The sequence below is a fragment of the Streptomyces violaceoruber genome, from assembly GCF_033406955.1.
In the GTDB taxonomy this organism is placed as follows: Bacteria; Actinomycetota; Actinomycetes; order Streptomycetales; family Streptomycetaceae; genus Streptomyces; species Streptomyces violaceoruber.
The window spans coordinates 2,288,271-2,345,941 of sequence record NZ_CP137734.1 but is presented as its reverse complement, the minus strand read 5'-3'; the positions used below and the strand labels follow the sequence as shown (position 1 = coordinate 2,345,941).

The following is a 57,671-nucleotide window of genomic DNA, read 5'->3' as shown; positions in this document are numbered from 1 at the left end:
TGGGGCACTGCTCCTCACTCCGTCGTCCTCCGCCGGCGCGACCCCGCCCGCACCGCGTCCATCGCCACCCGAGCGGCCGTCGGCGGCGCCCCCGGCGGGCTCCGCGCCCTCGCCGGTGTGGCGGGTCCCGGCAGGCTCGCCGCGCCCGGCGGGGGAGCCGGCCCCGTCACCGGCAGGTGCCGTGTCCCCTTCGGGCGGCCCGCTCCCGGCAGTCGCCCCGGCACCGTCCGGCGGCACCGTGCCGTCCGGACCCACGTGGACGCATGCCGCCCGGCGTCGCGCGCCCGCGTCCCGCAGTGGCTGGTCCTGGGTGGCACAGAGGTCCAGCGCCACCGGGCAGCGCGGATGGAACGCGCACCCGGACGGCACCGCCGCGGGGTCGGGCGGGTCGCCCGGCAGGCCGCGGGGCGCGAACCTCGAGGCCGGGTCCCCGATCGTGGGGAACGCCTCCGACAGCGCGCTGCCGTAGGGATGCCGGGCGTCGTCGTAGACCTGCCGGGCCGGGCCCTCCTCGACCACCCGGCCCGCGTACATCACCGCGAGCCGGTCGCAGGTGTCGGCCAGCACGGCGAGGTCGTGGCTGATCATGATCAGGCCGACGTCCTGCTCGCCCACCAGCCCCTCGATCAACCGCAGGATCTGCGCCTGGATCATCACGTCGAGCGCCGTGGTCGGTTCGTCGGCCACGATCAGCCGCGGGTCGCAGGCCAGCGCCATCGCGATCATCACCCGCTGCCGCTGGCCGCCGGACAGCTCGTGCGGGTAGGCACTCGCACGTGCCGCCGGAAGACCGACCTGCTCCAGCAGCTCACCGGCCCGCCTGCGGGCCCCCGCCGCCGTGGCCCTGCGGTGCAGCAGGATCGGCTCGGCGATCTGGTCGCCGACGCGGTGCACGGCGTTCAGGGAATGCATCGCGCCCTGGAAGACGATCGACGCCCCCGCCCAGCGGACCGCCCGCACCCGCCCCCACTTCATCGTGAGCACGTCCTCGCCGTCCAGCAGGATCTCCCCGCCGACCCGCGCACCCGGCGGCAGCAGCCGCAGCAGCGCCAGGGCCAGCGTGGACTTGCCGCAGCCGGACTCGCCCGCGATGCCGAGCTTCTCGCCCGCCGCCAGGGTCAGGTCGACCCCGCGCACGGCGGCCGCACCGCCGGGATACGTCACCTTCAGGTCCCGCACCTCGAGCAGACTCAACGGGACACCCCCAGCCTGGGATTGAGAACGGCCTCCACCGCACGCCCGCACAGCGTGAACGCCAGCGCCACCACCGCGATCCCGATGCCCGGCGGCACCAGGTACCACCAGTCGCCGGAACTCACCGACCCCGCCTCCCGCGCGTCCTGCAGCAGCCCGCCCCAGGACACGACCGCCGGGTCGCCGAGCCCGAGGAAGGCCAGGGTCGCCTCGGCCAGGATCGCGGAGGAGATGATCAGCGTCGTCTGCGCCAGGATCAGCGGCATCACGTTGGGCAGCACGTGCCGGGACATGATGTGCCAGTGCCCGCCCCCGAGCGCCTTCGCCCGCTCGATGTACGGCCGCGACTCCACCGCCAGCGTCTGCGCCCGCACCAGGCGTGCCGTCGTGGGCCACGTGGTCACGCCGATCGCGAGCACGATCGTGCCCAGCGACCGGGACAGCACCGTCGCCAGCACGATCGCCAGCACCAGCGTCGGCATCACCAGGAACCAGTCCGTGATCCGCATCATCACCGTGGCGTACCAGCCGCGGAAATGGCCGGCCGTGATCCCGATGAGCGCGCCGATCAGCACCGAAAGAACCGCCGCGAGCAGCCCGACCAGGAGCGACACGCGCGAGCCCCAGATCAGCAGGCCCAGCAGGCTCCGCCCGAACTGGTCGGTGCCCAGCGGGAACCGGCCGCTCGGGCTCTCCAGCGGCTGCCCGGGCGCGTCGGTCACGCTGTCCACGTCCGATCCGACGGTCAGCGGCGCGGTCAGTGCCACGAGCACGAACAGCACCAGCGTGGCCAGCCCGAACACCCCCGCACGGTGCTTGCGGTACTCCTTCCAGAAGCGTGCGACCGAGGCGCGGCGCCGCCGCCGGGCGAGCGCCCGCGGACCCGGCGCGCCGGACTTCGCCGGCGGCCCCGACGTGGACTCCGTGGTCTCGGTGGTCTCGGCGCTCATCGGCCCACCCTCGGATCGAGCATCGGATACAGCAGGTCGGCCAGGGTGTTCATCAGGATCACCGCGGCGGCGAAGACGAAGAACAGGCCCTGCACCAGCGGCAGATCGGGCACACTGAGCGCCTGGTAGAACAGCCCGCCGAGACCCGGCCAGGAGAAGACCGTCTCGACGAGGATGACCCCCGCCACGGTCCGCCCCAGGTTGACGAAGACCAGCGTCACCGTCGGCAGCAGCGCGTTGGGCACGGCGTGCCGGCGCCGTACGAGATCGTCCCGGAGCCCCTTGGCCCGCGCGGTCGTCAGATAGTCGCTGCCCATCTCGTCCAGCAGCGCCGACCGGGTGACGAGCAGTGTCTGCCCGTACTCCACCGCGACCAGCGTCACCACCGGCAGGACGAGATGGTGCGCGACGTCGAGCACGTGCGCGAAGCCCTCCTCGCGGCCCGACTCCATCCCCCCGGTCGGGAAGAGCCCCGGGATCGGGTCCACCCCCACCGACAGCACGATGATGAGCAGCAGGCCCAGCCAGAAGGACGGGATGGAGTAGAGCGTCAGCGCCAGTCCGGTGTTGAGCCGGTCGCCGAGCCCGCCGTGCCGCCACGCCGAGCGGGTGCCGAGGAAGGCACCCAGCGCGGTGTAGAGCACGAAGGCCGCGCCGGTGAGCAGCAGGGTGTTCGGCAGCGCCTCGGTGATCTTGTCCACGACGGGCGCGTGGAACTGGTACGACGTGCCCAGGTCCCCGCTCAGCGCCTTGCCGCAGTAGTCCGTGAACTGCTCCCACAGCGGCAGGTCGAGCCCGAACTCCTCCTTGTACACGGCGAGCTGCTCGGCCGAGACCGGACGGCCACCGGTCATGAACTTCACCGGATCGCCGGGGATCAGCCGGAAGAGGAAGAAGCTCGTGACGAGCACGGCGAACAGCGAGACGGCCGCGCCCGCCAGCTTCCCCGCCACGTACCGCGGGTACGCGCTGCGGGTGAGCCCCCGCGGCGCCGCGGCCGCGGGAGCCCGCTTCTCGACGGCGGAGCCGGAGGCGCTACTCACGGTCGTCGGCCGACGCCCGCCGGCGGACGGCGAACAGCACCCCGAGCCCCACGAGGACGACGACGCCCGCCGCGATCCCGATCACGGTCCCGGTCGACGACGAACCCCCGGAGGAGTCACCGGAGTCGGCGGGCACCGCCGACCACCAGCTCCAGTAGCCGTCCTGCCCGTAGATGTTGCCCGCGGCGGACGGCATCGTGGTGATCGACTCGATCTGGTCCGTGCGGTAGGCCTCGACCGCGTTCGGGTACGCCATGACGTTCATGTACCCGGTGTCGTACAGCCGGGACTGCATCTGCTTGACGATCGCCGCCCGCTTGCCGGCGTCGTACTCGCCCAACTGCCGTGCGTACAGGTCGTCGTACTTCTTGTCGCAGATGAAGTTGTCGGTGGCCCCGGTGTCCTTCGGCGTAGCCGGGAGCGCCGCGCAGGTGTGGATGGAGAGCACGAAGTCCGGGTCGGGGTTGACGGACCAGCCGTCGAAGGCGAGGTCGTACTTGCCGGCCAGCCACGGGTCGGTCACGTTGTCCAGGCAGTTGAGGGTGACCGAGATGCCCAGCTCGCCCCACCACTCCTGGAGGTACTTGCCGACCGCCTTGTCGTTCGGGTCGGTGGCGTGGCACAGGATGCGGTAGTCCAGCGGTTTGCCGTCCTTGCCGAGGCGCTTGCCGTCGGAGTCGGTCCGGTAGCCCGCCTCGTCGAGCAGTTGGGCCGCTTTCGCGGGATCGTAGGCCAGCTCCTGCTCGCCCGACGGCTCGAAGAAGTACGAGGAGAAGCGCGGCGGGATGTAGCCCGCGCCCTCGACCGCGTGGCCCTGGAACACCTTGTCGACGATCGCCTTGCGGTCCACCGCCATGAACAGCGCGTTGCGCACCCGCTGGTCCAGCAGCGAAGGGTCGCCGTCACCGAACCTGGTCCCGTCCTTCGCCCGTGCGCCAGGGTTGGTGGCCAGCGCGTAGAAGCGGCGCCCGGGAGCGTCGTTGACGCGGATGTTCTCCTCGCCCTTGAGCGAGTCGGCCTGGGCCGGAGTCAGCGACGGCGACCCGGCGACGAACGACACCTCGCCCTTGCGCAGGGCGGCGACCGCGGCGTCCTGGTCCTTGTAGTAGCGGAAGACCAGCTCGTCGAACTTCGGCGCGCCGCGCCAGAAGTCCTTGTTGGCCTTGAGCCGCACGTAGCTGTCCGGCTTGTAGTCGGTGAGCACGAACGGACCGTTGCCGACTACCGGGAAGTCCTTGTCGTTGTTGAACTTCGAGAAGTCGTCGACCTTCTCCCAGACATGCTTGGGCACGATCGGCACGTCCAGCGCGGTCATCGTGGCCTGCGGCTTCTTCAGCCGGATCACCAGTTGGGTCGGGCTGGGCGCCGTGACCTCCGCGAAATTGCCGACGAAGCTGCCGTTGGCGGTGGCGGCGCCCGGGTCGGTCATCATCGTGTTGAACGTCCACGCCGCGTCCTCGGCGGTGGCCTGCTCGCCGTCCGACCACTTGGAGTCGGAACGGATCGTGTACGTCCAGGTCAGCTTGTCCGGCGAGGACTTCCACTCGGTGGCGAGCCCCGGTATGACGTGGTTGTCCTTGGCGTCGTAGTTGGTCAGGTACTCGTACGTCAGCCGGTGGATGCTCGTGCTGAGCAGCCGTACCGCCAGGAAGGGACTGAGCGAGTCGACGCTCTGCGCCACGGCGACGGTGAGCACCTTGTCGCCACCGTCGCCTCCGTCGCCCTCCTTCGCCGCGACCGAGGGAGCGACCGCCCCCGACGCGAGGAGCAGCGCACCGGCGCCTGCTGCCGCGAGGAGACGGGTCCGCCACGGCCGGTGGGCGGTACGTCCGCTGCCGTGCTGATCGTGTCTGTTCATGACTACCTGACCTCGCGTCATCGCACGCGCAGACGCCGGGCGTCCTCGCGTGGGGCGGGCTTGAACGGTGGTGAACGCGGAATGAAGTGTGTGTCTACCAGCGGCAGTCTGCGCGCGTCAACGGTATGTCAAACCCCATGTGGCCTGCGGAAACGAGGAGTTGACCCATACGTGACCCTCATTGGCGCAGACCACTGGCGCTTGCCTGGTGAGAGCGTGGCGGCTGGGGCGGACGTTGCCGTTCGCACACGCCCGAAGGCCCGCGCCGTCGAGGACGGGGCGGGCCTTCGGAGGTGGTGGGGCTACTGCTGGGGCGGGGGCGGAGGGGGCGTCTGCCCCTGTTGCGGCTGTTGCTGTTGCTGTGGCTGTTGCTGTGGCTGCCCTGGGTGTCCCGGCTGTCCCGGTTGCGGATATCCGTAACCGGGCTGGGCGTAGGGCTGGTTGTAACCGGGCTGGGGGTACGGCTGCTGTTGTCCGGGCGCGGGCTGCGGCGGGTACGGCTGGCCCGGCACGGGCTGTCCGGGCTGCGGCGGCATCGGCTGGCCCTGCTGCGGCGGCATCTGCTGGCCGGGCATGGGCTGGCCCGGCATGGGCTGCCCGGGCATCTGCTGCCCCGGCGTCTGCTGGCCCGGCATGGGCGGGGCGGCGACCGGCGGCGGGTTGCCGTCGGACGTCCACAGGCCGTGCGACTGCTGGTGGCGGACGAAGTCCTCGGCGACCATGGCCGCGAGGTTGAAGTACGCCTCCCGCACCTTCGGCCGCATCATGTCGAGGTCGACCTCGGCACCGGCGGACAGGTGCTCGTCGAACGGGACCACGACGACACCCCGGCAGCGGGTCTGGAAGTGCCCCACGATGTCGTCGACCTTGATCATCTTGCCGGTCTCGCGGACCCCGGAGATGACCGTGATCGACCGCGAGACGAGGTCGGCGTAGCCGTGTGCCGACAGCCAGTCCAGGGTCGTACTGGCGCTGCTCGCACCGTCCACGGACGGCGTCGAGATGATGATGAGCTGGTCGGCGAGGTCGAGCACGCCGCGCATGGCGCTGTAGAGGAGACCGGTGCCCGAGTCGGTGAGGATGATCGGGTACTGCTGACCGAGCACGTCGATCGCGCGCCGGTAGTCCTCGTCGTTGAAGGTCGTGGACACGGCCGGGTCGACGTCGTTGGCGATGATCTCCAGACCGGACGAGGCCTGCGAGGTGAACCGCCTGATGTCCATGTACGAGTTGAGATACGGGATCGCCTGGACGAGGTCCCGGATGGTGGCCCCGGTCTCCCGGCGCACCCGTCGGCCGAGCGTACCGGCGTCCGGGTTGGCGTCGATCGCGAGGATCTTGTCCTGCCGCTCCGTGGCGAGCGTGGAGCCGAGCGCGGTGGTGGTGGTCGTCTTGCCGACGCCGCCCTTGAGGCTGATGACGGCGATGCGGTAGCAGGACAGCACCGGGGTGCGGATCTGGTCCAGCTTCCGCTGCCGCTCGGCCTCCTCCTTCTTACCGCCCAGCTTGAACCGCGAACCACCGGCCGCCGGACGGCTGCTCTTCGCCTTCTGCCGCTTGTTGTTCACCAGCCGGTCGGACGACAGCTCCACGGCCGCCGTGTAACCGAGCGGCGCCGCCCCCGGATTGGTGGCCTGCCGCTGGTCGTGCTGCATCGGCTGCGGCCAGGCGGCCCCGAGACGGGGATCGGCGGGCTGCTGGTACGGCTGGGGCTGCGGTTGCGGCTGGGGCTGCTGTGCCTGCGGCTGGTACTCCGGCTGCTGGGCGGGGGGCGCCTGGGGCGGGTGGGGCGCCGCCTGCGGTGCGTTGGGAGCCTGCCCCGGCTGACCGGGTTGCATCGGCTGACCGGGCTGGGCGGGCTGCCCCGGCTGGGCGGGCGGAGCCTGACCGCCGCCCTGAGCCTGCGGCGCCTGCTGCTGCGGCACACCGGGATACGGCTGCTGCTGCGGCGACGGCCCGTGCGGGGCCTGCGGCGCCTGCGGGAAGCCGTATCCGCCGGGCGGCTGGGCGGGGGAGTGGGGCTGGGGCTGCGGGGCCTGCGCACCGGGCTGCGGGAAGCCGTAGCCGGGCTGAGGCGCGGGCGGCGCGTCCCACCCGGCGGGCGCCGGCTGCGGAGCCTGCGGCTGGAAGGGAGGCTGCTGCGCCGCTACGCCCGGCTGCTCGGGAGGCGCGGGCGCGGTCTGGGGCTGTGTCGGGGGCTGGGGCTGTGCGGGCCACTGGTGGGCCGCCGCCGGCGCGACCGGCGGGTACGACGGAGGCAGCGGCGGCATCCCCTCGGGTGCGGGGGGCGTCGCGTCCTGCGGAACGGCGTCCTGCGGCACGCTGTCGGCCGGCGGCGCGGCGTCGTCGGGCACCGCGTGCACGGGCACGTCCGCCGCCGGGACGCTGTCCTCGGGCTCGTCGCCGACCCGCTCGGCGGATTCGGACTCGGCGACGGCCGCCAGGACGACCGGCTCGGACTCCGGCTCCGGCTCCGGCTCGGCGTCGGGCGCCGACCCACCGAGGCGGGGGTCGGCCACGTCGCCGTACCCGCCACCGGACTCCGCGTCGGGAGCCTCGTCGGAGACCGACTCGAAGTCGGACTCCGTGTCGACGTCGGTTTCGGCGTCGGCGTCGGTTTCGGCGTCGGCGTCAGTGAAGCCCGTGCTCACGAAGGGCTCGTCCGGCGTGTCACGGACCTCGTCGGTACCGGCCGCCGGACCCTCCCCGGCGGCGTCCTCCGCGGCGGCCCGCTCGGCGAGTTCACGCTTGAGGGCGACCGAGGAGAAGCGCATGGTCGCGCCGCTTTCCAGGTCGCCGTTGTCGAGGTCGCCGGTGTCGGGCTCGCGGTCGGGTCCAGGTTCGGGCTCGGCCGCTGCCTCGGGCTCCTCGGCGGGAGGCGGCGGAGCGGGAGCCTGGAGCTGGAACCCGCCGGCCGGGAACGTCGGCAGGGCCGTGGGAGACGCGAGCCCCGCGGCAGGCGCCGGGTCAGCCATGGCCTCCGGCTCCGGCGTCCGAACCTCCGGCTCGGGCTCGGGCGACGCGGACTGCTGCGATGGTGTCGGCTGCGGCTGCGGCTCGAACCCACTCCCCACCGGCAGCTTGGGCAACCCGGCCGGCCCCCCGCTCGGCGGCGCGGGCGGAGTGAACGGCGCACCCGGCCCAGGCGGCGGAGGCGGCGTGAACGCCGCCCCCGGAGCCGGCGCCGGGGGCGGAGGCGTGAAGGGCGCGCCCGGGGCGGGAGCCGGCACGGAGGAAGGTCCATGGGGCGTCGCGTGCGGCGGGGGAGTCAGCCCCGGCAACGGCGGAACCGGACCACGAGGCGCAGGCGGAGCCGTCGGAGCGGAAGCCGGGGGAGAACCGGCCGAACCGGAGGGCGGATCGGCCCCCTCACCCTCCCCCTGCCCACCGTCACCGGACGCGTTCTGCGTGTACCAGGCGGGCGGCGCGTAGTCGATGGTGAACTCACCGGTCGTCTCGACGGAGGACTCCGCGTCGGGTTGGTCATCGCCGGGTGTAGCCCAGCCCCCGCGGATCCCGTCCCGATCGCTGCTCACAGTTCCTCCTGGTGTGGTCGAGCACCCTCAAGCCGTGCTGGGGCGACCCTTGCTTGTCATTCGAAATTGTCCGAGGTCGTCCGATCCACCGGTTCTCCCCCTGAGACGCCGACGCCCGCTCACGGGTTCTGCCGTCGCGCCCGACACCAGCCTAATCACCGCGAGCCTCGGCCCGGCAGCCCCCGCCCTCGCCCGAAGGCCCGCCCATGGCGTCACGGTCGGCTCGAGAACATCGCGGACGTTGCGTGTTCGCGGGATTTTCATGGGATATCCATGGACAAGTCAGGTGGTCTCCCGCTCGTGCCGCCACTCCTGTCGCTTCATCCGTCCACTCTCATACGGATGATGACCCGTTCCGTGATCACCCGCTTCCATCGAGTGACGGCGAGGCTGGCATAGTTGGAGATGATCTCCGTCGTCCCACCGCAGGAATTCTCTGGGAACCGTCGGAATTCCCTGAACCAGGAAGAGGCCACGAGTGAGCTTCGGCCCGCCCCCGTCGATGTCCCAAAGCCCCTCACCTGCCGCGGAACCCTTCGGGGCTCGGACTGCGCACGGTGACGCCGGAGGCCGGGGGCCCAGGCGTTCCCGCAAGCTGCTGATGGGGCTCCTCGCGGTCATCCTCACGGGGGCGCTGGGCACCGGCGGTTGGATGCTGTGGGGGCGCGACAGTGCGGGCTCGCAAGTGTCCGAGAGGACACGGACAGAAGTGGGCCAGGGCCCGCTCGACGTCCGTGACACGGTCGAGGAGCGGCAGGCCAGCATCAACGGCACGATGGCCTTCCGGTTCTCGGTGGACGACATGAAGCCCGGCGAACACGTGGAGATGCCCGGGATGTGGGCCACGGACCGCATCCTCGCCAAAGGCATCAACAAGACCCTTGTCGGCATGAGTATCGGCACCGATGCCGCACCGGGCGACGAGAAGTGGCGGCTCGCGCTCGACGGTCCGATCTGCGGTTACACCCGCAAGGTCACCGGAGACAATCGCACCGCAGTCCTCTTCCGGGCGAACGACTGGGCGGACGAGGCCCTCTGCAACCAGGTGGCCTTCGTCGACCTCGACGACGGCCGCCTGCTCTGGCAAAACCGATTCTCCGTCTCCCAGCTGGGGCGCGAGTCGAGCGACGCCACGGGCACCGAGAAGGACCGACCCGGGGTGGCCCTCGCACACGGCACGGTCGCCGTCACCTGGGGCGGCGGCACCATTGGCTACGACATGAAGGGCGGGGCCACCCGTTGGTCCACGGCGACCACCGCGCCCTGTCAGGACATGGGGGTGGTCGGCGGCCGAGGACTGATCGTCCGGGAATACTGCTGGAACGGTGACCCCGGTCCCGCCGGATCCTGGCGGGACATCACGTACCGGCTGCGGAAGCTGGACCTGGCCACGGGCGCAGCCCTGTGGACGTATACCGCCGCCGAGGGCATCCGCAGCCTCCATGTGCCCTCCGTCGCCCCGACCGTCCTCGCCGTGTCCGCCGGTGACACCGGGATCACCGACCTCATCTCCCTCGACGACCAGGGCCACAACCGAGCCACCATCAGTCTCCGCAACGGCGCGTACGTCGCTGAATGCTCAGACACCGAATACCTCATGATCGACGACTGCCCGACCATCGCCGTCGGAAAGGAACAGGTCTTCATCCGCAGCAAGGACCAACTCGAGGAGCAGACGTACAACTGGATCATCGGCTTCGACCTCGCCACGGGGGACACGACCAAGAAGTTCGACTCCGGCCCCGGTGCTCTGCTCCAACCGGTGCGCATGAGCGGCGACCGCCTTCTCGCTCTGCGCCTGAGCGACGACCACATCGCGCCGAACGCACTCGTCGCTCTGGATCCGCGGACGGACGAGGAGGTGCCGTTCCTCTACTTCGGACTGCCGAGCGAGGCACAGTTGATGACAATGACGGATCAGAACGACATCGTCGTCCAGGACGGGCGACTCTTCTTCGGAGTCAAGTCCGCGAACGGGCCCGGCGACGGCAAGAAGAAGCAGTGGAGCTACCTCGTACTCGGCATCGGCAGCGTTGTACCACAGAAGTCCTGACCGGCCGGTTCGGAGAGAACGGCGCGGCACCTGGTGATCAGTCCATCCGGCGCGGCGTACCCAGCAGCCCGGTCTCTCCGTCCGTGGGCTGCGTCATCACGTACTGGCGGTCCCGGTCCGCGCACCAGAGGGTCATGCCGTCGGCGAGCGAAGGCAAGGACTCCGTCTCGGTCCGGGAGAGCGCCAGGACGCGTCCCAGCTCCGCGGCCTCGTCCGGCGACACCCGCTGAACACCCGTCAGACGTGCCTGACGCATGAGCCGCGGCGCGACCGGGCTGAGATACGGCAACAGTGTGAGCACCGACTGCCAGGGGCCGGAGGCGACGCGCCCACGCGGCGGCCGCATACCGCAGTCCCTCACCACCAGCACCGGCGTGCCCGCCGACGCCCCCTGGGGCGGCACGCGCCCGACGTTGTACACCGCCAAGCCGTTCTGCCCCCCGCCCATGGCGTGGACCAACTGCACCCACGCCTGGGGGCGCCCCGTCTCCACCGCGACCCGCGCGCCAGTCGCGGCGGCGCGCAGGGCGATGACCTGGGCGGTCCACAGACCGGCGATGAGAACCACGTCGTACGGAGTGGGTCTGTTCACGCCGAGCACAGCGGGGCGGCCTTCCGCGTCCACACCGATGACGACACCGTCGTCACCGAGGGGCAGCGCGAGCGCGTCCAACTGCACGGCCGGGACCGTGTGGGCACCATGTCGCGGGCCCAGCAACCCGAAACCCTTCAGAAAGCGCCGGGGGGCGCGGCGTGCGCCCGGCGAAGAACCGGTCCCGGCCTCGCTCCGTGCCCTCCCGTCCGCGCCGTCGGCCGGCCGGGTGGAGAGAGAACTCATCGTGTGCCTCCCAGGGGCAGGGTGGCCAGAACGCCGGGCAATTGCTCACGGTCGAGCCGGGCCAGTCCGGTGCCCGACCGCCGGGCGGCGTCCTGCAGCGCCCGCCGCGCGGCGACCAGTTCGTCGTCACTGCGGCCAGTCACTCGCAGATGCCCGCGCACCGACACTTCCTGTCCGGCCTGCGACAGACGGAGACTGAAGGTGGTCGCCAGCGCCGGTACCGACGTCACATCGGCCACGAACTGCGGCAGCGAGGAGGACTGATCGCCGCCGAGATGGGGCCACCGGCGAATCCAGTAGGTGGTGTGCCGGCGGTTGTCGCATCGCCAACTGCGCGCCGACTCGCGGGTGCGCGGCTGGCGCTGCTCGGTGCGTCCGGCTTCTGCGGTTACCAGGGGATTGGCACACATGGAGGTGGCGAGGGCCGTGACCAGTTCCTCCTCCCGGAGAACGGTGGTGCGGAAGCCGGCCCCGGTGAGTCTGCTGGCCAGGTGGTGCGCAGCGCGCGCCACACACTTCTGAGCTCCGACGAGCCCGCCCCCGCGTGCCGCCACGGCCTCCGGGCACAACTCCGGGTCCAGTTTCAGAGCGACCCAGGTGAGGCGTACGGCTGGCGTGCCCGTCCGTTCCTGCAACGGGGCGTAGTTGGCGACCGCCACCGACTGCCGCGGCAGGTGCAGTGCGGGTGCCGGCTGGGTGTGGAGCACGATCTGTGCCGACTCGAGCCGGATCCCGTCCACCGCCAGGGCGTCGCGCACGATTCTCAGCGGCAACGGTTGCCGGCTCCGTTCAGCCCGCAGAGCGGTGGCGTCCGCCTCGACCTGGACGACGGCCGTGACGAATGTGCCGTCCCCGACGATGCCCACCGGCCGCCGGTCGTGTGCCCCACAGGAGTAGGTGCGCAGCGCGGGCTCGCACTCGAGGGCCGGTACCAGAGCCGGCTCCGTCCCGGGCGGGATCGCCACGGCACCGGCTCGCCTGAGCCGGTGCCGCAGTCCCCGTGCGGTGGACAACCAGTCGGGGACCGACCGGCCCCGGCGGCGGGCGAAGGCGATCAGTACCAGCGCGACGGCGAGCAGGGCAGCCGGCACCATGGCCACCTTGCCCACGGTCCAGCCGACGAGCAGGGCGGCCAGGGCGAGTTCCACCAGCAGCAGCCGTTGCAACCTGGACGACGTGCCCTGTCCGGGACGCGCTCTCAGGTGTGCGGCGTTCGGGGCCCGCGTCCGGCCGCGGTTTCGCGTACGTGTCCCGGAAGCCATCATTCAGTTCCCCCGAATCTGCCGAGCCGACAGCTGCAATATGGGTAGCGCGCGCGGCTCTTGAAGACCCGAACACCCTACCCGCCGATCATCGCGTCGCCGTCAGCAGGCATAGTAGGGGTCGGTCTGTCAGTACGGGGTGGACGAGGTAATCGTCCCTGACCGGCACGGGGAGAGACGGTCACTCATGGCATCACGGCGGGACGAGCTCAACGCCTACACGTTCGCGAAGCGGCGCCTGCTGGCAGCATTCCTTCAGCCGTCACCTTCGGGAACGGAGGAGGGCGCCCCCAAACCGTTGCGCACGGTGGTGCCGAGCCTGGTCGCCGGGGCACTGACGCTGGCCGTCTTCGGAGCCTGGGGCATGTTCCAGCCGACCGCACCGTCCGGCTGGGACGAACCCGGTGCACGAGTCATCGTGGGCAAGCAGTCGACCACGCGTTATGTCGTTCTCAAGACGGACGGCGACACCCGCCTGCACCCCGTGTTGAATCTGGCCTCCGCCCGGCTGCTCATGAAAGACGGCACCTACGAGGTCGTCCAGGTGGGCGACGACGTCCTCGACTCGGGGGAGATCCCGCGCGGTCCTATCCTGGGCATCCCGTACGCGCCCGACCGGCTGCCCGCGCCCGAAGAGGCAGGCCGGGCCAAACGCTGGGCCGTCTGCGAACAGCCCGGCGGCAAGGGGGAGACGGTTCAGGAGGCTACGTTCGTCCTCGCTTCGCAGGAGGCGGCGAAGACGGAGGGCGCCGGTCGACTGAAGGGCGGCGACACCCTGTACGTGGCCACCCGCACGGGCGAGCGGTACCTGGTCGACGCCGAGGGAAGCTCTTACCATGTCACCGGCACCGAGTCCGATGCGCTCACCACCGCACTCGTGGGCTCTCGCAAGCCGCAGCTCGTCACCAACGAGTGGCTCGCGACGCTCCATCAGGGTGATCCGATCCGCTTCCCCCCGCTGCCGCCCGCCGTCGGCACGCCAGCGGGCGTGTCCGGCGCCCTGTCGGCGCAGGAGAACAAGGTGGGCACGGTCCTGAAGACGGAGACCGGGGAAGGGACGAAATACTACGTCGTCCTGCCGGGCAAGGTACAGCCGATCACCGAGTTCACCGCCTGGCTCCTGATCACCTCGCCGCAGACGGCCACGTTGAACATGAACGGCGAGGCCCGCACCGTGGGCCTGCAGGACTTCACCGCGGAACCCGACCCCTTCGAGGGCCAGCCGGACGACTGGCCCCGTCAACGCGTCCACCAGGTCAACTCTGCCTCCGCCGGGACGGGGCGCGACACGGTGTGCAGCGTCCTCAGAAAGGTGGACACGGAGGGCGACACCACCCTCAGCACCTGGGCCGGACAGCAGTACCCGGCCGAGATCACCTCGGACGGCACGAGCACGCACGTCACTCCGGGCACGGGTCTGCTGTACACCCAGATCCAGGGCACCGGCACGGACTCGGGTTCACTGTTCCTCGTCACCGACACCGGCCTGAGGTACGCCGTGCAGGCCAATGGGGACAGCGACGCAGACAGGTCGGACATCGGTGCCGACGGCCGGAAGAAGACTTCGGACGGCAGCCCGGAGCCCAGCGAGGCACAGGTGAAGCTCGGCTACGAGAACGTACGCCCGGCGAAGGTGCCGCTGGCGTGGTCGGAGTTCCTGGCCAAGGGGCCGCGGCTGGACACCAACAGCGCCCGACAGCCGCAGGGTTCCTGACCACACCGCTTCGACGACCGGCTTCAGGATCCCAGAACCGCAGTGCCGAGGACAGGAAGGACGGGGAAGACGTGCAGCAGCCGCTGACGAAGGCACCCACGCTGGCCGCCGCCGTGCTGCTGACGGCGCTGAGCACGTGCGCGCCGAGCGTGCCGAGCGGGTACTCCGCGGTGGACACGCGGGAGCCTCTCCGGCTGGCCGGCAGCGGCTCGTGCACGTTCCCCAGCGAACAACAGTTCAAGGCCCGGCCCTGGCCGCTCCAGCGGGTCCTGCTCGACGAGCTCTGGCAGGGCACGCGCAAGGGCAAGGGCGTACGGGTCGCGGTGATCGACACCGGCGTGGACGACGACAACCCCCAGTTGACCGACGCCGTGGACAAGGCCGCCGGACTCGACCTGCTCACCAAGGGCAAAGGTGGCGACCCGACCCACGACGAAGTGGGCCACGGCACCAAGGTCGCCGGCATCATCGCCGCCCGCCCGGCTGAGGGAACGGGATTCGTGGGGCTGGCACCGGGAGCCACCGTCATTCCCGTCCGCCAGAACGACGCGGACAGCAGCGGTGACTCGGACTCGATGGCCGCGGCCATCAGACACGCGGTCGCCAAGGGCGCCGACGTGGTCAACATCTCCCAGGACACCACCAAGCCCCTGGCCGCGACCTCCGAGCTGGCAGAAGCGGTACGCGAGGCCCTCGCTCAGGGCGTCGTCGTCGTGGCCTCCGCAGGCAACGACGGCTTGGACGGCAAGACCAAGGACACTTACCCCGCCGCCTTCGAGGGCGTCCTCGCCGTTGCCTCCTCGGACCGCAACAACGAGCGTGCCGCATTCTCCCAGCCCGGCGACTTCGTCGGTGTGGCCGCACCCGGCGTCGACATCGTCTCCACCGTCCCCGGCGGCGGCCAGTGCACGGACAGCGGCACCAGCTTCTCGGCCCCGTTCGTCGCCGGGGTGGCGGTCCTCCTCAAAGAGAAGTACCCCGACTGGACCCCGGCCCAGATCGTGACCCGAATCGAGCAGACGGCCGAGCGCTCGGTCAACGGCCACGACGACTTCGTCGGCTGGGGAGTGGTGGATCCCGTGCGCGCGGTCCAGGAGGCGGACTCCGGTAGGCCCCCTTCGTCTCCGACCCCCGACCCGGGCGTAAGGAGCGCCGAGGCGCCGGACGTGGCACCGTTCTCCCTGGCCGAGACCCCCGAGGAACGCGATCGCCGGTACGCCGTCTACGGCCTGTCCGTCGGCGCCGTCCTCGTCGTGCTCATCTCGGGTACGGGAGTGGTCCTGCGCGACCTGCGGCGCCGCCGGCGTCCGTGATCGCGGGGCGGCGGCGCGAGCACCGGCGTCACTCGGCGACGACGCCCCCGTCGCCCGGCGCCGGCTCCAGGTCGAACTCCCCGTCCCGCGCACCCAGGACGAAAGCCCGCCACTCCGCCTCGGTGTACCGCAGCACCGTCTCCGGATCCAGCGACGACCGCATGGCCACGGCTCCGTCGGGCAGATAGGCGATCTCCACCCGCTCCTCGTGTTCCTCCGTCCCCGGCGCGCTGTGCCACTCCACACCCGAGATGTCGAGCGCGTACAGCTCGTCCCGCTCGCGCTCCTTGCGGGCTTTGACGTCCTCGTCCGGCACCTGGGCCATGGCGGAGGTGTCCTTTCAGGCGGCTTACCAACGATCCCCGACAACCTTACTGGCCCTGCCCCTGCCTCGGTGGCGGAAGCAGCCGACGGCCACTGACGCCCGGCCCCCTGCCCCCGAACTGCCCTGATGACGCTCCGCCGTTGGAACCAGCGGATCAAGTGACTAGAGTAATCGCGGGTATCGCGCGCATGCGTGGTGCCGGCACGGGGGCGGTGCGACGTAGCGACCACGCGTCGCGCGGGAGCCGGAGCGGTTCTTGCCCGCCAGGAGAGCCCGGACATCGGTCCGGGCGGACCCGTCACGGTGGTGACAGCCACCAGTGCTTCAGAGGAAGGGCAAGAGACCATGAGCGTCGATTACAGCGACCAGGACCTGACAGATCTCGCTGACAAGATCCGCACCTTCCACACGGATGTGAGCAGCCGGGTGACGTCGCTCAACGCCGTCGTGGACATGATTCAGGGGGGCTGGCAGGGCGCCGCGGGCAAGGAGTTCGACTCCGTTCAGCGCGGTGTGAACCAGCATCTCAAGAAGTTGCAGGACAACCTCGTCGACCTCGAAGAGGTCATGCGCATGAGCGTCAAGGGCTTCACCCAGCACGAGCAGGACCGGGTCTCGGAGATCCGCAAAGTGGACAATTCGTACCAGGTGACCAGCCGCATCACCGACCTCGCCTGACCCGCAGCGCCGTACGCAACCGAGGAGAACCGGACAGTGAGCGTCAATTACGACCGCACAGCCGTCAACTACGACACGGTCACCCAGGCCGCCATCGACGTGCGCAAGACGACCAGGGAACTTTCCGAGGGCCTGGAGACCCTCATGCGCAAGGTCGCGGCCGTCGCCGAGACGTGGCAGGGCGAGGCGAAGACCGCCTACGGCGAGATCCAGCGCAGCAGCGCCACGGAGATGGACCAGATGTGCCAGAAGCTGGCCCGCATCGCCCAGCTCCTGGACGACTCGGTCATCGGCTACCAGGACACGGACAAGGGCAACGCGGCCCGCTTCCGCATGCTGATGGGCTGAAGCCCCACACTGCCACTGCCGGACGGAGGGGAAGGCGGCTCGGGCCGCTTCCCCGCATCCGGGCTTCCACGGCGGCAGCCGGACGACACGGCAGGCCCGGCCAAGACTGCGCAACGGGCGATGGACGAGGTCTCTCCACAGGAGGCCTTCGATGCGTTCATCCATGCCCGTGTGTACTGCGAACGACCGGAGGATTCGGGCTTCTTGACGGTTGTCGCGCCGAATCCCCCGGCCGTCGACGCACCGCCGCGATCCCGCATCCTCGACCTGGTCACCACTACTGACACCGCCCCTGCTGGTCCCCGTGTTCACGTCGCTGGAACAGCTCGAGCTGTTCACGGGCGGAGGAGGGTGGTTCTCGACAACGGGCGCCGACCTCCTCGATCTGCTGCCACCGGGACTCGACGTATGGCTGGACCCGGCCGCCGAGCGCGCCGTACGGCTTGTCTCGAGGGCCAGGCGCAGTTCGAGGACGAACACCCCGTCACTTCATTCCTGGAGGGACACGGAATAGCCGAGGAAAGCATCGAGTTCCGCGGCCGCCTGGAGCCGGTCGATCGTGACGGTCAGGACAACGGAACTGAGCAGACCCAGAAATAGAGGCAGGAGCAGGGGCACCCGGCATGACGGACAAACGGTTCCTCTTCTGCCGCATCTGGATCGCTCCCGAAGACACCGTTGAGGACTGGGTGCCGGGCAAACCCGCCGAGCTCGACCGGCTCATCAAGAGACTCGGCGGCGCGGCCGCACACTTCAGGGAGGGCGCGGAGAAGCTGCGCAAGCTCAATACCGATCCCTGCAGGGCGAGGCTGTCGAGGAGTTCCGCAAGACGGTCAAGAAACTGCCCAAGGAACTCGATGGTGCCACGGACGCGTTCGTTGAGGCGGGCGTCGCCGTACTCGCCTACCGCGAGGTGCTTGAGAGTCCAGCGCCTCACCCGACAGATTCTCGACCACGAGGCACCCACGGCCCGCGACCTCTCCCGCCAGTACGCCAGGGCCGTGGACGACTACTACGTGGCGATCAAGGCCGGTGATACGAAGCTGCCCACCCGGCCTCCCGAGACCAACCCGGGTAGGACCGCGAAGGCGGAACTGATCGAGAGGATCAACAGTGCACAGGGCGAGGTCACGGAGGCGGCCGGCATCGCGAAACGGACCCTGCACAAGGCTGCCGGGCGCGTCGTGCCTGAGGTCACAGGTTTCCAGTCTCGCCGTCGGCGATGAACCGCGGACCGGTCGTGAATGGTGGCGTTCTCAATCTGTCAGGCGAGGTGGTCCCGAAGGGGCGATGAAATCCTCCTGACATCCTGTTTGCAGCTGTGCCTCGAAGAACATGCGGCTGGCCAAGTGAGCGAGGTCCTGCCGCCGCGTTTCGCTGTCCCTCTCCACCGAGCCGCTGGCAGAAACCAGAATCGACAGATAGGGATCCTTCAGGCCGGCCGTATGGCTGGACCCTGCGGAGTGAGGCTTGCAGACGACGTACACGGCCGCCTGCTTGTCCCAGACGAACGCTTCCGTGCCGACGTCGAAGCGTGTCCCATCGGCAGTGTCGGCCCCTCCCAGCTGTGTCCGCCAGTCCTTGACGGAGCCGTCCTTCAGTTCGGCGGTCATCTTGACGGATGCATGGGAGGTCGAGTTGCTACAGGTGAGGAGCAGTGAGCTGTCAGACACCTCTCGGGACCACTCCGAGGTGAACGACGAGTCGGGGGAGACGAGCCGCTCCAGAGGCTCGACATTGGCAGAGAACACCCCCTCGTTGCATGTCTCAGAAGCCCTGAGCTCTTTCGCATCGCTCCGGAACGCAGTGGCCCACACTGCGAGCCCGGCTCCTACGGCAACCACCGCAGCGGCGACCACGACGATCAATGGCCGACGCACCGTCAACTTCGTCATCTACTTCTCCCGCGCTTCCGAAGGGGTGTCACGCCTTGTGCTGATTCTCTCTGTACTCGCGCAGCACGGAATGGGCGCGGTCGTTGCCCTGGAAGTGGCCGTCACGTACAGCGGACTCGATCTCAGCCTGGTTCAAGCCAGACGAATGTGCCAGGTCTGCTGCTGACGCGGCCTGCTGTGCGGCTGCCAGGGTCGAGTCCTTGTGCTTCTCCCAGTCTTTGCCTGACTGGAACAGTGCCTCCTGCGAGCTGTCCCGAGGGTCGGGGAACAGCCCGTCGATCATCTGCCCCGTCAGGTCCTCCGTGGCTGCCACAGCAAACGCGCCGGCGACAGGAGAAGCGACCGTACTCACGCCGGCACCGATTCCGATGTTGGCGGCTGTAGTTGCCCAGGCCTTCCACTTGTCCATGTCCTTGTTGAACGCGGCATCGCCTTCGGCGCTCTTCTGCAGATCAGAGTCCTGACGGGCGAGGCCAAGGACTCCCTGGACTTCGGAGTTACTCGCTGAAATCTGCTGAATGGTGTTCTTTGTCGACTCGCCATAGGCATCCGGGTTAGCCAGGTGGTAGCCCATCAGTTCGCTCGTGTACAGAGCTTCCCCGACATTGAGGGCCTTGTATCCGTCAGGGCTCTGCCCCAGTTCGTACATGAACCGAGTGACCGCCTGTTCGCCGAAGGTGGCCTGTGCTCCACTGAGCGGATAGAGGTCCTCCAGGGTCCCGCCCCCCGCCTGTCCTCCTGAAAGCTCTCGGTGGATGTCGGGCATGTATTCGGAAGCCATCTGGCCGAAGCTTTCCTCCATGCCCTCGTGGAGCTTGAAGTCGTCCCCCGGATCGGCGACACCCTGGACGACTTTCGTCATCAGGTCTGCCTGTTCCTTGGTGTGGGCAGGCATGTGGGTGCTCGGCCCGGTGTCGTAGGCATGCCCTGTAGTCGCTGATTCCAAAGCATGGGACAGCGACCGATACCCGGCCGATGCCCCGGTGTCCTTGCTTCCGGTTCCGTCGGAGGGCCACTCGCGGTCCGACGTCAGGTAGTCGAAATTTGCTTCTTGGGAAAGGAATTCGACAGATGCCTTGGGATTGTGTCCGAGAGCCTCCATGAACCCAGTCATAGGGTCCTGGCCCCGGTCGTCGGCTGCCCCGAAGTTCAAATCCGCTTCCGAGTTTCGCATCCAGAAGTCGGACGGAGAGAAGGGTGAATCCCAGCGCTTGTCCGCCTTGATGAGCTCCTTACCGTAGCGATCAAGGAAATGGGTGTCGTAATCGCCCTGACGCATGAGGTTGCTCATGACCTGGAAGCCGTACGGATTACCGGCGTGAGAGGTGTCGAGGCTGCTGCTGCCCAGGTCGATGACTTCCTTCTCCCAGGCACGCATCTCCTTGCTGTCTGAGTGTGTGGCTGACGCGAGTGTCCGACCCAGGTTTCCTTGCAATGCCTTGAGCTGCTCGAGTCTTTCCTTGCTGTGCTCGTACGGGACGCGCGAGTAACCGCCTTTACTGGGGTCAGCCATTTCCGCCCAGAATAGGAGAGCCCCTTTGCCGCCAAGTCCGGTGGCGAATTTTTCATTGAAGAGGGGATCCCCCTGGTATTTGGAAAGGACCTTGTTCATGCGTTCGATCTGGGCGGTGGTCATGCCGTCACCCAATTCCGCCAACTTGACCATCGCACGTGCTTCCCGAAGGGCTTCCTTCCGCCCCTCGGCGGCATCCTTCACGCTCGTTGCTGAGTGTGTGTTGAAACCACGGCTCTTGCCGTTGGCGTCCATCGTGAGCGCCCAGTGCAGAGCCGTATCTGCGTCTTCTGCGCTCTTCAGTGCTGCTTGAATCCTGTTGTTGCACTCATGGACCGAATCAAGGTACCCCTTCTGAAGGGCTGCTTGCTGTTCCTGAGGTGCGGTGGACGGGTCGCAGTAGACGCGCCCCTCATTCATCTTGAGATGTTTGTCTTCATGGACATACTTCTCGATTGTTTTCAGTTCGTCCTTCGCTGCCTGGAACGCATCGAACGCGCTCTTCAATAGAGCGTGTACGTCGTGAGCCTCGTCGGATGCCGATTTCATCTGCTTCTCGACAACGTCGAACTTCTCCAGCGCTTCTGTTGCCGCTTCCCCCTTCCAGTCCGAATCTCGCAACCCCTTGGTGACGGTGCTGCCGAAGGCCCGTGCGATGGTGTCGAACTGACCTGGCAGGGGGCGCCAGGCGTCAACAGCGTCGGACAGAGAGGAAAGGTCGGCCGAGCGTAGTTGTTCGTAACTGATGGCCATGTCACTTCTTTCCATCGCTGTCGTTCTCGCGCTTGGCCGCTCGGCGTCGCTTGTCTTCTTCCTTCCGGAACTCGGCGGCAGAAGTGCGGAGATTTCCCGCTACCCCTTTGCCGAGCAGGTCGTCCATGTACTGCATCTGCGAGCGCCAGCGCTTTTGGAAAGTCGACAGCGCGGAGTCCGACTTGAAGCCCTTCAACTCGACGCGGCCCGTCGCTGTCATCACTTTGTTGTCCGCGTCCTTGAAGTTCGTGCGAACGGTGTCAGCCTTCGTGGCGCGTTCCTCCAGGACACCGGCATCCACATGGAGGCTCGGGGACGAACCACCACCTGCGTCGACAGGGGCGAGCTGGTTCAGTTGCATGCTGCTGTGCCGGCGCGCGGCGGCGGCGTTGCGGGCCTGGCCCCACATCTCATCGAATGACACGGTGGTCCTCTTCTGGCGTCACTGACGACTGATTCGTTGTCGTACCGGATGTCCGGTCCTCGGCCTCAGTCCCGCTGGCCCGAGCCTGGCGTCCCGTGGGGCGGGTACTGCTGCGGAGGGGCGTACGCGGGAGTCGCCGGAGAACCGGGCGCCGTCGGCTGCTCGACGCGGCGGCGTCGGGTGCGGAGCACGGCGAAGGTGATCGCGGCACCGACGACCACGGCCGCAGCGACGCCCAAGGCGATCCAGAGTGACGTGCTGCTGTCGTCCTCCGAAGTGGACGCGGCCGCCTGGTACGTGCCTCCGGCGGGATTCTCAGCAGCGTCACCGGACGGGGACGCCTCTGGCGACGGAGACTTGGAAGCCGCCGCCGCGGCGAGGTCCGGCAGCGGGTACTCGTCGGCAGGGCCGGGGTCGCCGGGGTTCTGCAGTGCGACCCTTGGGCGGACGATGCCGTAGCCGAAGGACTCGTTGTGAGTCCACTCCTCCTCGTTGCCCTTCATCGTGTTGATCAGGACACGGAGGACCTGGTTGTTGGTCCAGGTCGGGTGCTTCGACCAGACGAGGGCGGCGGATGCCGAGGCGATGGCTGTGGCATCACTCGTGCCGCTGGTCCTGCACACTCCGGTGCCACCGATGCACGCGTGGACCAAGTCCTCCCCGGGCGCGGTGACGTCGATCTCTGGCCCCCACTCCGAGAACGAGCTGCGCTTGACCTTCTCGTTGATCGATCCGACGGCCACGACGCCTGGTGTGGAGGCGGGAAAGCGGGGGCGGTTAGCTCCGTCGCCCTCGTTGCCGGCGGCCGCGAAGATCAGTTTTCCCTTGTCTACGGCGTACTTCACGGCGGCGTCCAGCTCAGAAGTGTCGACGCCGCCCTTCGTGCCGGACTCTGCCTGTCCCATCGAGATGTTGATGACCTTCGCATCCGAGTCCGCCGCGAATCGGATGGCCTTGCTGAAGTCCCGTGCGGCGTTGTGACCCGAGGTGAAGTCCAACCCCTCGATCTTCTCGGGCATCCGGATGGGAAGGATCTCCACACCCGGAGCGAGGCCGTAAGCCCCGCTCTTGCTCCCGTGTTTCCCAGTGCCTGCGATGAGCGCGGCCATGCCGGTGCCATGGCCCTCGTGGTCGGTTCGCTCGTCGCCCGGCTGGTCCGAGTAGTCCTTGCCCTTCAGGACTTGTCCCTTGAGATCGGGCAGCGAATCGTCGACCCCCGTGTCGATGACAGCGACGGTGATGCCGCGGCCGGTGCTCACCTTCCACATCTCTTCGGCGTGCATCGCGTCAAGATGCCATTGGAGGTCGCGAACCGACTCGGCATGCGCCGGAGCGGCGGCGACGCCAACCAGCAACAGGCCGAGGCCAGCCGAGAGCACTGAGGCAGGGCGCATGTTTCGTCTACTGCTGGCACGCATGACTTTCCTGGGGGTTGGCAGGGGTGGGGGTCACTCCACGACTGGCGGCAACGAGCGGCGTCCGCGCTGCCAGGTCTCTTCGTCTTCGGAGAGGTAGTCGGGTCGGTCGGTTCCACGCTGATCCTGCTGCCGCGAGCCCGTGCCGCCGGTACGAGGAACGCCCCCCGTCGGCCGGCCCAACACTGCCGCACGGGGCGACTGAGAAGAGCTTGCCGGCCGCGGCAGCCCCGTTCCTCCCGGCGTCATGGGACGACCCATGGGAAGACGACCGTTCTGGCCCGCCACGGCACCGGTCATCCCACCTGTCTGGGAGGCAAGGCGCCGGCTGCCGATCGTGCCTCCCTGTCCGCTGCCGCCAGTACCACCGGGAAGGCCGGGAGTGAGGCCGCGGACCATGGGGGCACGACCTTCAGGGCCCTGCCCACCGATGACCGTTCCGCGGGGGATACCCCCGGAAGGACGGCCGGTCGTCGGCGTAACGGGCTTCCCGCCCACAATTCCGCTGTCGCGCAGCGGTGGGACTCGGACACCTCCTGAGCCCGGCCCTTGTGAAGGGGGGAGCGGTGGACGGGGTACCACCGGCATCCGGCCACTCGCCGGGTTGTTCGTGCCACCACCGCTGTTCTGCAGGACCGGCGGACCGACGACGGGCTGCCCGGGCGGCGCATCGGACCGAGGAAGAGGCGTGTTCGGCCCAGGTTGCGGAGTCGGTCCGGGCCGCTCCGGCAAGGTCGTCAGCCCGTCAATGTCCATGGCGACGGGACGACGGCTGTCGGCGGACGCGCTGCTGAGCCCGGGCGAGGCGCCTTCGGAGGCACCGCTGTACGGGTGCGGCTGAGCCCCGACACGCGAGCCACTGTCCTGGCCGCCTTGGACCACCGCAGGCGTACCTGAGCCGCCTCCGGCACCGGAGGCGCCATGCGACGGGACGGAAATGTACTCGCCGGGCTTCCAGTCCGTATCGCCGAAGTGAGTGCTCGGCGGTGAGAACGTAGGCGGCTCCACACTGTTCACCTGCTGCGCGGAGTACTCGTACGTCTGCGCCAGCTTCCGCAGCTGCTGGATGGCCTCCCCCCGGGCAGCCTCCATGCGCTGTTGCGCCGTCGTCGCGTCGGACTGCGCGGTCTGGGCCAGCTTGCGGGCGTCGGGGTCGTTGCGGGCGCCTGGTTCCTGTGTAGCCGCCAGTGTCTTCTTCGCTGCGGCCAGGTCGGCCTTGGCCTGGGTCGTCTCCGAGGTGTCCGGCAGCGCTGCCTTCGCCTCGACGACCGCCTGGGCCACCGTGGCCATCCAGCGCGAGGCCACCTCGGCGTACTGGCCGAGCCGGAGCGTGGAACTCGCCGCCTGGCCGCCCCAGTCGCGGAAGGTGTCGCCAGCCTCACCCTGCCATTCGAGGCCCTTGGTGTGCGTCATCAGGTCGTCGCCGATCTTGGTGATCGTCGAGGCGGCCTTGGTGAGCTTGGTCGCCAGGTGCGAGGCACTCTCCGGGCTGGCCGAGTCAAGGAGGGCCGCGAGCTGCTCGTGGGTCATGGACTCGAAGTCGGTGCGGGCAAGTTTCGGCTGCCGCGGTCCGGGCTGCTCACCCATCACAGGCCCTCATCGCTCGAATCGGACTCCGGAGGCGGTCCGCCGCGTCGGTCGGCATACGGATCCCGACCCGCCACGTAGTATTTCTCCGCCTCCGCGTTGACCGCCCTCATGCGCGCCCGGATGTCGCCGTCGAGGTTCTCGTAACCGACCCGCGACGCGTGCACCGCCAGTCCCATGCCCTCGATCTGCGCGCTGAGGGCCTTGGACAGCTTCTCCAGCTCCTCGTGGACGACGGCGTACGAGTCGTAGAGGAACTGTGCCTCTTTGAACTCCGCCGAGCCCAGATGGGCGCGTGTCAGCTTGTCCTGGCCGACCTTGCCCGGTGCCGCCTCGGACCTGTCGAGCTCCAGCAGCAGTTCGTCGACACGTTTCTTGAAGCCCTTCATGGCGTCGTGCTGGATGTCCAGCGCCATCGCCGGATTCACGTGGGACAGGTTGTCGAATGACGTACCCGTGTCCGGTGTGCCGCCCCCGTTCGAACCCACCTCAACCGCCTCCCCGTTCAGCCAACTTGTGTCACGTTGGGTCACGCCGAGTCACCACTCGGGCGATCACTCTAATGCCGTTGTGGAAGCAGACCCACTTGAATCAGCGGCGTACCGCGCTTGCGCGAAACGAACACGCCACGCCCTGGCGGCATGGGCCGCCCTCGGACGTTGCCGAGAATGTCGCCCTCGCTGGGGTCGCCCGAAAGGATCACGCCCTGCGTGCCCAGTTCCTTCAGGCGCTGCAGGAAGGGCTCGTACAGTGCCCGGGATGCGCCTGCCGAGCTGCGCGCGACGATGAACTTCACGCCCACGTCGCGGGCGAACGGCAGGTGTTCCACGAGCTGGGCCAGAGGGTTGCCGGAGCCGGCCGCGACCAGTTCGTAGTCGTCGACGACGACGAACAGCTGCGGGCCGCTCCACCAGCTGCGGTCGCGCAACTGTTGCGGGGTGATGTCCGGCTTGGGAGCGCGCATCTCCATGAACTGGTTGATGGCATCCATGTGGACCTGCATCGCCGACGCCATGGGGGCGTACTCCAGCAGGTGCTCCTCCGACACCGCCTCCAGCATGGTGCGCCGGTAGTCACCGACGACGATCCGGGCCTCGGCGGGGGTGTAGCGCTCCGCGATCTGCTTGGCGATCAGCCGGAGCAGGTTCGTCTTGCCGGATTCGCTGTCGCCGAGGACCAGGAGGAAGGGATCGGTGTCCAGATCGATGAAGACTGGCTCCAGGTTCGCCTCGTCGATACCGATGGCGATGCCGTGCTGGGGGAACTCGAAGCCCTTGGGCAACTGGTCGGCCGGGAGCTTGCGCGGCAGCAGCCGCACCGTGGGCGCCGGCGGCCCGGCCCAGTTGACCTTGACCGCCTGCACCAGCTGCGCCGTGGCCTCCGAGAGGCTCTCGACGTCCGGTGTCGAGTCGAGCCGCGGCAGCGCGGTCATGAAGTGCAGCTTCTGAGGCACCTGCCCCCGGCCGGGCACCCCCGTCGGCACGTTCAGCGCGACCTTGCGGTCGAACTCGGAGTCCATGGCGTCGCCCAGTCGCAGTTCCAGGCGGCCGATGATCTGGTCCTTGAGAGCCGCGCGCACTTCCATGTAGCGGGACGCGGAAAGCACCACGTGGACGCCATAGCCCAGCCCGCGGCCGGCGATGTCGTGGACGACGCCCTCCAGCCCCTCGTAGTCGTTGCGGAAGTTGCCCCACCCGTCGACGACCAGGAAGACGTCGCCCCACGGCTCGCCGGGCAGCTCTCCGGCCGCGCGGCGGCGACGGTAGGTGGCGACGGAGTCGATGCCGTGCGTCCGGAAGAACTGCTCGCGGCGGCTGAGGATGCCGGCCACCTCCGCAACTGTCCGACGCACCCGTTCGGGGTCGAGCCGGGAGGCCACACCGCCCACATGAGGCAGGTCATTCATCGACGCGAGTCCTCCGCCACCGAAGTCCAGGCAGTAGAACTGCACTTCGTACGGCGTGTGGGTGAGCGCGAACGACGCGATCAGCGTGCGCAGCAGCGTCGACTTGCCCGACTGGGGACCGCCCACCACCAACATGTGTCCCGAGGCTGCCGAGAAGTCCTGGTAAAGGACCTCACGCTTCTGCTCGAAAGGCTTGTCGATCAGGCCGAGTGGCACCGTCAGCCCGCCCAGTCGGGTGTACTCCCGCGCTTGCACGCCGCGTTCCGGCGTGACTGCCAGCGCGGGAAGCACCTGGTCCATGGTGGGAGCCTCGTCCAGAGGCGGTAGCCACACCTGGTGCGCCGCCACACCCTGGCCTTCCAGGCGCTGCACGATGACGTCCAGCACGGTGTCGGCCAGGGCGTCGTCCTCCTGCCGCCCTGCGGCGGCACGCTCGTCCCTCTCCGGGTCGGGCGCCGCGTAAGTCACCGGCACGTGCACGGCGGTGAACAGGGAGGGCCTGCGCTCGACCGGCACGCGGCTCGCGGAGGTGTCCGGCGCGCCCCCGCGGTAGGGGCCGGACACATAGGCGGCCTTGAACCGGACCATCTCCTCCGTGCCGAACTTCAGGTAGCCCGAACCGGGCACGGACGGAAGGTGGTAGGCGTCCGGCACACCCAGCGCCGCCCGTGACTCGGCTGCCGAGAAGGTGCGCAGACCGACTCGGTAGGACAGGTATGTGTCGAGACCGCGCAGTCGCCCCTCCTCCAGGCGCTGCGAGGCGAGCAGCAGGTGCACGCCCAGCGAGCGGCCGATCCGGCCGATCTGGATGAACATGTCGATGAAGTCGGGTTTGGCGGTGAGGAGTTCACTGAACTCGTCGATCACGAGGACGAGGGAGGCCAGCGGCTCCAGCGGGGCGCCCGCGGCCCGGGCCTTCTCGTAGTCGTGGAGATTGGCGTAGTTGCCGGCCGAGCGCAGCAACTCCTGGCGGCGCTGCAGCTCTCCGCGGATCGCATCACCCATGCGGTCGACCAGGGTGAGGTCGTCGGCGAGATTGGTGATGACCGCGGCGACGTGCGGCATCTGCGACATGCCCGCGAAGGTCGCGCCGCCCTTGAAGTCCGCCAGCACGAAGTTGAGTGTCTCGGAGGAGTGGGTGACGGCCAGGCCCAGCACCAGGGTGCGCAAGAGCTCGGACTTGCCGGAGCCCGTCGCGCCCACGCACAGTCCGTGCGGACCCATACCGTCCTGTGCGGCCTCCTTGAGGTCCAGCATCACGGGCCTGCCGTCCTCGCCGACGCCGATCGGCACGCGCAGCCGCTCCGGTGTGGACCGGGGGCGCCAGGTGCGTCGTACGTCCACCGAGGCGGCGTCACCCAGCCCGAGCAGCTCGGTGAAGTCCAAGTTGGCCAGCAAGGGTTCGTCGTCGTCACCGCCGCCCATGCGCAGCGGCGCGAGCTGCCGGGCCAGTGCCTCGGCGCCGGGCAGGGGCATCACGTCGGGCGCGCCCTCGTAGGCGACACCGCCCCCCGAGTCCAGCCAGAGCCGATCCGGGCGTACAACGACGGAGAGGTCCCCCCTGGGCTGGTCGAGTTCACCGGCGACCACCTCGACGACGGTAACCCCCTGCAAGCCCTCCGCGGCTGCGAAGGCCGAGGTCGGCGGCACCATGCCGCCGTCCAGCACGACGAGGATGTGAGGCTGGTCGAGGAGCGGCCGACCATCACGGCTGAAGCGCGGCCGTCCGTCTAGGTGGGCGGCGAGCAGCGGTTCCAGCTCGCCCAGGTCGTCCCCGAACAGGCGCCGGCTGCCGGCACCGTCCAGTTGCCCGGCCACTTGGCAGTGCGGCAGCCACTTCGACCAGTCCCAGCGGCTCACCGCTCCGGGCGCGGTGACGACGGCGACGACCAGGTCGTCGGGGGAGTGCAAGGTCGTCGCCTGGGCCACCAGCGCACGGGCCGTGGACCGGGCCTGCTCCGGATCACCGGACACCGTCACGTGGTAGAAGGCGCGCAGCGACAGCGCTACCGGCAGGGCGTCCAACTGGCCGTGCACGGCGAGGAAGCGCTGCATGGCTCCCGCGCACAGCGGTTCCAGCTCGTCCACTGGTGCGGTGTCCGGCGCGACGAGAGGGGTCGACAGCTGCTGCGGCCCGAGACCGAGGCGGACCTGACCGAAGTCGGCATCGCCGATCCGTCGCTCCCACACCCGGCTGCCCTCCGCGACCACGGCCCACAGCTGGTCGGGGGCGGGGTGCAGATACAACTGCGCGTCACGCTGCCGCAGGGCCGTCCGGCGGATCCGGCGCCGTGTCTGGGCGAGATAGCGGAGGTAGTCACGGCGCACATCGGCCATCTGCCCCTGCGTACCTCGGCGATAGCGGACGATCTGCGCGACCACCATCGCGGCCGTCGACATCAGCATGACCACGCCCATGATCCGCATGAACGGATGAGCATTGGGCGATGCGAAGTAGAACACCACCGACGAGCCCATGCCGAGCGTGGGCAGCACCTGCATCAGCACGCCCTCCTGCTGCCCGCGCGGCAGTTCGGGCGGGGCTTCCAGAAGCAACTCGTCCGAGGGGACGTCGGGCGGCAGCGTACGAGGCGGGCGCTTGATGACGAACTGGCTCACCGAAGCCTCAATCCCCCTGTACGGAGCGGCTAATTCTCACCGGCGCCCCCGTGGCACCGGCCGTTCCCCGCTGCTCGGGGATACTACGCGTCGTGACGGACGGTGCCTGTCGGTAGGGTGGCCGACGCAGCGCACGCATCAGCGAAGCAGGGGGTCAGTGAAGGTGAGTTCGACCACGGCAACGGGTTTCTGCCGAGTCACGGTCGTGGCGCCCGACGCCCGCATCGACGTGGCACTGCCGGTGGACCTGCCCGTGGCCGACCTCTATCCGGAGATCCTGCGCCTGGCCCAGCAGACCCAGTCCGCCGGTACGCCGACCGGTTACCACCTGGTGCGCAGGGACGGTCGCGTCATCGACGGCGCACGCACGCTCGCCGAAGAGAGGGTCCTCGACGGGGAGGTGCTGAGCCTGCGCCCCTTCGCCGAGTCCCTCCCGCCGGCCGTCTACGACGACGTGTCCGACGCCGTCGCCTCCGCCGTCGTCCGCGACCGCCACCTCTGGAGCGACGACCTGCTGCGCGTCGCCGGGCTGGTCGGCGGTGCGCTGCTGGTGGTGATGATCGGCTTCGTCCTCTGGTTCGCCGACCCCCTGCGCCACGACATGCACGGCCTGCCCGGCATCGTCGCGGGCGGTCTCGGCGTGCTGCTCACCGCGTTCGCGGGCGTACGGGTGCGGGTGTACGCGGACCGTGCCTCGGCGACCACGCTCGGGCTGCCGGCCCTGGTGCTGCTGCTGATCGCCGGATCCGGCATCGTCGGCCCGGACGCAGGGCAGGGGCCGGGGAGACTGCAGTTTCTGCTGGGCTGTCTGACCGTGCTGGTGGCCTCGGTGGTCCTGGTGGCACTGGCGCCGAGCTCGGACGCCCCGTTCGTGGCGGCCACCTTCCTCGCGGCCGTCGGGTCCCTCGCGACCTTCCTCGCCGTTGTCGCGGACGCGACCGCGACCGAGACCGCCGCCGTGTGTGCCCCTTGCGCGATCGGCCTGGTCGCCTTCCTGCCGGGCATGTCGGCGCGGTTCGCCCGGCTGCCCATCGGATACGCGGCGCCGCGCTCGGCGGCCCAGGACGACTTCGACCCGGAACTCGCGCACGGTCCCGAAATCGGTCCGCTCGACGCCGAGCGCATCGCGGCCCAGGCCCGACGGGGTCACGAGCTGCTGCTGGGGCTGGTCGGCGGCACCGCCACGGTCGTGGTCGGGGCCGGGGCCGTACTCGGCTTCTCGGACGACGTGTGGGCCCAGCTCCTGGCCCTGGCAGTCGGCTTGTCCATGCTGATCAGGGCGCGCCTGTTCCGCTACACCTCCCAGGTGACGTGTGTGCTGGTGGCGGGCCTGGCGACGATCGTCCTGCTGCTGCTCGGCCTTGCGCTGAACCCACCCACGGCCGCCCTGACCGAGTTCGTCCTGCACGGCGACAGGGGAGCGCTCGACCTCCGGACCATCTGGCTGACCGCAGCGATCGCGGCGGGTGCCGCGCTGATCACCGCCGTCGGACTCGTCATCCCGCGCAAGGGTCTGTCGCCGTTCTGGGGCAGACTGCTCGATCTGACCGAGGGAGCCGTCCTGCTGACGCTGGTCCCCCTCTGTCTCGCGGTGCTGGGCGTGCTCGCCGAGGTTCGCTCGATGACCGGCTGACCGGCTGCCGCCCAGGCACGGACAGAGCGGCACCTCCCGGCTGGTACCCTGTGTAACGGCCGTTTGTGTACGCGCCCCCGGAGCTGTGAGCCCTGGAGGCCGCGCCCAGCGGATCCCCGCCTTCCGAGTTACGGAAGATCCCCCGAGACGTAGACCGGGGGCACTCGGTGGCCAGTCACAGACCAAGAGGAGTACGCGTGTCGCTCGACGCCGCAGTGAAGAAGCAGATCATCACCGAGTTCGGTACCAAGGAGGGCGACACCGGCTCCCCCGAGGTCCAGGTCGCTCTGCTGTCCCGTCGGATCTCCGACCTGACCGAGCACCTCAAGACGCACAAGCACGACCACCACTCCCGTCGTGGTCTGCTCATCCTGGTCGGCCAGCGCCGCCGGCTGCTGCAGTACCTCGCCAAGAAGGACATCCAGCGCTTCCGTGCGCTGGTCGAGCGCCTCGGCATCCGCCGCGGTGCGGCGGGCGCCCGCTAGCACGCCGTGAAGGGAGCGGTTCCCATCGTAAGGGGGCCGCTCCCTTTGCTGTACGTGCGCGCTGTCGCCGCCCCTTTGTAGTGTGGTAACAGAAGAACAAGACGTACGAGGAGAAGCGGACCGCACCGCCGCCGCCGGTCCTCGGTAGTGGCCCCCGGGGGCAGATCCCCGGGTGCTTCGATCGAAGACCGGCCCGCATTGCACGGACGCTTCTCCGGCACACCGTCCCCTCCGCCACACGGGCGGCGTGGGACAAAAGACGACAAGCATCGGAGAAACCACTAGTGGAGAACGAGACCCACTACGCCGAAGCCGTGATCGACAACGGCGCGTTCGGCACCCGCACCATCCGCTTCGAGACGGGCCGCCTGGCCCGTCAGGCCGCCGGTTCCGCCGTGGCGTACCTGGACGACGACACCATGGTGCTGTCGGCCACCAGCGCCTCCAAGAACCCGAAGGACCAGCTCGACTTCTTCCCCCTGACGGTGGACGTCGAGGAGCGGATGTACGCCGCCGGCAAGATCCCCGGCAGCTTCTTCCGCCGTGAGGGCCGGCCCTCCGAGGACGCGATCCTCACCTGCCGCCTGATCGACCGCCCGCTGCGCCCGTCCTTCAAGAAGGGCCTGCGCAACGAGATCCAGGTCGTCGCGACGATCATGGCGCTCAACCCCGACCACCTGTACGACGTCGTGGCGATCAACGCCGCCTCCGCGTCCACGCAGCTGGCCGGTCTGCCCTTCTCCGGCCCGATCGGCGGCGTCCGCGTCGCGCTGATCCGCGGCCAGTGGGTGGCCTTCCCGACGCACACCGAGCTCGAGGACGCCGTCTTCGACATGGTCGTCGCGGGCCGCGTCCTGGAGGACGGCGACGTCGCGATCATGATGGTCGAGGCCGAGGCCACCGACAAGACCATCAAGCTGGTCGAGGGCGGCGCCGAGGCGCCCACCGAGGAGGTCGTCGCCGCCGGTCTGGACGCCGCGAAGCCCTTCATCAAGGTGCTGTGCCGCGCCCAGGCCGACCTCGCCGCCAAGGCCGCCAAGCCGACCGGCGAGTTCCCGATCTTCCTGGACTTCCAGGACGACGTCCTCGAGGCGCTGACCGGCGCCGTCAAGCCCGAGCTGACGCAGGCGCTCACCATCGCCGGCAAGCAGGAGCGCGAGGCCGAGCTGGACCGCGTCAAGGGGCTCGCCGCCGAGAAGCTCCTCCCGGAGTTCGAGGGCCGCGAGAAGGAGATCTCCGCCGCGTACCGCGCGCTGACCAAGTCCCTGGTCCGCGAGCGTGTCATCAAGGAGAAGAAGCGCATCGACGGCCGCGGTGTCACCGACATCCGCACCCTGGCCGCCGAGGTCGAGGCCATCCCGCGCGTGCACGGCTCCGCCCTGTTCGAGCGTGGCGAGACCCAGATCCTGGGCGTCACCACCCTGAACATGCTCCGCATGGAGCAGCAGCTGGACACCCTCTCCCCGGTGACCCGCAAGCGCTACATGCACAACTACAACTTCCCGCCGTACTCCGTCGGCGAGACCGGCCGCGTGGGCTCCCCGAAGCGCCGCGAGATCGGCCACGGCGCTCTCGCCGAGCGCGCCATCGTGCCGGTGCTGCCGACGCGCGAGGAGTTCCCCTACGCGATCCGCCAGGTGTCCGAGGCCCTCGGCTCCAACGGCTCGACGTCCATGGGCTCGGTCTGCGCCTCCACCATGTCGCTGCTGAACGCCGGTGTGCCGCTGAAGGCCCCCGTCGCCGGTATCGCCATGGGCCTGATCTCCCAGGAGATCAACGGCGAGACGCACTACGTCGCCCTCACCGACATCCTCGGTGCGGAGGACGCCTTCGGCGACATGGACTTCAAGGTCGCCGGCACCAAGGAGTTCGTGACCGCCCTCCAGCTCGACACCAAGCTGGACGGCATCCCCGCCTCCGTCCTGGCCGCCGCCCTCAAGCAGGCCCGTGACGCCCGCCTCCACATCCTCGACGTGATGATGGAAGCGATCGACACGCCGGACGAGATGTCCCCGAACGCGCCGCGGATCATCACCGTGAAGATCCCCGTCGACAAGATCGGTGAGGTCATCGGCCCCAAGGGCAAGATGATCAACCAGATCCAGGAGGACACGGGCGCCGACATCACGATCGAGGACGACGGCACGATCTACATCGGTGCCGCCCAGGGCTCGCAGGCCGAGGCCGCCCGCGCCACGATCAACGGCATCGCCAACCCGACCATGCCCGAGGTCGGCGAGCGCTACCTGGGTACGGTCGTCAAGACGACCACCTTCGGCGCGTTCGTCTCCCTGCTGCCCGGCAAGGACGGTCTGCTGCACATCTCGCAGATCCGCAAGCTCGCCGGCGGCAAGCGCGTGGAGAACGTCGAGGACGTCCTCGGCGTGGGCGCGAAGGTCCAGGTCGAGATCGCCGAGATCGACTCCCGCGGCAAGCTCTCCCTGATCCCCGTGATCGAGGGCGAAGCGGGCGACGACGACAAGAAGGACGACGCCGACAAGTGACGTCCCGTAGCGCCACGGCGACGGCCCGCACCTCCTCGGAGGCGCGGGCCGTCGCCCGTACCCAAACCCTCATCAAGGGCGAGCACGGCATCGGCACGGTGCGCAGGACGACCCTCCCCGGCGGCCTGCGCATCGTCACCGAGACCCTCCCCTCGGTCCGCTCGGCGACCTTCGGCATCTGGGCCCACGTCGGCTCCCGCGACGAGACCCCGGCCCTGAACGGCGCCACCCACTACCTGGAGCACCTGCTCTTCAAGGGCACCCGCAAGCGCAGCGCCCTGGACATCTCCTCCGCCATCGACGCGGTCGGCGGCGAGATGAACGCGTTCACGGCGAAGGAGTACACGTGCTACTACGCGCGCGTGCTCGACACCGACCTGCCGCTCGCCATCGACGTCGTCTGCGACATGCTGACCGGCTCGCTGATCCAGGAGGAGGACGTCGACGTCGAGCGCGGCGCCATCCTCGAAGAGATCGCGATGACCGAGGACGACCCCGGTGACTGCGTGCACGACCTGTTCGCGCACACCATGTTCGGCGACAACGCCCTGGGCCGCCCCGTCCTCGGCACCGTCGACACGGTGAACGCCCTCACCGCCGACCGCATCCGCCGCTTCTACCGGAAGCACTACGACCCCACCCACCTGGTGGTCGCCGCGGCCGGCAACGTCGACCACAACAAGGTCGTACGCCAGGTCCGCGCCGCCTTCGAGAAGTCCGGGGCCCTCAAGGATCCGGCGGCCCAGCCCCTCGCCCCGCGCGCCGGCCGGCGCACCGTCCGCGCCGCCGGACGCGTGGAGCTGATCGGCCGCAAGACCGAGCAGGCCCACGTCATCCTCGGCATGCCGGGCCTCGCCCGCACCGACGAGCGCCGCTGGGCCATGGGCGTCCTCAACACCGCCCTCGGCGGCGGCATGTCCTCGCGCCTCTTCCAGGAGGTCCGGGAGAAGCGCGGCCTGGCCTACAGCGTGTACTCGTACACGTCCGGCTTCGCCGACTGCGGCCTCTTCGGCGTGTACGCGGGCTGCCGGCCCTCCCAGGTGCACGACGTGCTCAAGATCTGCCGCGACGAGCTGGACCACGTCGCCGAGCACGGCCTCACCGATGACGAGATCGGCCGTGCCGTCGGCCAGCTCCAGGGCTCCACGGTCCTCGGCCTGGAGGACACCGGCGCGCTGATGAACCGTATCGGCAAGAGCGAGCTGTGCTGGGGCGAGCAGATGTCGGTCGACGACATGCTGGCCCGGATAGCCTCGGTCACGCCGGACGACGTCCGCGCCGTCGCCCGCGACGTCCTGGGCCGCCGGCCGTCCCTGTCGGTCATCGGCCCGCTCAAGGACAAGCAGGCGTCCCGGCTGCACGACGCCGTCGCCTGACACTCCCGGTAAGGAAGCGAACAACATGAGCAAGCTGCGCGTGGCCGTCCTCGGCGCCAAGGGCCGGATCGGCTCCGAGGCGGTACGGGCGGTCGAGGCCGCCGAGGACATGGAGCTGGTCGCGGCCCTGAGCCGGGGCGACGGCCTGGAGGCGCTGGCCGAGTCCGGCGCCCAGGTCGCCGTCGAGCTGACCACCCCCGCCTCGGTGATGGACAACCTCGACTACTGCGTACGCCACGGCATCCACGCCGTCGTCGGCACCACCGGCTGGACCGACGAGCGCCTCGCACGGCTGAACGCGTGGCTCGACGCCTCCCCGGGGACCGGCGTGCTCATCGCGCCGAACTTCTCCATCGGCGCCGTGCTGACCATGAAGTTCGCGCAGATCGCGGCCCCGTACTTCGAGTCCGTCGAGGTCGTCGAGCTGCACCACCCGAACAAGGTGGACGCCCCCAGCGGCACCGCCACCCGCACCGCCCAGCTGATCGCTCAGGCCCGGCAGAAGGCAGGCTCCGCACCGGCGCCCGACGCCACTGCCACCGCCCTGGACGGCGCCCGCGGCGCGAACGTCGACGGGGTCCCGGTGCACGCGGTCCGGCTGCGCGGCCTGCTCGCCCACCAGGAGGTCCTGCTCGGCGCCGAGGGCGAGACCCTCACCGTCCGGCACGACTCCCTGCACCACAGCAGCTTCATGCCGGGCATCCTGCTGGGCGCCCGCCGGGTGGTCACCACCCCGGGCCTCACCTTCGGCCTGGAACACTTCCTGGACCTGAACTGAGACCCTCACCCTGATGCGCGCGAAGATCACCTACCTCGTCACGGCCGCCGTCCTGGTCTTCTACTTCCTCCTGGTCGGCAGCCGCGGCGTCCTGCTCATCAAGACCGGCACCCTCCTCACCGTCACCTTCGGCGTCGCGGTGCTGATCCTGCCGGTGATCGGCCTGTGGTTCCTGTGGAAGAACACCCAGTTCGTCCGCAGGGCCAACCAGCTCGCCGCCGAACTCGACGCCGAGGGCGGACTGCCCGTCGACGAGCTGAAGCGCACCCCCAGCGGCCGGGTCGACCGCGAGTCGGCCGACGCGGTCTTCGCCCTGCGCAGGGCGGAGACGGAGGACGCCCCCGGCGACTGGCGCAGCTGGTTCCGGCTCGCCGTCGCCTACCACGACGCCCGCGACACCCCGCGCGCCCGCAAGGCGATGCAGCGGGCGATCGCCCTGCACGACGGCAAGCACGTCGAGGCCGCCTGAGCGGAGCGCACGCCGGACGCCGGGGCCCGGACCGCAGCTGCGGTCCGGGCCCCGGCGTCCGGCGTGTCGGGTGCGTCAGCCCCGTCGGTACTCGTCGGCCCACGCCTCCACGGCGTCGGCCGCCCGGTTGAAGGCACCGTCGCGGGCGAGGAAGTCGGAGTTGTGCGAGGTCAGCAGCGGGGACAGAGGCTCAGCCGACCGGCCCTGCCGCACCAGCAGCAGCGCCTGCCCCTGCACCGTGCGCGGCAGTCCCAGCCAGCGCACCGGCTGCTGCACCGTGCGCAGGCTGGCGACCTGCTGCCAGGCGACCGTGCGCGTGGTGAAGAAGCCCACCTGACGCACCCCGTGCGCGCTCACCCACGCGCCCATGCGCAGCATCCGCAGGGCGCAGAGGATGACGACGACCGCGATGCCGAAGACCACCCCGGCGGAGGACAGCCCGCCCGTCGCCGCGATGATGACGGCCGCGAACAGGACGAACGAGGCGAGCAGCAGCATCAGGGCCGCCGTTCCCACGCGCCACGGCCCCGGCCGGTAGGGCCGACGCCAGAGGTCGCGGTCGTCGTACGGCAGCGCGACGTCGTCGGCCGTGTCAAAGGCGCGGTCGGCCGTCAGGAAGGGCAGGGGCACGGCTGGTCCTCACTCGTTCCAGGGCAAGTGTTGTGCCCGGTGAGGCTACCGACCTGTGTCTCCGGTCACCACCCTCGGGGGTCCGGATGGAGCCGGGCCGGCCGTGCCCGACGGGCCTAGCGCCCCTCGGACGCCTGCGACGGCTGCTTGTGCGGGGAGGGCTGGTCGGCCGACAGGGCGGGCATCCCGATCACCAGGGAACCGACCAGACCGGCGACGACGGTCATGCCGAGGAGCCAGCGCCCGGCCAGCTGGCCGAAGGACGCCCGCTCGCGGGGCGGGGGTGTGACATTGCTGCGGAACCTGTCGGCCTCGGCGACGAAGGCGAACGGCACGGGTTCACGCCGGCGGATCATAGGGGCTGCGTCTCCCTTCAGGGACTGGAATGAAGTGCTGTTACTCATACAGACGAACGAACGCCCCTTCAGGTGCCCTGTTTCGCCGACTTGATTGCGGCACGGCACCGATCGCCCGATTCGGCGCACATGGACGGGTCGTAGAGTGGCCTCGCCAAGCGCCGAGATTGACTGGGAAGGCCCTCCACACCGTGACCGACATCCCCGCCGACGATCCGAAGATCGAACTCCGCAGCGACATCACCGTCGAGCTGGTCAAGAGCGCCGCGACCGACTCCGACGTGCTGTTCGCCGCCCGTGTCTCCACCGCCGGGGAGCAGTCCCTGGACGAGCTGAAGAAGGACCCGGAGCGCTCCAAGGGCCTGATCAACTACCTCATGCGGGACCGGCACGGCAGCCCGTTCGAGCACAACTCGATGACCTTCTTCGTGAGCGCCCCGATCTTCGTCTTCCGGGAGTTCATGCGGCACCGCGTCGGCTGGTCCTACAACGAGGAGTCGGGCCGCTACCGGGAGCTCCAGCCGGTCTTCTACGCCCCGGACGCCTCCCGCAAGCTGGTGCAGCAGGGCCGCCCCGGCAAGTACGTCTTCGTCGAGGGCACCCCCGAGCAGCACGAGCTGGTCGGGAGCGCGATGGAGGACTCCTACCGCCAGGCCTACGCGACGTACCAGCAGATGCTCGCCGCCGGCGTCGCCCGCGAGGTGGCCCGTGCGGTGCTCCCCGTCGGCCTGTACTCGTCGATGTACGCGACCTGCAACGCCCGCTCGCTGATGCACTTCCTGGGTCTGCGCACCCAGCACGAACTGGCCAAGGTGCCCTCCTTCCCGCAGCGGGAGATCGAGATGGCCGGCGAGAAGATGGAGGCGGAGTGGGCCCGCCTCATGCCGCTCACCCACGCCGCCTTCAACGCCAACGGCCGCGTGGCGCCGTAACGGGTCGGGCCCCCTGGCCGGCCCGGCCGGGCACAGATGTACGCATCAACCATGCGAAGTGTCCGGATTGCGGCGTTTGGTGAAGTTCATCTAGCCTGATCAAAGGGACCCGGCACTGCTTGAACCCCCGAGCAGGCAGTGCCGGGCTCCACCTCCGTTCCGACCTGCCGCCTCCCCCGAGGGCAGACCCCGCCCTGAGCAACGAGTAGCGTGTAACCCATGGCTCCGACCTCCACTCCGCAGACCCCCTTCGGGCGGGTCCTCACCGCCATGGTCACGCCCTTCACGGCGGACGGCGCACTCGACCTCGACGGCGCCCAGCGGCTCGCCGCCCACCTGGTGGACGCAGGCAACGACGGCCTGATCATCAACGGCACCACCGGCGAGTCCCCGACCACCAGCGACGCGGAGAAAGCGGACCTCGTACGGGCCGTCGTGGAGGCGGTCGGCGACCGGGCGCACGTGGTGGCCGGAGTCGGCACCAACAACACCCAGCACAGCATCGAGCTGGCCCGCGCCGCCGAGCGCGTCGGCGCCCACGGCCTGCTGCTCGTCACGCCGTACTACAACAAGCCCCCGCAGGAGGGCCTGTACCTGCACTTCACGGCCATCGCCGACGCCGCCGGGCTGCCGGTCATGCTCTACGACATCCCCGGCCGCAGCGGCGTCCCGATCAACACCGAGACCCTGGTCCGCCTTGCGGAGCACCCGCGGATCGTCGCCAACAAGGACGCCAAGGGCGACCTCGGCCGGGCCAGCTGGGCCATCGCGCGCTCCGGCCTCGCCTGGTACTCCGGCGACGACATGCTCAACCTGCCGCTGCTCGCCGTGGGCGCGGTCGGCTTCGTCTCCGTCGTGGGCCACGTCGTCACCCCGGAGCTGCGCGCCATGGTGGACGCGCACGTCGCCGGTGACGTACAGAAGGCCCTGGAGATCCACCAGAAGCTGCTCCCCGTCTTCACCGGCATGTTCCGCACCCAGGGCGTCATGACCACCAAGGGCGCGCTCGCCCTCCAGGGGCTGCCCGCGGGACCGCTGCGCGCCCCCATGGTCGGCCTCACGCCCGAGGAAACCGAGCAGCTCAAGATCGATCTTGCCGCCGGCGGGGTACAGCTCTGACATCAGACTTCGCACCACCGCACGACCGGACGGACTTCACAACTGAATAGGCGGGCCACCGGTGCCCGCACCCCATACGACAACTGCTTCTGCACGAACGTCATGCGCGCCACGTGCCACCGGTACGTGGCGCGTGTGGTGAGGAGAGTCTTTTGAGTCATCCGCATCCTGAACTGGGCCGGCCCCCGGCGCTTCCCAAGGGCGGCCTGCGGGTCACGCCCCTCGGTGGCCTCGGCGAAATCGGCCGCAACATGACGGTCTTCGAATACGGCGGCCGTCTGCTGATCGTCGACTGCGGCGTGCTCTTCCCCGAGGAGGAGCAGCCCGGCATCGACCTGATCCTGCCGGACTTCACGTCCATCCGGGACCGCCTCGACGACATCGAGGGCATCGTCCTGACCCACGGCCACGAGGACCACATCGGCGGCGTCCCCTTCCTCCTGAGGGAGAAGCCGGACATCCCGCTGATCGGCTCCAAGCTGACCCTCGCGCTCATCGAGGCCAAGCTCCAGGAGCACCGCATCCGGCCGTACACCCTCGAGGTGGCGGAGGGACACCGTGAACGCGTCGGTCCCTTCGACTGCGAGTTCGTCGCGGTCAACCACTCCATCCCGGACGCGCTGGCCGTCGCCATCCGCACCCCGGCGGGCATGGTGGTCCACACCGGCGACTTCAAGATGGACCAGCTTCCGCTGGACGGCCGCCTCACCGACCTGCACGCTTTCGCGCGCCTCAGCGAGGAGGGCATCGACCTGCTCCTCGCCGACTCGACCAACGCCGAGGTGCCGGGCTTCGTCCCGCCCGAGCGGGACATCTCGAACGTCCTGCGGCAGGTCTTCGCCAACGCCCGCAAGCGCATCATCGTGGCGAGCTTCGCCAGTCACGTCCACCGCATCCAGCAGATCCTGGACGCCGCCCACGAGTACGGCCGCAGAGTCGCCTTCGTCGGCCGCTCCATGGTCCGCAACATGGGCATCGCGAGAGACCTCGGCTACCTCAAGGTCCCGCCGGGCCTGGTGGTCGACGTCAAGACGCTGGACGACCTGCCCGACAGCGAGGTGGTCCTGGTCTGCACGGGCTCCCAGGGCGAACCGATGGCCGCCCTGTCCCGCATGGCCAACCGGGACCACCAGATCCGCATCGTCAACGGCGACACGGTGATCCTGGCCTCGTCCCTCATCCCGGGCAACGAGAACGCGGTGTACCGCGTGATCAACGGCCTGACCCGCTGGGGCGCCAACGTCGTCCACAAGGGCAACGCCAAGGTCCACGTCTCGGGCCACGCCTCGGCCGGTGAGCTGCTGTACTTCTACAACATCTGCCGCCCGAAGAACCTGATGCCGGTCCATGGCGAATGGCGCCACCTGCGTGCCAACGCCGAGCTGGGCGCCCTGACCGGCGTCCCGCACGACCGCATCGTCATCGCCGAGGACGGCGTGGTCGTCGACCTCGTCGAGGGCAAGGCGAAGATCACCGGCAAGGTCCAGGCGGGGTACGTCTACGTCGACGGGCTCTCGGTCGGCGACGTCGGCGAACCGGCCCTCAAGGACCGCAAGATCCTCGGCGACGAGGGCATCATCTCGGTCTTCGTGGTGATGGACTCCTCCACCGGCAAGATCACCGGTGGGCCGCACGTCCAGGCCCGCGGCTCGGGCATCGAGGACTCGGCCTTCGCCGCGGTACTACCCAAGGTCACCGAAGCGCTGGAGCGCTCGGCCCAGGACGGTGTCGTCGAGCCGCACCAGATGCAGCAACTGATCCGCAGGACCCTCGGCAAGTGGGTCTCGGACACCTACCGGCGCCGGCCGATGATCCTGCCTGTCGTCGTGGAGGTCTGACGGGCCGTCGGACCACCGACAGCGCCAACCTGGAGCGGGGCGCCCCGATTTGCATCGGGGCGCCCCGCTCCAGTACGTTTACATCTCCGCTCGGACGGGCACCCGATCACTTCGTGGTTCGGAGCCGCCCAGGAGGGTGGAAATCCCGACTCAGAATCTCTGATAAAGTCGGAACCGCCGGAAAGGGAAACGCGAAAGCGGGAACCTGGAAAGCACCGAGGAAATCGGATCGGAAAGATCTGATAGAGTCGGAAACGCAAGACCGAAGGGAAGCGCCCGGAGGAAAGCCCGAGAGGGTGAGTACAAAGGAAGCGTCCGTTCCTTGAGAACTCAACAGCGTGCCAAAAGTCAACGCCAGATATGTTGATACCCCGACCTGATCGGATCTCCGTTCGGGTTGAGGTTCCTTTGAAGTAACACAACAGCGAGGACGCTGTGAACGGTCGGATTATTCCTCCGACTGTTCCGCTCTCGTGGTGTCACCCGATTACGGGTAAACATTCACGGAGAGTTTGATCCTGGCTCAGGACGAACGCTGGCGGCGTGCTTAACACATGCAAGTCGAACGATGAACCACTTCGGTGGGGATTAGTGGCGAACGGGTGAGTAACACGTGGGCAATCTGCCCTTCACTCTGGGACAAGCCCTGGAAACGGGGTCTAATACCGGATACTGACCCTCGCAGGCATCTGCGAGGTTCGAAAGCTCCGGCGGTGAAGGATGAGCCCGCGGCCTATCAGCTTGTTGGTGAGGTAATGGCTCACCAAGGCGACGACGGGTAGCCGGCCTGAGAGGGCGACCGGCCACACTGGGACTGAGACACGGCCCAGACTCCTACGGGAGGCAGCAGTGGGGAATATTGCACAATGGGCGAAAGCCTGATGCAGCGACGCCGCGTGAGGGATGACGGCCTTCGGGTTGTAAACCTCTTTCAGCAGGGAAGAAGCGAAAGTGACGGTACCTGCAGAAGAAGCGCCGGCTAACTACGTGCCAGCAGCCGCGGTAATACGTAGGGCGCAAGCGTTGTCCGGAATTATTGGGCGTAAAGAGCTCGTAGGCGGCTTGTCACGTCGGTTGTGAAAGCCCGGGGCTTAACCCCGGGTCTGCAGTCGATACGGGCAGGCTAGAGTTCGGTAGGGGAGATCGGAATTCCTGGTGTAGCGGTGAAATGCGCAGATATCAGGAGGAACACCGGTGGCGAAGGCGGATCTCTGGGCCGATACTGACGCTGAGGAGCGAAAGCGTGGGGAGCGAACAGGATTAGATACCCTGGTAGTCCACGCCGTAAACGGTGGGCACTAGGTGTGGGCAACATTCCACGTTGTCCGTGCCGCAGCTAACGCATTAAGTGCCCCGCCTGGGGAGTACGGCCGCAAGGCTAAAACTCAAAGGAATTGACGGGGGCCCGCACAAGCGGCGGAGCATGTGGCTTAATTCGACGCAACGCGAAGAACCTTACCAAGGCTTGACATACACCGGAAAGCATCAGAGATGGTGCCCCCCTTGTGGTCGGTGTACAGGTGGTGCATGGCTGTCGTCAGCTCGTGTCGTGAGATGTTGGGTTAAGTCCCGCAACGAGCGCAACCCTTGTCCCGTGTTGCCAGCAAGCCCTTCGGGGTGTTGGGGACTCACGGGAGACCGCCGGGGTCAACTCGGAGGAAGGTGGGGACGACGTCAAGTCATCATGCCCCTTATGTCTTGGGCTGCACACGTGCTACAATGGCCGGTACAATGAGCTGCGATACCGCAAGGTGGAGCGAATCTCAAAAAGCCGGTCTCAGTTCGGATTGGGGTCTGCAACTCGACCCCATGAAGTCGGAGTCGCTAGTAATCGCAGATCAGCATTGCTGCGGTGAATACGTTCCCGGGCCTTGTACACACCGCCCGTCACGTCACGAAAGTCGGTAACACCCGAAGCCGGTGGCCCAACCCCTTGTGGGAGGGAGCTGTCGAAGGTGGGACTGGCGATTGGGACGAAGTCGTAACAAGGTAGCCGTACCGGAAGGTGCGGCTGGATCACCTCCTTTCTAAGGAGCACATAGCCGACTGCAGGCAAATGTCCTGCACGGTTGCTCATGGGTGGAACGTTGACTACTCGGCACACTTGATCCTGATCTTCTCGTCAGTACTGCTTCGGCGTGGAACACGAGTAAGGGAAGGCAAGGGTGTCGGGCACGCTGTTGGGTATCTGAGGGAATGAACTTCCTTCAGTGCCGGCCCCGGTAAAAATCCGCGTGAGTGGGTTGTGACGGGTGGTTGGTCGTTGTTTGAGAACTGCACAGTGGACGCGAGCATCTGTGGCCAAGTTTTTAAGGGCGCACGGTGGATGCCTTGGCACCAGGAACCGATGAAGGACGTGGGAGGCCACGATAGGCCCCGGGGAGTCGTCAACCAGGCTTTGATCCGGGGGTGTCCGAATGGGGAAACCCGGCAGTCGTCATGGGCTGTCACCCGCTGCTGAACACATAGGCAGTGTGGAGGGAACGCGGGGAAGTGAAACATCTCAGTACCCGCAGGAAGAGAAAACAACCGTGATTCCGGGAGTAGTGGCGAGCGAAACCGGATGAGGCCAAACCGTATACGTGTGAGACCCGGCAGGGGTTGCGTGTGCGGGGTTGTGGGATCTCTCTTTTACGGTCTGCCGGCCGTGAGACGAGTCAGAAACCGTTGATGTAGGCGAAGGACATGCGAAAGGTCCGGCGTAGAGGGTAAGACCCCCGTAGTCGAAACGTCAACGGCTCGTTTGAGAGACACCCAAGTAGCACGGGGCCCGAGAAATCCCGTGTGAATCTGGCGGGACCACCCGCTAAGCCTAAATATTCCCTGGTGACCGATAGCGGATAGTACCGTGAGGGAATGGTGAAAAGTACCGCGGGAGCGGAGTGAAATAGTACCTGAAACCGTGTGCCTACAAGCCGTGGGAGCGTCGGACATCAAGCTTGCTTGGTGTCTCGTGACTGCGTGCCTTTTGAAGAATGAGCCTGCGAGTTTGCGGTGTGTTGCGAGGTTAACCCGGGTGGGGAAGCCGTAGCGAAAGCGAGTCCGAATAGGGCGTTTTTAGTAGCACGCTCAAGACCCGAAGCGGAGTGATCTAGCCATGGGCAGGTTGAAGCGGCTGTAAGAGGTCGTGGAGGACCGAACCCACCAGGGTTGAAAACCTGGGGGATGACCTGTGGTTAGGGGTGAAAGGCCAATCAAACTCCGTGATAGCTGGTTCTCCCCGAAATGCATTTAGGTGCAGCGTCGTGTGTTTCTTGCCGGAGGTAGAGCACTGGATAGGCGATGGGCCCTACCGGGTTACTGACCTTAGCCAAACTCCGAATGCCGGTAAGTGAGAGCGCGGCAGTGAGACTGTGGGGGATAAGCTCCATGGTCGAGAGGGAAACAGCCCAGAGCATCGACTAAGGCCCCTAAGCGTACGCTAAGTGGGAAAGGATGTGGAGTCGCACAGACAACCAGGAGGTTGGCTTAGAAGCAGCCACCCTTGAAAGAGTGCGTAATAGCTCACTGGTCTAGTGATTCCGCGCCGACAATGTAGCGGGGCTCAAGCGTACCGCCGAAGTCGTGTCATTGCAGCAATACGGCCAACGCCGGCTGTGATGGGTAGGGGAGCGTCGTGTGCCGGGTGAAGCAGCCGCGGAAGCGAGTTGTGGACGGTTCACGAGTGAGAATGCAGGCATGAGTAGCGATACAAACGTGAGAAACGTTTGCGCCGATTGACTAAGGGTTCCTGGGTCAAGCTGATCTGCCCAGGGTAAGTCGGGACCTAAGGCGAGGCCGACAGGCGTAGTCGATGGATAACCGGTTGATATTCCGGTACCCGCTGTGAAGCGTCAAACATCGAGCATCGTGATGCTAAGGCCGTGAAGCCGCCCTGATCTCTTCGGAGTTGAGGGGAGTGGTGGAGCCGCCGAACCAAGCGGTTAGTAGGTGAGTGATGGGGTGACGCAGGAAGGTAGTCCATCCCGGGCGGTGGTTGTCCCGGGGTAAGGGTGTAGGCCGGTGTGTAGGTAAATCCGCACACCTTGTGGCTGAGACCTGATGCCGAGCCGATTGTGGTGAAGTGGATGATCCTATGCTGTCGAGAAAAGCCTCTAGCGAGTTTCATGGCGGCCCGTACCCTAAACCGACTCAGGTGGTCAGGTAGAGAATACCGAGGCGTTCGGGTGAACTATGGTTAAGGAACTCGGCAAAATGCCCCCGTAACTTCGGGAGAAGGGGGGCCACACCTGGTGACGAGTTTTGCACTCTGAGCTGGGGGTGGCCGCAGAGACCAGCGAGAAGCGACTGTTTACTAAAAACACAGGTCCGTGCGAAGCCGTAAGGCGATGTATACGGACTGACGCCTGCCCGGTGCTGGAACGTTAAGGGGACCGGTTAGTCACATTTCGGTGTGGCGAAGCTGAGAACTTAAGCGCCAGTAAACGGCGGTGGTAACTATAACCATCCTAAGGTAGCGAAATTCCTTGTCGGGTAAGTTCCGACCTGCACGAATGGCGTAACGACTTCTCGACTGTCTCAACCATAGGCCCGGTGAAATTGCACTACGAGTAAAGATGCTCGTTTCGCGCAGCAGGACGGAAAGACCCCGGGACCTTTACTACAGTTTGATATTGGTGTTCGGTTCGGCTTGTGTAGGATAGCTGGGAGACTTTGAAGCTCGCACGCCAGTGTGGGTGGAGTCGTCGTTGAAATACCAGTCTGGTCGTGCTGGATGTCTAACCTGGGTCCGTGATCCGGATCAGGGACAGTGTCTGATGGGTAGTTTAACTGGGGCGGTTGCCTCCTAAAGAGTAACGGAGGCGCCCAAAGGTTCCCTCAGCCTGGTTGGCAATCAGGTGTTGAGTGTAAGTGCACAAGGGAGCTTGACTGTGAGACCGACGGGTCGAGCAGGGACGAAAGTCGGGACTAGTGATCCGGCGGTGGCTTGTGGAAGCGCCGTCGCTCAACGGATAAAAGGTACCCCGGGGATAACAGGCTGATCTTCCCCAAGAGTCCATATCGACGGGATGGTTTGGCACCTCGATGTCGGCTCGTCGCATCCTGGGGCTGGAGTCGGTCCCAAGGGTTGGGCTGTTCGCCCATTAAAGCGGTACGCGAGCTGGGTTTAGAACGTCGTGAGACAGTTCGGTCCCTATCCGCTGTGCGCGTAGGAGTCTTGAGAAGGGCTGTCCCTAGTACGAGAGGACCGGGACGGACGAACCTCTGGTGTGCCAGTTGTCCTGCCAAGGGCATGGCTGGTTGGCTACGTTCGGGAGGGATAACCGCTGAAAGCATCTAAGCGGGAAGCCTGCTTCGAGATGAGGACTCCCACCCCCTTGAGGGGTTAAGGCTCCCAGTAGACGACTGGGTTGATAGGCCGGATCTGGAAGCACCGTGAGGTGTGGAGGTGACCGGTACTAATAGGCCGAGGGCTTGTCCTCAGTTGCTCGCGTCCACTGTGTTGGTTCTGAAACCACGAACAATCAGACCGTGTTGGTCACCCGGTTGATTGTCTGTTTCATAGTGTTTCGGTGGTCATAGCGTAGGGGAAACGCCCGGTTACATTTCGAACCCGGAAGCTAAGCCTTACAGCGCCGATGGTACTGCAGGGGGGACCCTGTGGGAGAGTAGGACGCCGCCGAACAATTCTTAGAAAAGGGTTGGTCCCGGAACTTCGGTTCCGGGACCAACCCTTTTTTGCTTTCCGTCACTTCGTGTTCACGTTGCGCCCCGACCATCTGGCGTATGGGTACTGCAGCAATGCTCAGGGCCGCCGGCGTGGGTGTCGGTGACGAGGTCGTCGTACCTGCCTTCGGGAACGTGGAAGTCGCCGAGGCCGTGGCCCTGGCGGGCGCGTTGCCGGTGTTCGCCGACATAGATCCGGATACGTACTGCCTGGACGCCTCCCCCGTGGAGGCCGCGCTGACGCCCCGTACCGCGGCCGTGGTCGTCGTGCACCGGTTCGGGCGGCCGGCGGACATGGGCTCTCTGCACCGCATCGGGGAACGGCACGGGCTGCTCGTCCTGGAGCGGGGCGAGTCCGAGGCGCCGTACGACGAGATAGCGCGGCGCAGGCAGCGGGCGGCCTATCTCGACGGGAAGTTGCGGGGCGTACGGACCCCCGACGGGGGTGACGGGCACACCTATCAGCAGTACGTGGTGCGGGTGCCGGGCAACGGGCGGCCGGACCGTGACGCGTTCGCCCGCGCCGTGCGGGGAAGGGGCGTCGAGTGCCGGGTGCCGGTGAAGACGCCAGTGCACCGGATGCCTGGATTCCGGCGCTGTGTGTCGCTGCCGGAGACGGAGCGGGCCGTCGACGAGACGCTCGCGCTGCCTGTCGAGGCCGCGTTGACCAAGCGGGACATGCAGCGGATCGTGTCCGCCTGCAATGCGCTCGGTGGGCTGTTGCAGCCTGCGTACTGAGCGAAAGTCAGTGGTTGGGAGCACCGGCTTGTTCGGGGTATGATCTATTCCGTTGCCGCGAGGGAAACCTCGAAAGCGACAGGCCCCTATAGCTCAGTCGGTAGAGCGTCTCCATGGTAAGGAGAAGGTCAACGGTTCGATTCCGTTTGGGGGCTCCAGCACAAAGGCCCCGCCCATCCGGGCGGGGCCTTTCGCATGCTCTGGTCAGTCCGTGTGGGGCTCCGGGACGCGCATCGCGAGGATCGCCATGTCGTCGGACGGGGCGTCGGAGGCGAAACGCTCCACCGCGCGCATGATGCGGGCGGCCACCGCGCCGGCCGTCAGGCCCGTGCAGGTCGTGAGGACGTCGGCGAGGCCGTCGTCGCCCAGCATGCGGGCGCCTTCGCGGCGTTCGGTGACGCCGTCCGTGACGCAGAGCAGGACGTCGCCCGGATCGAGGGTGACCGTCTGCTCGTACAGCTCCAGGTCCTCGATGACGCCGAGGAGGGGCTGGGGTTCGGCGGCAGGCTCGACCGTGCCGTCCTGGCGGAGGCGCAGGGGGAGCGGGTGGCCGGCGCAGACCACCTTGAGTTCAGCGCTGCCGTCCTGCTGCGGGCGCATCTCGCCGTACAGCAGGGTGAGGAAGCGGCTGCGGGCGCCCTCGTCGAGGATGGCGGAGTTGAGGCGCTCCAGGACCGCCGGGCCGCTCAGACCCTCCCGCGCCAGCAGACGCAGGGCGTGCCGGGCGAGGCCGGTGACCGCGGCCGCGTTGGGTCCCGTACCGCAGACGTCGCCGATGGCGAAGCCGTACGCGTCGTCGCTGATGGGGAAGAGATCGTAGAAGTCGCCGCCGACCTCGTTGCCCTCGCCGGCTGCGCGGTAGATGACCTCGACCTCGACGCCGTCGATGACGGGCAGCTCGGGGGGCAGCAGGCTGCGCTGGAGGGACTGGCTGATGGCCGTGCGCTCCGAGTACAGCCGGGCGTTGTCCAGGGCCAGGGCGGCGCGGCGGGACAGGTCCTCGGCGAGTTCGAGGATCTCCTGGCGGAAGTGGTCGTCGGTGGGCTTGCCGAGGGTGAGCATGCCGATGACGCGATTGCGGGCGACCAGGGGCAGGACGACGGTCTCGCCGCCGACGGCGGAGGCGGTGGCGAGGGTCGGACCGATGCCGGTGCTCAGCTGCGGGGTCGGACCGCCGCTGAGGCCGAGGTCGCGCATGGAGGTGCGCAGCGCCGCCTTGTGGGCCATCTCGGCGGGGGCCGTCCAGACGCGGGCGCCCGGGGTGGGTACCGGGTCGGGCGGGGCGATCTTCGACAGCAGGGACTTGATGCCGTCGATGAGCTCCTCGTCCTCGTGCAGGACGTAGGAGAGGTACGGGTCCGAGGCCTGGTCGGCGATCGTGTAGACGGCGCACCAGGTGGCCAGGGTCGGGACCGTCATCTGGGCCATCAGGGCCAGCGTCTGGTCGCGGTCGAGGGTGCCTGCGAGCAGGTCGGAGGCCTCGACGAGGAAGCTGAGCGAGCCGCGGCGCAGCCGCTCCAGCTCGCCGAGGCGCGCCGACTCGACGGCCAGCGCGATGCGGTCGGCCGCGAACTGGAGGCGCAGCGCCTCCTCGTTGGAGTACCGGCCGGCGGCCTCGGCCGCGACGCCGAGCGAGCCGGTGAGGCGGCCCTCGACCTTGAGCGGGACGGTGACGACCGAGCGCATGCCCGTGCTGTTGAGCAGCGGGACCGCGCCGGGGACGGCCTCCAGGTCGTCGTGGACGGCGGGCATGCGCGCCGAGCCGTAGCGGCCCGGCCCGGCCTCGACGGGGACGCGGGCGAAGCGCTGGCGGGCGGAGGGCAGGCCGGTGGAGGCGCGGACCTCCAACTCCGTTTCGTCGTCGGTCGCCAGGAGCAGGAAGGCGGCGTCGGCGTCGAGCATGTCGCGGGCGCGCTCGACCGTGCGCTGGAGGAGGCCGTCGAGATCGTCCGGGGCGGGGGAGCCGATGAACACCTCGAAGGGGTCCGTGCTCTGGCCCTCGGAGGACGGGGAGTCGGCGGCCGGCCCCCGCAACGGGGTCTGCAGCACCGCGCGTTCGTGGTCGCGCACGAGGAGGCAGACCGTGGAGGGCTCGCCGTCGGCGTCGCGGACGCGCAGGTGGGAGGCGTAGACCGGGGTCACCCGGCCGTTGGCGCCGCGCATGCCGTAGCTGCCCTCCCAGCGGGAGAGCTGGAGCGCCTCGGCGATGCCGGTGCTCGTGCCGGGGGTGTGCGGCCAGGCGGCGAGGTCGGTGAGCGGTTTGCCGGTGACCTGGTCGGCGGAGTAGCCGAAGAGGTCCTCGGCGTCCTCGTTCCACGACGCGACGGCGCCGGTGCGGTCGATCTGGACGACGGCGACGCGGACCCGGCCGTCGGCGAGCGGCAGCAGGGCGGCCGGGAGGGAGGGACCGGCGGCGCGGGTGCCGACCGGACGCTCGGGCAGATGGAGGTGGAACCAGACGTTCTTCAGTGTGGGCGTGTACTCCACGCCCCAGCGGTCGGCCAGGGCCGCGCACAGCTGGAGGCCGCGGCCGCCCTCGCGGTCGAGGCTGCCCATGTTGGCGGGGGAGCCCTGGAGGGGGACCTCGCGCTCCGGGTAGTGGTCGGCGACCTCGATCCGTACGCCGTCGTCGCTGCGCAGGCACACGACGTCGGCGGTCGTGCCGGCGTGGACCACGGCATTGGTCACCAGTTCGCTGGTGAGCACCACGGCGTCGTCGACGATGTCCGCATGGCCCCAGCCCTGGAGCGTGTCGCGGACGAAGGACCGGGCGCTCGCCACGGATCGTCCGACGGGCTCGAAGCTGGCGGCCGCGCGCGCGGTGATCACAGAACTCCTCGACCCTCTCTCCCCGTGCACGGCCTCATGGCCGACCGGCTCGTGCCGCTGCTGCGGCAGCCCACCCGTCGGCCCGGGATCCGGGGGCTGCTCCCCCGGGATCAGTCCGGTGGTCATTCCGGCCGCCCCTCCGATGCCCGCTCGTCTCCGTGCCACCGCCCAGACCGGACGGACCGGTTTGGCTGGACAGCCGTATGCAAGGTTACTTACCTTCGCCGTCCATCCGGATGCCGGTCTGCAGTGTTTCCGCCCAGAGGGTGTGCGGACGATGTGCGAAGCTGCCGAACTGTTATGGCCTGGTTCGGCCGGGGTGAAACACTGGGCAAGCTGCTGATGAAGGTACGGGCAGGTGAATGCGCGCCGAGTCGGGTGGGCAGCAGCCCTGGAAGCGGTCCGGCGCGCCGGCCCGGATCACCCGGCAGTACGGAAGTACCGGCAGTACGGGAAGTAAGCGGCAGGAACCGGTCCGCCGAGTGTGGGCGGCCGGGCACAGCGGTATCGGTCGACCCCTGCGGGAGGGACACAGTGGAGTCTGGCGCAGCGACGCGGGCCACGAAGACGCGCGCGAAAGGCGGACAGTCCCTGAGTAACCAGGGCAAATCGCGGGGTGGCGGCGCGCGGAGCGGCAGTACGACGGTGGACACGGCCGCACTGAACCGGCTGCTCGCGGCGCTGGTGTCCATGCGCGAGGGGAACTTCCGCAGGCGGCTCACGGTGTCCGGCGACGGCGTGATGTCGGAGATCGCGGCGGTCTTCAACGAGGTGGCCGATCGCAATCTGCACCTCACGGGCGAGCTGGCGCGGGTGCGGCGCGTGGTCGGGCGTGAGGGAAAACTCACGGAGCGGCTGGAGACCGGCGCCTGCGAGGGGTCCTGGGCGGCCGCGATCGACCACTCGAACGCGCTGGTGGACGACCTCGTACGGCCCGTCTCCGAGGTCAGCCGGGTGCTGTCGGCGGTGGCGGACGGCGACCTGTCGCCGCGCATGGAGCTGCGCACGCAGAACGACGAGGGCACCGGGCAGCCGCTGCGCGGTGAGTTCCTGAAGGTCGGCCGGACCGTGAACAACCTGGTCGACCAGTTGTCGACGTTCACGGACGAGGTCACGCGGGTGGCCAGCGAGGTCGGCACCGAGGGCAAGCTGGGCGGTCAGGCCCGGGTGCGCGGAATGTCCGGTTCGTGGAAGGACCTGACGGACTCCGTCAACACGATGGCGTACCGGCTCACCGCCCAGGTGCGGGACATCGCGCTGGTCACGACGGCGGTGGCCAAGGGCGACCTGTCCCGGAAGGTCACGGTGCACGTGGCCGGCGAGATGCTGGAGCTGAAGAACACCGTCAACACGATGGTGGACCAGCTCTCCGCGTTCTCGTCCGAGGTGACGCGCGTCGCCCGCGAGGTGGGCACCGAGGGCGCCCTGGGCGGGCAGGCGCAGGTGCCGGGCGTGGCCGGGGTGTGGAAGGAGCTGACCGACTCCGTCAACACCATGGCCGGGAACCTGACGGCCCAGGTGCGGGAGATCTCGCACGTGACGACGGCGGTCGCCAACGGCGACCTGTCGAAGAAGGTGACGGTGCCGGCCCGCGGCGAGGTCGCGCAGCTTGCCGAGACGATCAACCAGATGACCGAGACGCTGCGGATCTTCGCGGACGAGGTCACGCGCGTGGCGAACGAGACGGGCGGCGAGGGGCAGCTCGGCGGGCAGGCGAACGTGCCGGGCGCGGCCGGCATCTGGAAGGACCTGACGGACTCCGTCAACACCGTCTTCCGGAACCTGACCACGCAGGTGCGGGACATCGCCGCCGTGACGACGGCCGTGGCCAGCGGCGACCTGTCGCAGAAGGTCACCGTGGACGTGGCCGGCGAGATGCTGGAGCTGAAGAACACCGTCAACACGATGGTGGACCAGCTCTCCGCCTTCGGTGCCGAGGTCACGCGGGTGGCCCGCGAGGTCGGTGTCGAGGGCGAGCTGGGCGGTCAGGCGCAGGTGCCGGGGGCGGCGGGGACGTGGAAAGACCTGACGGACTCCGTCAACACCGCGTTCCGCAACCTCACCGGTCAGGTGCGCAACATCGCCCAGGTGACGACAGCAGTGGCCAACGGCGACCTGTCGCAGAAGGTCACCGTGGACGTCTCCGGCGAGATGCTCCAGCTGAAGAACACCGTGAACACGATGGTGGACCAGCTCTCCAGCTTCGCCGACCAGGTGACGCGGATGGCCCGGGACGTGGGCACGGAGGGCCGCCTGGGCGGCCAGGCGCGGGTCGACGGCGTGTCGGGGACCTGGAAGGAGCTGACGGACTCCGTCAACTCCATGGCCGGCAATCTGACCTCGCAGGTGCGCAACATCGCGCAGGTGACGACGGCCGTGGCGCGCGGTGACCTGTCCCAGAAGATCGACGTGGACGCGCGCGGCGAGATCCTGGAGCTGAAGAACACCATCAACACGATGGTCGACCAGCTGTCGTCGTTCGCGGAGCAGGTCACGCGCGTGGCCCGCGAGGTGGGTACCGAGGGTCGTCTCGGCGGTCAGGCGCAGGTGCCCGGGGTCGCCGGTGTGTGGCGGGACCTGACCGACTCGGTGAACGGCATGGCCGGCAATCTCACCGCGCAGGTCCGCAACATCGCGCAGGTCGCGACCGCGGTGGCTCGCGGCGACCTGTCCCAGAAGATCACCGTGGATGCGCGCGGGGAGATCCTGGAGCTGAAGAACACCCTGAACACGATGGTGGACCAGCTGTCGTCGTTCGCCCAGGAGGTCACGCGTGTCGCGCGCGAGGTGGGCACCGAGGGCATCCTCGGCGGCCAGGCGGAGGTGCAGGGCGTCTCCGGCACCTGGAAGGACCTCACGCAGTCCGTGAACGGCATGGCCAACAACCTGACCATGCAGGTGCGCAACATCGCCGAGGTGACGACGGCCGTCGCCAAGGGCGACCTGTCGAAGAAGATCACCGTCGACGCCAAGGGCGAGATCCTCGAACTGGTCACCACCGTCAACACGATGGTGGACCAGCTGTCGTCCTTCGCCGAGCAGGTCACGCGGGTGGCCCGCGAGGTGGGTACGGAGGGCATCCTCGGCGGCCAGGCGAGCGTGCCCGGCGTCGTGGGCATCTGGAAGGACCTCAACGACAACGTCAACCTGATGGCCAAGAACCTCACGGTCCAGGTGCGGAACATCTCCCAGGTGGCCGCGGCCGTCGCCAACGGCGACCTGACGCGGACGGTGACGATCGAGGCGCGAGGCGAGGTCGCGCAGCTCGCCGACACCTTCAACACCATGGTGCGGACGCTGCGGTCCTTCGCCGACCAGGTGACCAAGGTGGCCCGCGAGGTGGGCACCGACGGCATCCTGGGCGGCCAGGCACAGGTGCCGGGCGTGTCGGGGACGTGGAAGGACCTCACCGAGTCGGTGAACCAGATGGCGTCGAACCTGACCGGTCAGGTGCGCAACATCGCCATGGTCACCACGGCGATCGCGAAGGGCGACCTGACCAAGAAGATCGACATCGACGCGCGCGGCGAGATCCTGGAGCTGAAGACGACCATCAACACCATGGTCGACCAGCTCTCCTCCTTCGCCGAGGAGGTCACCCGCGTCGCCCGCGAGGTGGGCACGGAGGGGCAGCTCGGCGGTCAGGCACGCGTGCGGGACGTCGACGGGACCTGGCGCGACCTGACGGAGTCCGTGAACGAGATGGCCGGGAACCTCACCCGGCAGGTGCGGGCCATCGCGCGCGTGGCGACCGCGGTGACCCGCGGCGACCTGAACCTGAAGATCGACGTGGACGCCTCCGGCGAGATCTCGGAGCTGCAGGACTACATCAACAAGATGATCGCCAACCTGCGCGACACCACGATCGCCAACAAGGAGCAGGACTGGCTCAAGGGCAATCTGGCCCGGATCTCCGGTCTGATGCAGGGCCGCCGCGACCTCCAGGACGTGGCCTCGCTGATCATGAGCGAGCTGACCCCGGTGGTCTCCGCCCAGCACGGGGCGTTCTTCCTGGCGATGCCCCTGGTCGACGGGCAGGAGCAGGCGGGCGCCGAGGGCGACGCGTACGAGCTGCGCATGCTGGGGTCGTACGGATACTCGATGGGGTCCATGCCCACCTCGTTCCGGCCGGGGGAGGCGCTGGTCGGCACGGCCGCCCAGGAGAAGCGCACGATCCTCGTGGAGAACGCGCCGAGCGGCTACCTGAAGATCTCCTCCGGGCTCGGTGAGGCACCGCCCGCGCAGGTGATCGTGCTGCCGGTGCTGTTCGAGGGGCAGGTGCTCGGCGTCATCGAGCTGGCGTCGTTCACGCCGTTCACGCACATCCAGAAGGACTTCCTGAACCAGATCGCCGAGATGATCGCGACCAGCGTCAACACCATCTCCGTGAACACCAAGACGGAGGTGCTGCTGAGCCAGTCGCAGGAGCTGACCGAGCAACTGCGCGAGCGGTCGGAGGAGTTGGAGCAGCGGCAGAAGGCGCTCCAGTCGTCCAACGCCGAACTGGAGGAGAAGGCCGAGCTGCTGGCGCAGCAGAACCGCGACATCGAGGTGAAGAACACCGAGATCGAGGAGGCGCGGCAGGTTTTGGAGGAGCGTGCCGAGCAGCTCGCGGTTTCGATGCGGTACAAGAGCGAGTTCCTGGCCAACATGTCGCACGAGCTGCGTACTCCGCTCAACTCGCTGCTGATTCTTGCCAAGTTGCTCGCGGACAACGCCGACGCGAACCTGACCCCGAAGCAGGTCGAGTTCGCCGAGACGATCCACGGCGCGGGCTCCGACCTGCTCCAGCTCATCAACGACATCCTCGACCTGTCGAAGGTCGACGCGGGGAAGATGGACGTCTCCCCGACGCGCATCGCGCTCGTCCAGCTCGTGGACTACGTGGAGGCGACCTTCCGGCCGCTGAGCGCGGAGAAGGGCCTGGACCTGTCGGTGCGGGTGTCGCCCGGGCTGCCCGCCACCATGCACACCGACGAGCAGCGGCTGCTCCAGGTGCTGCGCAACCTGCTGTCCAACGCGGTGAAGTTCACCGACTCGGGCTCCGTCGAGCTGGTCATCCGGCCGGCCCGGGACGAGGTTCCGACGGCCATCCGGGAGCAGTTGCTGGAGGCCGGTTCGATGAACGACCCGGACGCCGAGCTGATCGCGTTCTCCGTGAGCGACACGGGTATCGGGATCGCGGCCAGCAAGATGCAGGTGATCTTCGAGGCGTTCAAGCAGGCCGACGGCACCACGAGTCGCAAGTACGGCGGTACGGGCCTCGGGCTGTCCATCTCGCGGGAGATCGCGCAGCTGCTCGGCGGCGAGATCCATGCCCAGAGCGAGCCGGGCCGCGGCTCGACGTTCACGCTCTACCTGCCGCTGCACCCGAGCGAGCTGCCTCCGCACGGCTACCAGCAGCCGCTGCCGTCCGTGGAGGCCGGTGAGCTGCCGGCGTCCTCGGGTGCCGTGGCCGAGCTGCCGGGTGCCGAGGCCGAGACGCCGGCCGAGGTGAAGTCGTACCAGGACGCGCAGAACGGCGCGGCCGCGCTGTTCCGGCGCCGTCGCAAGTCGTCCGCGGACACCGAGGGCCGGCCCGAGGTGCGGGAGCGGCAGCCGGGTGCCGGGCAGGAGGCGGTGCCGCAGGCGCATCGGGGGATCCGGTTCGGCGGGCAGAAGGTGCTGATCGTCGACGACGACATCCGCAACGTCTTCGCCCTCACCAGCGTCCTGGAGCAGCACGGACTGTCCGTGCTGTACGCCGAGAACGGGCGCGAGGGCATCGAGGTGCTGGAGCAGCACGAGGACGTGGCCGTCGTCCTGATGGACATCATGATGCCCGAGATGGACGGATACGCGACGACCACGGCGATCCGCAGGATGCCCCAGTTCGCCGGGCTGCCGATCATCGCGCTGACCGCGAAGGCGATGAAGGGCGACCGGGAGAAGGCGATCGAGTCGGGCGCCTCCGACTACGGGGCGAGGAGGGCGGGCCATGGTGCAGAAGGCCAAGATCCTCCTGGTCGATGACCGGCCGGAGAATCTGCTTGCGCTGGAGGCGATCCTCTCGGCGCTCGATCAGACGCTGGTGCGGGCATCGTCCGGGGAGGAAGCGCTCAAAGCACTGCTCACGGACGACTTCGCGGTCATTCTGCTGGACGTCCAGATGCCGGGCATGGACGGATTCGAAACCGCCGCGCACATCAAGCGCCGGGAGCGGACCCGGGACATCCCGATCATCTTCCTCACGGCGATCAACCACGGACCGCACCACACCTTCCGCGGGTACGCGGCAGGCGCGGTGGACTACATCTCCAAGCCGTTCGACCCCTGGGTGCTGCGCGCCAAGGTCTCGGTCTTCGTCGAGCTGTACATGAAGAACTGCCAGCTGCGTGAACAGGCGGCCTTGCTGCGCCTCCAGTTGGAGGGCAACGGCAAGGCCGCCGTCGGCGAGGCCAAGGAGCCGGCGGGGCTGCTCGCCGAGCTGTCGGCGCGGCTGGCGGCCGTGGAGGAGCAGGCGGAGGCGCTGTCCAAGCAGCTCGGCGACGAGTCGACGGACGCGGCCGCGGTGGCGACGGCCGCCCATCTGGAGCGCAAGCTCACCGGGTTGCGGCGGGCGCTGGACGCCCTGGAGCCGGGCTCGTCCGGCGGTCAGGCCGCCGTCAACTGACGTCGGGAGTGCCCCTGCCGCCCGTGAGGCTCGTCGCGGCGGCCTCCGCGGCCGTCCGTGAAGTGGACTCTGGGAGGGTCTGTGAGGACTTGTCAGAGGCTGTACCGGACGCGTCAGTTCCGCCCCCATGGAGGGGCGACACGAACGGGTGAAGCGGTAGGCACACGTGTCGACCGCCGTCTCCCCCGGTAACCTCACACCCATGGCCTCACGTCCCTCCGCAGCCAAGAAGCAGCCCGCGAAGAAGGCGGCCGCTCCCGCGAAGGGTCCGGTCAAGAAGGCCGCCGCGAAGAAGGCACCCGCGAAAAGGGCGCCCGCCAAGAAGGCCGCGGCGAGGAAGCCCGCGCCCCAACCGGCTCCGAACCCCACCAACGGCGTGTACCGGCTGGTGCGCGCGCTCTGGCTGGGCCTCGCGCACGGAGTGGGCGCCGTCTTCCGCGG

At 68.4% G+C, this 57,671-nt stretch carries 38 protein-coding genes, 1 tRNA gene and 3 rRNA genes (3 of these 42 running past the window's edge); 23 read left to right on the top strand and 19 right to left on the bottom strand.

Annotated elements, in window-relative coordinates:
- Position 1, bottom strand: partial view of an ABC transporter ATP-binding protein gene (locus R2E43_RS10090; protein ID WP_332056131.1) — a 1-nt sliver only. The gene continues 1,079 nt to the left of window position 1, outside the view; only 1 of the gene's 1,080 nt is visible here; the start codon is cut by the window's left edge — 1 of its three bases falls inside, at position 1; its stop codon lies beyond the left edge, outside the window.
- On the bottom strand, positions 1 to 1,194 hold the 5' portion of the coding sequence (locus R2E43_RS10085) for an ABC transporter ATP-binding protein (RefSeq protein WP_332056130.1). The gene continues 3 nt to the left of window position 1, outside the view; only the first 1,194 of its 1,197 coding nucleotides appear in the window; its start codon is at positions 1,192 to 1,194; its stop codon lies off the left edge, out of view. The genes R2E43_RS10090 and R2E43_RS10085 overlap by 4 nt, the downstream gene beginning before the upstream one ends.
- On the bottom strand, positions 1,191 to 2,144 hold the full coding sequence (locus R2E43_RS10080) for an ABC transporter permease (RefSeq protein WP_003973312.1): 954 nt from the start codon (positions 2,142 to 2,144) through the stop codon (positions 1,191 to 1,193). The genes R2E43_RS10085 and R2E43_RS10080 overlap by 4 nt, the downstream gene beginning before the upstream one ends.
- On the bottom strand, positions 2,141 to 3,187 hold the full coding sequence (locus R2E43_RS10075) for an ABC transporter permease (RefSeq protein ID WP_332056129.1): 1,047 nt from the start codon (positions 3,185 to 3,187) through the stop codon (positions 2,141 to 2,143). Before R2E43_RS10075 ends, R2E43_RS10080 begins: the two co-directional genes overlap by 4 nt.
- Complete coding sequence (locus R2E43_RS10070) at positions 3,180 to 5,045, bottom strand: ABC transporter substrate-binding protein (RefSeq protein ID WP_011030408.1); 1,866 nt, start codon at positions 5,043 to 5,045, stop codon at positions 3,180 to 3,182. The genes R2E43_RS10075 and R2E43_RS10070 overlap by 8 nt, the downstream gene beginning before the upstream one ends.
- Before the next feature lie 302 nt (positions 5,046 to 5,347).
- Positions 5,348 to 8,581: an SCO5717 family growth-regulating ATPase gene (locus R2E43_RS10065; RefSeq protein ID WP_332056128.1), complete on the bottom strand. Its 3,234-nt coding sequence runs from the start codon at positions 8,579 to 8,581 to the stop codon at positions 5,348 to 5,350.
- 709 nt (positions 8,582 to 9,290) lie between these two features.
- Between R2E43_RS10065 and R2E43_RS10060 the strand changes: the two genes are divergently transcribed.
- A complete protein-coding gene (locus tag R2E43_RS10060; RefSeq protein WP_246551164.1) occupies positions 9,291 to 10,634 on the top strand; it encodes an outer membrane protein assembly factor BamB family protein in 1,344 nt (447 codons plus the stop codon).
- A 37-nt stretch (positions 10,635 to 10,671) separates the two neighbouring features.
- Here R2E43_RS10060 and R2E43_RS10055 read toward each other — a convergent pair whose 3' ends face one another.
- Positions 10,672 to 11,472 carry a hypothetical protein gene (locus R2E43_RS10055; protein ID WP_332056127.1) on the bottom strand — a complete coding sequence of 267 codons (801 nt, stop codon included), beginning with the start codon at positions 11,470 to 11,472 and terminating at the stop codon, positions 10,672 to 10,674.
- Positions 11,469 to 12,737, bottom strand: coding sequence for a type VII secretion protein EccE (eccE, locus tag R2E43_RS10050; RefSeq protein ID WP_332056126.1), 1,269 nt, complete (start codon positions 12,735 to 12,737; stop codon positions 11,469 to 11,471). The genes R2E43_RS10055 and eccE overlap by 4 nt, the downstream gene beginning before the upstream one ends.
- 184 nt (positions 12,738 to 12,921) lie before the next feature.
- On the opposite strand from eccE, the gene eccB reads away from it, so the two are divergent.
- Together eccB and mycP (R2E43_RS10040) are read left to right on the top strand one after the other, a co-directional pair.
- Complete coding sequence (eccB, locus tag R2E43_RS10045) at positions 12,922 to 14,448, top strand: type VII secretion protein EccB (RefSeq protein WP_011030413.1); 1,527 nt, start codon at positions 12,922 to 12,924, stop codon at positions 14,446 to 14,448.
- 71 nt (positions 14,449 to 14,519) lie between these two features.
- A complete protein-coding gene (gene mycP, locus R2E43_RS10040) occupies positions 14,520 to 15,761 on the top strand; it encodes a type VII secretion-associated serine protease mycosin (protein ID WP_011030414.1) in 1,242 nt (413 codons plus the stop codon).
- Positions 15,762 to 15,789: 28 nt separating this feature from the next.
- On the opposite strand, the gene R2E43_RS10035 is transcribed toward mycP (R2E43_RS10040), so the two are convergent.
- Positions 15,790 to 16,086 (bottom strand): DUF397 domain-containing protein, encoded by a 297-nt coding sequence (locus R2E43_RS10035; RefSeq protein ID WP_011030415.1) that lies wholly within the window; start codon positions 16,084 to 16,086, stop codon positions 15,790 to 15,792.
- Positions 16,087 to 16,431: 345 nt separating this feature from the next.
- Between R2E43_RS10035 and R2E43_RS10030 the strand changes: the two genes are divergently transcribed.
- The 3 genes from R2E43_RS10030 (at position 16,432) to R2E43_RS10020 (ending at position 18,338) form a co-directional block, all read left to right on the top strand.
- Positions 16,432 to 16,764, top strand: coding sequence for a WXG100 family type VII secretion target (locus R2E43_RS10030; protein WP_161270240.1), 333 nt, complete (start codon positions 16,432 to 16,434; stop codon positions 16,762 to 16,764).
- 36 nt (positions 16,765 to 16,800) lie between these two features.
- The gene (locus tag R2E43_RS10025) at positions 16,801 to 17,112 is read left to right on the top strand and encodes a WXG100 family type VII secretion target (RefSeq protein WP_011030417.1); all 312 of its coding nucleotides are present in this window, start codon (positions 16,801 to 16,803) and stop codon (positions 17,110 to 17,112) included.
- Positions 17,113 to 17,735: 623 nt separating this feature from the next.
- A complete protein-coding gene (locus R2E43_RS10020) occupies positions 17,736 to 18,338 on the top strand; it encodes a hypothetical protein (protein ID WP_319215511.1) in 603 nt (200 codons plus the stop codon).
- Positions 18,339 to 18,368: 30 nt separating this feature from the next.
- Here the strand turns inward: R2E43_RS10020 and R2E43_RS10015 are convergent, their stop codons facing one another.
- From R2E43_RS10015 to R2E43_RS09985, 7 genes are all read right to left on the bottom strand, one after another.
- Complete coding sequence (locus tag R2E43_RS10015; RefSeq protein WP_011030420.1) at positions 18,369 to 19,007, bottom strand: hypothetical protein; 639 nt, start codon at positions 19,005 to 19,007, stop codon at positions 18,369 to 18,371.
- Between the two features lie 28 nt (positions 19,008 to 19,035).
- Positions 19,036 to 21,273 carry a DUF6571 family protein gene (locus R2E43_RS10010; RefSeq protein ID WP_011030421.1) on the bottom strand — a complete coding sequence of 746 codons (2,238 nt, stop codon included), beginning with the start codon at positions 21,271 to 21,273 and terminating at the stop codon, positions 19,036 to 19,038.
- Position 21,274: 1 nt separating this feature from the next.
- Entirely contained in the window at positions 21,275 to 21,697 is a 423-nt protein-coding gene (locus tag R2E43_RS10005; RefSeq protein ID WP_011030422.1) for a hypothetical protein, read from the bottom strand.
- Positions 21,698 to 21,762: 65 nt separating this feature from the next.
- The gene (gene mycP, locus R2E43_RS10000; RefSeq protein WP_011030423.1) at positions 21,763 to 23,115 is read right to left on the bottom strand and encodes a type VII secretion-associated serine protease mycosin; all 1,353 of its coding nucleotides are present in this window, start codon (positions 23,113 to 23,115) and stop codon (positions 21,763 to 21,765) included.
- A 30-nt stretch (positions 23,116 to 23,145) separates the two neighbouring features.
- Positions 23,146 to 24,699 carry a WXG100 family type VII secretion target gene (locus R2E43_RS09995; protein WP_011030424.1) on the bottom strand — a complete coding sequence of 518 codons (1,554 nt, stop codon included), beginning with the start codon at positions 24,697 to 24,699 and terminating at the stop codon, positions 23,146 to 23,148.
- Positions 24,699 to 25,187, bottom strand: a complete 489-nt coding sequence (locus R2E43_RS09990; RefSeq protein WP_011030425.1) for a hypothetical protein — start codon at positions 25,185 to 25,187, stop codon at positions 24,699 to 24,701. The genes R2E43_RS09995 and R2E43_RS09990 overlap by 1 nt, the downstream gene beginning before the upstream one ends.
- Positions 25,188 to 25,258: 71 nt before the next feature.
- The gene (locus R2E43_RS09985; RefSeq protein ID WP_011030426.1) at positions 25,259 to 29,224 is read right to left on the bottom strand and encodes a type VII secretion protein EccC; all 3,966 of its coding nucleotides are present in this window, start codon (positions 29,222 to 29,224) and stop codon (positions 25,259 to 25,261) included.
- Positions 29,225 to 29,387: 163 nt separating this feature from the next.
- On the opposite strand from R2E43_RS09985, the gene eccD reads away from it, so the two are divergent.
- The 6 genes from eccD (at position 29,388) to R2E43_RS09955 (ending at position 36,469) form a co-directional block, all read left to right on the top strand.
- On the top strand, positions 29,388 to 30,857 hold the full coding sequence (gene eccD, locus R2E43_RS09980) for a type VII secretion integral membrane protein EccD (RefSeq protein WP_161270242.1): 1,470 nt from the start codon (positions 29,388 to 29,390) through the stop codon (positions 30,855 to 30,857).
- Positions 30,858 to 31,054: 197 nt separating this feature from the next.
- Positions 31,055 to 31,342, top strand: a complete 288-nt coding sequence (rpsO, locus tag R2E43_RS09975) for a 30S ribosomal protein S15 (protein WP_003973291.1) — start codon at positions 31,055 to 31,057, stop codon at positions 31,340 to 31,342.
- A 284-nt stretch (positions 31,343 to 31,626) separates the two neighbouring features.
- Positions 31,627 to 33,846, top strand: coding sequence for a polyribonucleotide nucleotidyltransferase (locus tag R2E43_RS09970; RefSeq protein ID WP_003973290.1), 2,220 nt, complete (start codon positions 31,627 to 31,629; stop codon positions 33,844 to 33,846).
- A complete protein-coding gene (locus R2E43_RS09965; protein ID WP_003973289.1) occupies positions 33,843 to 35,222 on the top strand; it encodes a M16 family metallopeptidase in 1,380 nt (459 codons plus the stop codon). Before R2E43_RS09970 ends, R2E43_RS09965 begins: the two co-directional genes overlap by 4 nt.
- A 25-nt stretch (positions 35,223 to 35,247) precedes the next feature.
- On the top strand, positions 35,248 to 36,000 hold the full coding sequence (gene dapB, locus R2E43_RS09960; RefSeq protein WP_332056125.1) for a 4-hydroxy-tetrahydrodipicolinate reductase: 753 nt from the start codon (positions 35,248 to 35,250) through the stop codon (positions 35,998 to 36,000).
- Between the two features lie 13 nt (positions 36,001 to 36,013).
- Complete coding sequence (locus R2E43_RS09955; RefSeq protein ID WP_003973287.1) at positions 36,014 to 36,469, top strand: tetratricopeptide repeat protein; 456 nt, start codon at positions 36,014 to 36,016, stop codon at positions 36,467 to 36,469.
- A 75-nt stretch (positions 36,470 to 36,544) separates the two neighbouring features.
- Here the strand turns inward: R2E43_RS09955 and R2E43_RS09950 are convergent, their stop codons facing one another.
- Positions 36,545 to 37,099 carry a hypothetical protein gene (locus tag R2E43_RS09950; RefSeq protein ID WP_003973286.1) on the bottom strand — a complete coding sequence of 185 codons (555 nt, stop codon included), beginning with the start codon at positions 37,097 to 37,099 and terminating at the stop codon, positions 36,545 to 36,547.
- A 116-nt stretch (positions 37,100 to 37,215) separates the two neighbouring features.
- Positions 37,216 to 37,455 (bottom strand): hypothetical protein, encoded by a 240-nt coding sequence (locus R2E43_RS09945; protein WP_003973285.1) that lies wholly within the window; start codon positions 37,453 to 37,455, stop codon positions 37,216 to 37,218.
- A 191-nt stretch (positions 37,456 to 37,646) separates the two neighbouring features.
- On the opposite strand from R2E43_RS09945, the gene thyX reads away from it, so the two are divergent.
- From thyX to R2E43_RS09905, 8 genes are all read left to right on the top strand, one after another.
- Positions 37,647 to 38,387, top strand: a complete 741-nt coding sequence (thyX, locus tag R2E43_RS09940; protein WP_011030430.1) for an FAD-dependent thymidylate synthase — start codon at positions 37,647 to 37,649, stop codon at positions 38,385 to 38,387.
- A gap of 219 nt (positions 38,388 to 38,606) precedes the next feature.
- On the top strand, positions 38,607 to 39,506 hold the full coding sequence (gene dapA / locus R2E43_RS09935) for a 4-hydroxy-tetrahydrodipicolinate synthase (protein WP_011030431.1): 900 nt from the start codon (positions 38,607 to 38,609) through the stop codon (positions 39,504 to 39,506).
- Positions 39,507 to 39,658: 152 nt separating this feature from the next.
- Entirely contained in the window at positions 39,659 to 41,344 is a 1,686-nt protein-coding gene (locus R2E43_RS09930) for a ribonuclease J (protein WP_003973282.1), read from the top strand.
- Between the two features lie 500 nt (positions 41,345 to 41,844).
- Positions 41,845 to 43,371, top strand: a 16S ribosomal RNA gene (locus R2E43_RS09925).
- A 272-nt stretch (positions 43,372 to 43,643) separates the two neighbouring features.
- Positions 43,644 to 46,767 (top strand): 23S ribosomal RNA (locus tag R2E43_RS09920).
- Between the two features lie 86 nt (positions 46,768 to 46,853).
- Positions 46,854 to 46,970: ribosomal RNA gene (rrf, locus tag R2E43_RS09915) — 5S ribosomal RNA — on the top strand.
- Together the 16S, 23S and 5S rRNA genes form the textbook arrangement of a ribosomal RNA operon.
- A 116-nt stretch (positions 46,971 to 47,086) precedes the next feature.
- Positions 47,087 to 47,749 (top strand): DegT/DnrJ/EryC1/StrS family aminotransferase, encoded by a 663-nt coding sequence (locus tag R2E43_RS09910; protein WP_162495370.1) that lies wholly within the window; start codon positions 47,087 to 47,089, stop codon positions 47,747 to 47,749.
- Positions 47,750 to 47,831: 82 nt separating this feature from the next.
- A tRNA-Thr gene (locus tag R2E43_RS09905) sits at positions 47,832 to 47,907 on the top strand.
- 46 nt (positions 47,908 to 47,953) lie between these two features.
- Here the strand turns inward: R2E43_RS09905 and R2E43_RS09900 are convergent.
- Positions 47,954 to 50,704, bottom strand: a complete 2,751-nt coding sequence (locus tag R2E43_RS09900; protein WP_003973277.1) for a SpoIIE family protein phosphatase — start codon at positions 50,702 to 50,704, stop codon at positions 47,954 to 47,956.
- A gap of 408 nt (positions 50,705 to 51,112) precedes the next feature.
- Between R2E43_RS09900 and R2E43_RS09895 the strand changes: the two genes are divergently transcribed.
- The 3 genes from R2E43_RS09895 to R2E43_RS09885 form a co-directional block, all read left to right on the top strand.
- A complete protein-coding gene (locus tag R2E43_RS09895; RefSeq protein WP_332056124.1) occupies positions 51,113 to 56,590 on the top strand; it encodes a HAMP domain-containing protein in 5,478 nt (1,825 codons plus the stop codon).
- The gene (locus tag R2E43_RS09890) at positions 56,556 to 57,230 is read left to right on the top strand and encodes a response regulator (RefSeq protein WP_011030434.1); all 675 of its coding nucleotides are present in this window, start codon (positions 56,556 to 56,558) and stop codon (positions 57,228 to 57,230) included. The genes R2E43_RS09895 and R2E43_RS09890 overlap by 35 nt, the downstream gene beginning before the upstream one ends.
- A 202-nt stretch (positions 57,231 to 57,432) precedes the next feature.
- Positions 57,433 to 57,671, top strand: partial view of a DNA translocase FtsK gene (locus R2E43_RS09885; RefSeq protein ID WP_003973274.1) — the 5' portion only. 2,515 nt of this gene lie beyond the right edge of the window; the window shows 239 of its 2,754 coding nt (coding positions 1–239); the start codon lies at positions 57,433 to 57,435; its stop codon lies beyond the right edge, outside the window.

Coding starts and splice junctions, on each gene's coding strand:
- R2E43_RS10080 (WP_003973312.1), bottom strand. CDS start 2,144: ATGAGCGCCGAGACCACCGAGACCACGGAGTCCACGTCGGGGCCGCCG.
- R2E43_RS10070 (WP_011030408.1), bottom strand. CDS start 5,045: ATGAACAGACACGATCAGCACGGCAGCGGACGTACCGCCCACCGGCCG.
- R2E43_RS10055 (WP_332056127.1), bottom strand. CDS start 11,472: ATGAGTTCTCTCTCCACCCGGCCGGCCGACGGCGCGGACGGGAGGGCA.
- eccE (WP_332056126.1), bottom strand. CDS start 12,737: ATGATGGCTTCCGGGACACGTACGCGAAACCGCGGCCGGACGCGGGCC.
- eccB (WP_011030413.1), top strand. CDS start 12,922: ATGGCATCACGGCGGGACGAGCTCAACGCCTACACGTTCGCGAAGCGG.
- R2E43_RS10035 (WP_011030415.1), bottom strand. CDS start 16,086: ATGGCCCAGGTGCCGGACGAGGACGTCAAAGCCCGCAAGGAGCGCGAG.
- R2E43_RS10030 (WP_161270240.1), top strand. CDS start 16,432: ATGAGCGTCGATTACAGCGACCAGGACCTGACAGATCTCGCTGACAAG.
- R2E43_RS10020 (WP_319215511.1), top strand. CDS start 17,736: ATGACGGACAAACGGTTCCTCTTCTGCCGCATCTGGATCGCTCCCGAA.
- R2E43_RS10015 (WP_011030420.1), bottom strand. CDS start 19,007: ATGACGAAGTTGACGGTGCGTCGGCCATTGATCGTCGTGGTCGCCGCT.
- R2E43_RS10010 (WP_011030421.1), bottom strand. CDS start 21,273: ATGGCCATCAGTTACGAACAACTACGCTCGGCCGACCTTTCCTCTCTG.
- mycP (WP_011030423.1), bottom strand. CDS start 23,115: ATGCGTGCCAGCAGTAGACGAAACATGCGCCCTGCCTCAGTGCTCTCG.
- R2E43_RS09995 (WP_011030424.1), bottom strand. CDS start 24,699: ATGGGTGAGCAGCCCGGACCGCGGCAGCCGAAACTTGCCCGCACCGAC.
- dapB (WP_332056125.1), top strand. CDS start 35,248: ATGAGCAAGCTGCGCGTGGCCGTCCTCGGCGCCAAGGGCCGGATCGGC.
- R2E43_RS09955 (WP_003973287.1), top strand. CDS start 36,014: ATGCGCGCGAAGATCACCTACCTCGTCACGGCCGCCGTCCTGGTCTTC.
- R2E43_RS09945 (WP_003973285.1), bottom strand. CDS start 37,455: ATGATCCGCCGGCGTGAACCCGTGCCGTTCGCCTTCGTCGCCGAGGCC.
- dapA (WP_011030431.1), top strand. CDS start 38,607: ATGGCTCCGACCTCCACTCCGCAGACCCCCTTCGGGCGGGTCCTCACC.
- R2E43_RS09910 (WP_162495370.1), top strand. CDS start 47,087: ATGCTCAGGGCCGCCGGCGTGGGTGTCGGTGACGAGGTCGTCGTACCT.
- R2E43_RS09900 (WP_003973277.1), bottom strand. CDS start 50,704: ATGACCACCGGACTGATCCCGGGGGAGCAGCCCCCGGATCCCGGGCCG.
- R2E43_RS09890 (WP_011030434.1), top strand. CDS start 56,556: ATGGTGCAGAAGGCCAAGATCCTCCTGGTCGATGACCGGCCGGAGAAT.